The 56,730-nt window shown below is 71.9% G+C and carries 50 protein-coding genes and 2 pseudogenes (1 of these 52 running past the window's edge); 32 read left to right on the top strand and 20 right to left on the bottom strand.

Annotation, left to right across the window (positions count from 1 at the left end; genetic code table 11):
• On the top strand, nucleotides 1-475 hold the 3' portion of the coding sequence (locus ACFY4A_RS06990) for a class I SAM-dependent methyltransferase (protein WP_390828361.1). It extends 233 nt beyond the left edge of the window; only the last 475 of its 708 coding nucleotides appear in the window; the start codon falls outside the window, past its left edge; the stop codon is at nucleotides 473-475.
• Nucleotides 476-580: 105 nt separating this feature from the next.
• Here the strand turns inward: ACFY4A_RS06990 and ACFY4A_RS06985 are convergent, their stop codons facing one another.
• On the bottom strand, nucleotides 581-1,384 hold the full coding sequence (locus tag ACFY4A_RS06985; RefSeq protein ID WP_390828360.1) for an SAM-dependent methyltransferase: 804 nt from the start codon (nucleotides 1,382-1,384) through the stop codon (nucleotides 581-583).
• A gap of 206 nt (nucleotides 1,385-1,590) precedes the next feature.
• Between ACFY4A_RS06985 and ACFY4A_RS06980 the strand changes: the two genes are divergently transcribed.
• Complete coding sequence (locus ACFY4A_RS06980) at nucleotides 1,591-2,643, top strand: hypothetical protein (protein WP_390828359.1); 1,053 nt, start codon at nucleotides 1,591-1,593, stop codon at nucleotides 2,641-2,643.
• A gap of 53 nt (nucleotides 2,644-2,696) precedes the next feature.
• Nucleotides 2,697-3,329: a hypothetical protein gene (locus tag ACFY4A_RS06975; protein ID WP_390828358.1), complete on the top strand. Its 633-nt coding sequence runs from the start codon at nucleotides 2,697-2,699 to the stop codon at nucleotides 3,327-3,329.
• A gap of 48 nt (nucleotides 3,330-3,377) precedes the next feature.
• Here ACFY4A_RS06975 and ACFY4A_RS06970 read toward each other — a convergent pair.
• Nucleotides 3,378-3,828 (bottom strand): annotated as a pseudogene (locus ACFY4A_RS06970) (DNA-binding protein).
• Between the two features lie 225 nt (nucleotides 3,829-4,053).
• Between ACFY4A_RS06970 and ACFY4A_RS06965 the strand changes: the two are divergent.
• The 5 genes from ACFY4A_RS06965 to ACFY4A_RS06945 are packed head-to-tail and all read left to right on the top strand — an operon-like array spanning nucleotide 4,054 to nucleotide 9,194.
• A complete protein-coding gene (locus tag ACFY4A_RS06965) occupies nucleotides 4,054-4,938 on the top strand; it encodes an ABC transporter substrate-binding protein (RefSeq protein ID WP_390828357.1) in 885 nt (294 codons plus the stop codon).
• Between the two features lie 8 nt (nucleotides 4,939-4,946).
• Entirely contained in the window at nucleotides 4,947-5,951 is a 1,005-nt protein-coding gene (locus tag ACFY4A_RS06960; protein WP_390828356.1) for an amino acid ABC transporter permease, read from the top strand.
• Nucleotides 5,948-6,721, top strand: a complete 774-nt coding sequence (locus ACFY4A_RS06955) for an amino acid ABC transporter ATP-binding protein (RefSeq protein ID WP_390828355.1) — start codon at nucleotides 5,948-5,950, stop codon at nucleotides 6,719-6,721. The genes ACFY4A_RS06960 and ACFY4A_RS06955 overlap by 4 nt, the downstream gene beginning before the upstream one ends.
• Nucleotides 6,721-8,349 carry an amidohydrolase family protein gene (locus tag ACFY4A_RS06950; RefSeq protein ID WP_390828354.1) on the top strand — a complete coding sequence of 543 codons (1,629 nt, stop codon included), beginning with the start codon at nucleotides 6,721-6,723 and terminating at the stop codon, nucleotides 8,347-8,349. Before ACFY4A_RS06955 ends, ACFY4A_RS06950 begins: the two co-directional genes overlap by 1 nt.
• On the top strand, nucleotides 8,346-9,194 hold the full coding sequence (locus ACFY4A_RS06945) for a serine hydrolase (protein ID WP_390828353.1): 849 nt from the start codon (nucleotides 8,346-8,348) through the stop codon (nucleotides 9,192-9,194). Before ACFY4A_RS06950 ends, ACFY4A_RS06945 begins: the two co-directional genes overlap by 4 nt.
• A 124-nt stretch (nucleotides 9,195-9,318) precedes the next feature.
• Here the strand turns inward: ACFY4A_RS06945 and ACFY4A_RS06940 are convergent, their stop codons facing one another.
• Nucleotides 9,319-10,242, bottom strand: coding sequence for a LysR family transcriptional regulator (locus ACFY4A_RS06940; RefSeq protein ID WP_390828352.1), 924 nt, complete (start codon nucleotides 10,240-10,242; stop codon nucleotides 9,319-9,321).
• 9 nt (nucleotides 10,243-10,251) lie between these two features.
• A complete protein-coding gene (lysA, locus tag ACFY4A_RS06935) occupies nucleotides 10,252-11,619 on the bottom strand; it encodes a diaminopimelate decarboxylase (RefSeq protein ID WP_390828351.1) in 1,368 nt (455 codons plus the stop codon).
• 354 nt (nucleotides 11,620-11,973) lie between these two features.
• Here lysA and ACFY4A_RS06930 point away from each other — a divergent pair, with 354 nt between their 5' ends.
• From ACFY4A_RS06930 to ACFY4A_RS06915, 4 genes are all read left to right on the top strand, one after another.
• Entirely contained in the window at nucleotides 11,974-12,759 is a 786-nt protein-coding gene (locus tag ACFY4A_RS06930; RefSeq protein ID WP_390828350.1) for an IclR family transcriptional regulator, read from the top strand.
• Nucleotides 12,760-12,914: 155 nt separating this feature from the next.
• A complete protein-coding gene (locus ACFY4A_RS06925; protein WP_390828349.1) occupies nucleotides 12,915-14,606 on the top strand; it encodes an OPT/YSL family transporter in 1,692 nt (563 codons plus the stop codon).
• A 93-nt stretch (nucleotides 14,607-14,699) separates the two neighbouring features.
• Nucleotides 14,700-15,767: a hypothetical protein gene (locus tag ACFY4A_RS06920; RefSeq protein WP_390828348.1), complete on the top strand. Its 1,068-nt coding sequence runs from the start codon at nucleotides 14,700-14,702 to the stop codon at nucleotides 15,765-15,767.
• Entirely contained in the window at nucleotides 15,767-17,053 is a 1,287-nt protein-coding gene (locus ACFY4A_RS06915) for an alpha/beta fold hydrolase (protein ID WP_390828347.1), read from the top strand. Before ACFY4A_RS06920 ends, ACFY4A_RS06915 begins: the two co-directional genes overlap by 1 nt.
• Before the next feature lie 123 nt (nucleotides 17,054-17,176).
• Here ACFY4A_RS06915 and ACFY4A_RS06910 read toward each other — a convergent pair whose 3' ends face one another.
• Both ACFY4A_RS06910 and ACFY4A_RS06905 read right to left on the bottom strand, forming a co-directional pair.
• Nucleotides 17,177-18,523 carry an MFS transporter gene (locus ACFY4A_RS06910; RefSeq protein WP_390828346.1) on the bottom strand — a complete coding sequence of 449 codons (1,347 nt, stop codon included), beginning with the start codon at nucleotides 18,521-18,523 and terminating at the stop codon, nucleotides 17,177-17,179.
• Nucleotides 18,524-18,554: 31 nt separating this feature from the next.
• Entirely contained in the window at nucleotides 18,555-19,619 is a 1,065-nt protein-coding gene (locus tag ACFY4A_RS06905; RefSeq protein ID WP_390828345.1) for a C45 family autoproteolytic acyltransferase/hydolase, read from the bottom strand.
• 140 nt (nucleotides 19,620-19,759) lie between these two features.
• Between ACFY4A_RS06905 and ACFY4A_RS06900 the strand changes: the two genes are divergently transcribed.
• The 7 genes and pseudogenes from ACFY4A_RS06900 to ACFY4A_RS06870 all read left to right on the top strand — a co-directional run bounded on the left by ACFY4A_RS06900 (nucleotide 19,760) and on the right by ACFY4A_RS06870 (nucleotide 26,713).
• Complete coding sequence (locus ACFY4A_RS06900; RefSeq protein ID WP_390828344.1) at nucleotides 19,760-20,773, top strand: LacI family DNA-binding transcriptional regulator; 1,014 nt, start codon at nucleotides 19,760-19,762, stop codon at nucleotides 20,771-20,773.
• Nucleotides 20,774-20,859: 86 nt separating this feature from the next.
• A pseudogene (locus ACFY4A_RS06895) lies at nucleotides 20,860-21,450 on the top strand (Gfo/Idh/MocA family oxidoreductase); the annotation flags it as partial.
• A 334-nt stretch (nucleotides 21,451-21,784) separates the two neighbouring features.
• Complete coding sequence (locus tag ACFY4A_RS06890) at nucleotides 21,785-22,429, top strand: dihydrofolate reductase family protein (protein WP_390828343.1); 645 nt, start codon at nucleotides 21,785-21,787, stop codon at nucleotides 22,427-22,429.
• Nucleotides 22,430-23,440: 1,011 nt separating this feature from the next.
• Entirely contained in the window at nucleotides 23,441-24,265 is an 825-nt protein-coding gene (locus ACFY4A_RS06885; protein WP_390828342.1) for a multicopper oxidase family protein, read from the top strand.
• A gap of 203 nt (nucleotides 24,266-24,468) precedes the next feature.
• Nucleotides 24,469-25,005: a hypothetical protein gene (locus tag ACFY4A_RS06880; protein ID WP_390828340.1), complete on the top strand. Its 537-nt coding sequence runs from the start codon at nucleotides 24,469-24,471 to the stop codon at nucleotides 25,003-25,005.
• A 124-nt stretch (nucleotides 25,006-25,129) separates the two neighbouring features.
• Entirely contained in the window at nucleotides 25,130-25,441 is a 312-nt protein-coding gene (locus ACFY4A_RS06875) for a GNAT family N-acetyltransferase (protein WP_390828339.1), read from the top strand.
• A gap of 129 nt (nucleotides 25,442-25,570) precedes the next feature.
• Complete coding sequence (locus tag ACFY4A_RS06870; protein ID WP_390828338.1) at nucleotides 25,571-26,713, top strand: site-2 protease family protein; 1,143 nt, start codon at nucleotides 25,571-25,573, stop codon at nucleotides 26,711-26,713.
• Between the two features lie 40 nt (nucleotides 26,714-26,753).
• Here ACFY4A_RS06870 and ACFY4A_RS06865 read toward each other — a convergent pair whose 3' ends face one another.
• The 9 genes from ACFY4A_RS06865 to ACFY4A_RS06825 form a co-directional block, all read right to left on the bottom strand.
• Nucleotides 26,754-27,776, bottom strand: coding sequence for a metallophosphoesterase (locus ACFY4A_RS06865; protein ID WP_390828337.1), 1,023 nt, complete (start codon nucleotides 27,774-27,776; stop codon nucleotides 26,754-26,756).
• Nucleotides 27,777-27,905: 129 nt separating this feature from the next.
• Complete coding sequence (locus ACFY4A_RS06860) at nucleotides 27,906-29,204, bottom strand: glycosyltransferase family 87 protein (RefSeq protein ID WP_390828336.1); 1,299 nt, start codon at nucleotides 29,202-29,204, stop codon at nucleotides 27,906-27,908.
• Nucleotides 29,201-30,589 (bottom strand): polyprenol phosphomannose-dependent alpha 1,6 mannosyltransferase MptB, encoded by a 1,389-nt coding sequence (gene mptB, locus ACFY4A_RS06855; protein ID WP_390828335.1) that lies wholly within the window; start codon nucleotides 30,587-30,589, stop codon nucleotides 29,201-29,203. Before mptB ends, ACFY4A_RS06860 begins: the two co-directional genes overlap by 4 nt.
• Nucleotides 30,590-30,858: 269 nt before the next feature.
• Nucleotides 30,859-32,271, bottom strand: a complete 1,413-nt coding sequence (aspA, locus tag ACFY4A_RS06850) for an aspartate ammonia-lyase (RefSeq protein ID WP_390828334.1) — start codon at nucleotides 32,269-32,271, stop codon at nucleotides 30,859-30,861.
• A 37-nt stretch (nucleotides 32,272-32,308) separates the two neighbouring features.
• Nucleotides 32,309-33,361, bottom strand: a complete 1,053-nt coding sequence (locus ACFY4A_RS06845; RefSeq protein ID WP_390828518.1) for an asparaginase — start codon at nucleotides 33,359-33,361, stop codon at nucleotides 32,309-32,311.
• A gap of 11 nt (nucleotides 33,362-33,372) precedes the next feature.
• The gene (locus tag ACFY4A_RS06840) at nucleotides 33,373-34,050 is read right to left on the bottom strand and encodes a FadR/GntR family transcriptional regulator (RefSeq protein ID WP_390828517.1); all 678 of its coding nucleotides are present in this window, start codon (nucleotides 34,048-34,050) and stop codon (nucleotides 33,373-33,375) included.
• A gap of 110 nt (nucleotides 34,051-34,160) precedes the next feature.
• Entirely contained in the window at nucleotides 34,161-34,508 is a 348-nt protein-coding gene (locus ACFY4A_RS06835; protein WP_390828333.1) for a DUF1330 domain-containing protein, read from the bottom strand.
• Nucleotides 34,509-35,087: 579 nt separating this feature from the next.
• Entirely contained in the window at nucleotides 35,088-36,047 is a 960-nt protein-coding gene (locus tag ACFY4A_RS06830) for an ROK family protein (RefSeq protein WP_390828332.1), read from the bottom strand.
• 35 nt (nucleotides 36,048-36,082) lie between these two features.
• Nucleotides 36,083-36,862 carry a GntR family transcriptional regulator gene (locus tag ACFY4A_RS06825; RefSeq protein ID WP_390828331.1) on the bottom strand — a complete coding sequence of 260 codons (780 nt, stop codon included), beginning with the start codon at nucleotides 36,860-36,862 and terminating at the stop codon, nucleotides 36,083-36,085.
• Nucleotides 36,863-37,154: 292 nt separating this feature from the next.
• On the opposite strand from ACFY4A_RS06825, the gene ACFY4A_RS06820 reads away from it, so the two are divergent.
• The 10 genes from ACFY4A_RS06820 to iolD all read left to right on the top strand — a co-directional run bounded on the left by ACFY4A_RS06820 (nucleotide 37,155) and on the right by iolD (nucleotide 47,893).
• The gene (locus tag ACFY4A_RS06820; RefSeq protein WP_390828330.1) at nucleotides 37,155-38,309 is read left to right on the top strand and encodes a Gfo/Idh/MocA family protein; all 1,155 of its coding nucleotides are present in this window, start codon (nucleotides 37,155-37,157) and stop codon (nucleotides 38,307-38,309) included.
• Nucleotides 38,306-39,301 (top strand): sugar phosphate isomerase/epimerase family protein, encoded by a 996-nt coding sequence (locus ACFY4A_RS06815; protein WP_390828329.1) that lies wholly within the window; start codon nucleotides 38,306-38,308, stop codon nucleotides 39,299-39,301. Before ACFY4A_RS06820 ends, ACFY4A_RS06815 begins: the two co-directional genes overlap by 4 nt.
• Before the next feature lie 93 nt (nucleotides 39,302-39,394).
• Nucleotides 39,395-40,789 carry an ABC transporter substrate-binding protein gene (locus ACFY4A_RS06810; RefSeq protein WP_390828328.1) on the top strand — a complete coding sequence of 465 codons (1,395 nt, stop codon included), beginning with the start codon at nucleotides 39,395-39,397 and terminating at the stop codon, nucleotides 40,787-40,789.
• 101 nt (nucleotides 40,790-40,890) lie between these two features.
• Complete coding sequence (locus tag ACFY4A_RS06805; protein ID WP_390828516.1) at nucleotides 40,891-41,769, top strand: carbohydrate ABC transporter permease; 879 nt, start codon at nucleotides 40,891-40,893, stop codon at nucleotides 41,767-41,769.
• A 3-nt stretch (nucleotides 41,770-41,772) separates the two neighbouring features.
• Entirely contained in the window at nucleotides 41,773-42,603 is an 831-nt protein-coding gene (locus ACFY4A_RS06800) for a carbohydrate ABC transporter permease (protein WP_390828327.1), read from the top strand.
• A gap of 5 nt (nucleotides 42,604-42,608) precedes the next feature.
• Complete coding sequence (locus tag ACFY4A_RS06795; protein WP_390828326.1) at nucleotides 42,609-43,424, top strand: 6-phosphogluconolactonase; 816 nt, start codon at nucleotides 42,609-42,611, stop codon at nucleotides 43,422-43,424.
• Nucleotides 43,421-44,206: a PfkB family carbohydrate kinase gene (locus ACFY4A_RS06790; protein ID WP_390828325.1), complete on the top strand. Its 786-nt coding sequence runs from the start codon at nucleotides 43,421-43,423 to the stop codon at nucleotides 44,204-44,206. The genes ACFY4A_RS06795 and ACFY4A_RS06790 overlap by 4 nt, the downstream gene beginning before the upstream one ends.
• Nucleotides 44,203-45,111: a deoxyribose-phosphate aldolase gene (locus tag ACFY4A_RS06785; RefSeq protein ID WP_390828324.1), complete on the top strand. Its 909-nt coding sequence runs from the start codon at nucleotides 44,203-44,205 to the stop codon at nucleotides 45,109-45,111. The genes ACFY4A_RS06790 and ACFY4A_RS06785 overlap by 4 nt, the downstream gene beginning before the upstream one ends.
• The gene (gene iolB, locus ACFY4A_RS06780; RefSeq protein ID WP_390828323.1) at nucleotides 45,111-45,995 is read left to right on the top strand and encodes a 5-deoxy-glucuronate isomerase; all 885 of its coding nucleotides are present in this window, start codon (nucleotides 45,111-45,113) and stop codon (nucleotides 45,993-45,995) included. The genes ACFY4A_RS06785 and iolB overlap by 1 nt, the downstream gene beginning before the upstream one ends.
• Nucleotides 45,992-47,893 (top strand): 3D-(3,5/4)-trihydroxycyclohexane-1,2-dione acylhydrolase (decyclizing), encoded by a 1,902-nt coding sequence (gene iolD, locus ACFY4A_RS06775; protein ID WP_390828322.1) that lies wholly within the window; start codon nucleotides 45,992-45,994, stop codon nucleotides 47,891-47,893. The genes iolB and iolD overlap by 4 nt, the downstream gene beginning before the upstream one ends.
• A 26-nt stretch (nucleotides 47,894-47,919) precedes the next feature.
• Here the strand turns inward: iolD and ACFY4A_RS06770 are convergent, their stop codons facing one another.
• Genes ACFY4A_RS06770 through ACFY4A_RS06760 form a run of 3 tightly spaced genes read right to left on the bottom strand, consistent with a single transcriptional unit; the run spans nucleotide 47,920 to nucleotide 50,522 of the window.
• Nucleotides 47,920-48,453 carry a transcriptional regulator gene (locus ACFY4A_RS06770; protein WP_390828321.1) on the bottom strand — a complete coding sequence of 178 codons (534 nt, stop codon included), beginning with the start codon at nucleotides 48,451-48,453 and terminating at the stop codon, nucleotides 47,920-47,922.
• 27 nt (nucleotides 48,454-48,480) lie between these two features.
• Complete coding sequence (locus ACFY4A_RS06765; protein ID WP_390828320.1) at nucleotides 48,481-50,211, bottom strand: helix-turn-helix domain-containing protein; 1,731 nt, start codon at nucleotides 50,209-50,211, stop codon at nucleotides 48,481-48,483.
• Nucleotides 50,208-50,522, bottom strand: a complete 315-nt coding sequence (locus ACFY4A_RS06760) for a helix-turn-helix domain-containing protein (protein ID WP_390828319.1) — start codon at nucleotides 50,520-50,522, stop codon at nucleotides 50,208-50,210. Before ACFY4A_RS06760 ends, ACFY4A_RS06765 begins: the two co-directional genes overlap by 4 nt.
• A gap of 271 nt (nucleotides 50,523-50,793) precedes the next feature.
• On the opposite strand from ACFY4A_RS06760, the gene ACFY4A_RS06755 reads away from it, so the two are divergent.
• From ACFY4A_RS06755 to ACFY4A_RS06745, 3 genes are all read left to right on the top strand, one after another.
• Nucleotides 50,794-51,999, top strand: a complete 1,206-nt coding sequence (locus tag ACFY4A_RS06755) for a glycosyltransferase (protein WP_390828515.1) — start codon at nucleotides 50,794-50,796, stop codon at nucleotides 51,997-51,999.
• A 137-nt stretch (nucleotides 52,000-52,136) separates the two neighbouring features.
• Nucleotides 52,137-54,305, top strand: coding sequence for an RNA polymerase recycling motor ATPase HelR (gene helR, locus ACFY4A_RS06750; protein WP_390828318.1), 2,169 nt, complete (start codon nucleotides 52,137-52,139; stop codon nucleotides 54,303-54,305).
• A gap of 111 nt (nucleotides 54,306-54,416) precedes the next feature.
• Nucleotides 54,417-55,193, top strand: a complete 777-nt coding sequence (locus ACFY4A_RS06745) for an SAM-dependent methyltransferase (protein WP_390828317.1) — start codon at nucleotides 54,417-54,419, stop codon at nucleotides 55,191-55,193.
• Nucleotides 55,194-55,278: 85 nt separating this feature from the next.
• Here the strand turns inward: ACFY4A_RS06745 and ACFY4A_RS06740 are convergent, their stop codons facing one another.
• Together ACFY4A_RS06740 and ACFY4A_RS06735 are read right to left on the bottom strand one after the other, a co-directional pair.
• Nucleotides 55,279-55,683 carry a hypothetical protein gene (locus tag ACFY4A_RS06740; protein WP_390828316.1) on the bottom strand — a complete coding sequence of 135 codons (405 nt, stop codon included), beginning with the start codon at nucleotides 55,681-55,683 and terminating at the stop codon, nucleotides 55,279-55,281.
• A gap of 266 nt (nucleotides 55,684-55,949) precedes the next feature.
• The gene (locus tag ACFY4A_RS06735; protein WP_390828315.1) at nucleotides 55,950-56,459 is read right to left on the bottom strand and encodes a hypothetical protein; all 510 of its coding nucleotides are present in this window, start codon (nucleotides 56,457-56,459) and stop codon (nucleotides 55,950-55,952) included.
• Nucleotides 56,460-56,730 lie beyond the last annotated feature (271 nt).

Here is a 56,730-nt window from a genome sequence, read left to right as displayed (position 1 = left end):
GGGGCCCGGCGGCCGGGTGGTCGGCGTCGACCCCTCGGCACCGATGGTCAAGTACGCGTCCCGGCACGCGGGCCGGGCGGCCAACTGCCGCTTCGTACTCGCGGCCGCGCAGTCCCTGGACCTGCCCGACGGTGAGTTCGACGTGGTCACCTCGACGTTCGCGATGCACCACATCCCCGAGGCGCACCGGGAGACCGCGCTGGCGCAGATGTACCGCGTGCTGCGGCCCGGCGGGCGGCTGCTGATCGCGGACGCCTTTCCGAGCGGCCGGGTGGCTCCGCGGGTGACCCGCGCCATCGCCGGGATGATGGTCCACGGTGTCGCGCACGGGGAGGTGACGGAGGATCCCATGTCCGCCGCCGACGTGCGGCAGTACGCGGACGTGCTCCGTGCCGTCGGGTTCACCGAGCCGCGGTTCGCCGACGTGCGGCCCTGGACGCGCTATCTGCTCGCGGAGCGGCCGACGGCGGCGTGACCGCGGAAGGGGCGTCACTGCGGGGGAGCGGCGCCGTCCCGGGCCGTACGGGTCGGGTGGCCGGGTCACGTCAGCGTGATCCGGCCACCGGCATGGCAGGAAGCCCTACTCCTTCAGGCCCACGGCCCCGACGGCGTGGCCCTGCTCCCGAGTGACACCCTCGGACTCGGGGTCCGGGCGCCAGTCGGCCGACCTGACCAGGCCTGGTTCGACCAGACGCAGCCCCTTCAGGAAGCTCCCGATGTGCTCGGGTGAGCGCAGGTGGTACGTGTTGACGGATTGTGCGTTGTACGCCTCGACGGCCGCCTTGAGTTGGTCGCTGGTGTCCGTGCCGTCGCTCAAGGCCACGTAACTGCCGTGTGGCAGAGCGTCGATCAGTTCGGCCACGACGCGCTCGGGCTCCTCCTCGTCCGAGAGCTGGCCCATGATGTTCAGCAGCATCAGGCCGATGGGCCGGCCGAAGTCCAGCGTCCGGGCCGCCTGGGTGAGGATCTTCCGCGGATCGCGCACATCGGCGTCGAGGTAGGCGCACTTTCCCTCTGGCGTACTGCACAACAGCGCATCGGCGTGAGCGAGGACGATCGGGTCGTTGTCCACATAGACGATTCTGCTGTCGGGCGCGATGCTCTGGGCGACCTCGTGGGTGTTGTTCGTGGTGGGCAGCCCGGTACCGATGTCGAGGAACTGACGAATACCCGCGTCGCGTGTCATGAACCGCACCGCCCGCACCAGGAAACTCCGTTGCAGGCGGGCGATGGCCGCGAATTCGGGGAATGTCTCCAGGATCATGTCACCGGCCTGGCTGTCCACCAGGTAGTGGTTCTTGCCACCGAGCAGGTAGTCCCACACACGCGCCGAGTGCGGGCGATCGGTCTGCAGTCTTGTGTCCCAGTCGTCTCGCTCAGTCATGATCGAAGCATGTCACAGGGGGTCCGCCGGAACGGTCAACTCCTCTGGACCTACACGTGGTTACGTGGCCGCACAGCCACTCGGCAGTGACGCACACGCACGGCATGTCCGGCACCGGTGAGCCGTGTCCGATACTGTCACCGACGTCCATTTGCCCTGTTCGGGCTGGGTGAGTGGGGCAGGCACAGTGTGACAGGACGGTAGTGATGGACGGAATGGCCGGCTCGATGGATGAGGACCCCGAGAGCGGATTGCTGTTGGTTCCCGCTCATGAGGCCAAGTTCTCGGTCGGGGTGGCCCTGTGGGACGACACGGTGGACGTCTATCGGTCGTTCGTGAGACGGAGCCTGGCGGACGGGTGGGAGAAAAGCGTTTTCAGGGCGGCCGTCAAGGGTCGGTGCGAGAAGCAGGCGGTTCTGCCTGTAGTGGTGCAGCTCGTTCCCCGGCCGGACAACGAATACAACCCCAAGGCGATCAGTGTGGCCGCTCCCCCGGGCATGGGAGGTACGGCTCATGAACGGCACATGGGCTACATGTACGAGCGCAATCTGGTGTCGCTCGGTGCCCCTCTGCGAAGTCTGGCCGCCGTCTCCGGCCGGCCGGTCGGCTGTCACGGGCTGGTTGAGCTCCATGAGGTGGATGAGCGGTGGAAGGACGCCGATGAGGAAGCCGGCGACACGTTCCATATTCGCGGTGCGAGGCGGACGTACTCGGTCTACTCATTGAGGCTGAGGCTGCCGTGGTGGGAGGACCTGCAGGCCATGACGGTCGCCTATGCGCGATCGGTTCGGCCGGATCTGATACTGCCGTTCATCAGTCACTGGACGTCCTACAGCGAGGGCGCGCGTGAGGCACTGCTCCGCCGAACCGACCAGAAGGAGTTTCCCGTCACCCTCCGAGTGGAGAACGACCGGCTCTTGGCCTACTACGAGGATCTGGAGTTGTCCGTACTCGTGCCCTCCGGCCGGGACTTCTTCGACCGCACCATGAGCCGGGTGCAGGAATTGGGGGGTACGGCCACGGCCCTCGCCGAGGAGCACGGCGGGGCGTTGAAGGTGTTCGTCGAGGACAACTCGCCGGTCGATCTTCCCGCCGGGCCGCTGACGGGGTGCGGGCAATCTCCTCCACTTGAGCGTGAATCTGCTCGCGCAGCGCGGGCTGAACGCCATACTGGCCGAAGCAGTCAGTCGGCGAGTGATATACCCAGCCGTATCATCACTGGGCAAGACCCCCCACAGCCGGAGTACCTGCCCGCCTGACTCTCTGCACCTGGCACGCAGGCTTCACCCGGCAACGGAACAAGGAGATAAGGATGCCCGAAAGCACGGCTTCAGCCACCGAGTTGACGTCGCAGTACATCAACCAGGTAACCACCGACCTCGAGCGCAACGTCAAGGAGCAGGAACGCATCACGGAGGAAATCACGGCGTTGCAGTCCCAGTTGGCTGCACTTCAGCACGACCACACCGTACTGGTGAACATGCAGCAGGCACTCGGTATCGCGGGAGCGGCCCCTGATCCCGCGACCACCGACAACGCCTCCGTGCCCTCTCCGCGGAAGAAGGCCGCTGCCGAGCCTCGCGGGAAGGCGAAGACGGCGGCTGCAAAACAGCCCACGACCAAGAGGCAATCCACCAAAAGCCCCGCGGCCAAGAACGACGCTGCCGCGAAGAAGACTCAACCCACGCTGGCCGAACTCGTCCGCCGCCACCTGACCCAACAAAACGAACCGCGTTCGGCGGCGGAAGTCGCCACGGCACTCGGCCAGGCGCACCCCGACCGCGGCATCAAGACCAACGTCGTGCGCACCACCCTCGAAAACCTTGTGGCCAGGAGCCAGGCTCAGCGCAGCAAGCAGGGCACGTCCGTCTTCTACACCGCTCCCAACCCGCCGGAGCCCAAGGCTGCCCCCAAGGCCGAGGCGCAGCCCGGAACTGCCGAATAGGCCACGCCCGTCGTGCGCTGAACCGCCGTAGCCCCGGGGCGGGCCCTTCTACTCCGGGCCCTCCGCGTCGGCTGCGGCGCGGCCGGCCAGCCGTTCGTATAGCTGCCTGGCCGCTTGCGGGGTGCCGAGCCCGAGTTTGAAGGCGATCTCCTGCCAGGTCATGCCACGGCCCCCGTGCCATCCGAAGCAGGCCGGTTCCCGGTTCGTCCATTTCCCCGCGAACCAGCGGGACGGGACTCAACGCGGCCTTGATGTCTGCGCGGCCCACCTCCGGTTCACTGTCATCGGGCTGTGCGGCCCCGCTGAGCAGGAACGACACGAGTCTGACGGCCTCGTGCGGCGCGATGACCGAGGGATGAACCCGTCGCCGGCGTTGCTCGTCGGTAGCCGCGTGCCGCTCGGCGATGCGCAGCAGGGACGCGTAGACGCGCCGGGCCCCCGCCTGCTCCGGCTGCAAAGGCGTGAAGGCGTCCGTGTGCTGATCAGGAGTCGACGGCATGAGATGAGGACGGGGCAGTACACGCATGGAAGTCAACGGAGCGTTTTGAACAACTGGTTCAAACGTACGCGGCCCCTCGACGCCCGACTGACCGACTCCGCCCTCTCGGGTGCACCGCGAGCAGTACCGATTTCGATGCTCAGCCGTGAATAGCTTCATCATCTTCCATTCACCGACGGGCGGCTGCCAGCATCGGCGCACCGTCACCGCGTGAGGGAGAACCCCATGAGACGCCCCCGTCCTCTGCGCTGTCTGGCCGCACTGGCCCTGGTCGCCCTCGCGGCCACGTCCTGCGGACGTTCCGGCCAGGGCAGCAACCCGTCCGGCAGCGAGCCGAAGAACGCCGCCGGCAAGACCGCCGCCGAACTGCTTCCCGCGCAGTACAAGCAGAGCGGTGTACTCCGTGTCGCGACCGCGGTCGGCTATCCGCCCATGGAGATGTACAAGCCGGGCACCACCGAACTCACCGGTGTCGACCCCGACCTGGCCCGGGCGATCGCCAAGAAGCTGGGGCTCAAGCTCCAGCTCACCAACGCGGCCTTCGACGGCCTGATCCCCGGCCTGCAGTCCGGACGCTTCGACCTGGCCATGTCCTCCATGACCGACAGCGCCCAGCGCCGCCAGGCGGTGGACTTCGTCGACTACTTCCGCACCGGCGGCGTCGTCATGACGAAGAAGGGCAACCCGCAGGGCATCAAGACCCTCGCGGATCTGTGCGGCAAGGCCGTCGTCCTCGCCAAGGGAAGCTCGAACCTGGACATCGGCGAGCAGCAGAACGCCCAGTGCACCGACAAGATGCGGATCTCGCAGAGCGAGGACGCCCCGACCGGGCTGCTTCAGCTGGACAGCGGACGCGCCGTGGCGACCATCGTCGACTACCCGGTGGCCCAGATGTTCGCGCGGAAGGGCAACGCGTACCAGGTGCTGCCCACGCAGTACGGCGCCGCTCCCTGGGGCATCGCCGTGGCGAAGAACCGGAGCGGTCTGCGTGACGCCGTCCAGAAGGCCCTCCAGGACCTGATCGACAACGGCGAGTACCACCAGATCCTGGAGACCTGGGGCGTCGCCGGCAGTGCCGTCCCCCGGGCCACCCTCAACGGCGGGCAGTGAGTCCCGAAGTGAACACGGACATGACCCACCACGGCCCAACCGATTCGGCACCCGGCAAGACACCGTCACCCGGCAAGGCACCGGCCCCCGCCGCCTCCGGCGCGACGCACCAGGAGGAGGACCTGTCCCTGGAGGTGACCGGCCGTCCCCGCCCGGGACGCTGGCTCGCCGTCCTGGCCGCCGTCCTGTGCGCGGTGTGGCTCGCCTACACCGTCGTCGTCAACCCGAACCTGCACTGGGACGTCATAGCCAAGTACCAGTTCGACGGCGTGATCCTGAAGGGCCTGTGGGTGACGGTCCAACTCACCCTCATCTCGCAGGCCGTGGGCATCGCCATCGGAGTCGTCACCGCGGTGATGCAGCTCTCCGACAGTCCGGTGCTGCGCCTCACCGCCGGCGCCTACACCTGGTTCTTCCGCGGCACACCGCTGCTCGTACAGCTGATCTTCTGGTTCAACCTGGCCCTGCTGTTCCCCGAGATCAGCATCGGTGTGCCGTTCGACGGGCCGAAGCTCGTCAGCTGGCAGTCCAACCAGGTGATCACCGGATTCGTGGCGGCACTGCTGGGCCTGTCCATCAACGAGGGCGCCTACATGGCCGAGATCGTGCGGGCAGGCATCCAGAGCGTGGACCCCGGGCAGCGGGAGGCGGGCGCCTCCCTCGGCATGTCCCACCGCAAGATCCTCACCCGGATCGTCCTGCCGCAGGCGATGAGGGTCATCATCCCGCCGTTCGGCAACCAGTTCATCTCCATGCTCAAGACCACTTCCCTGGTCTCGGTCATCGCCGGCGCCGACCTGATGACCGTCTCCCAGCACCTGTACCTGGCCAACTTCGAGGTCATCGCGCTGCTGATGGTGGCGTCCATCTGGTACCTGGTGCTCACCACCGTCGCCAGCGTCGCCCAGCACGCCGTCGAGCGCCGGTTCAGCCCCGGCGCCGCCCCGCCGCTGCGCCGCAGGGTCCTGGCCAACCTCGTACCCGGGCGTGTCACCAAGGAGGCGGCATCGTGAACGACGTGGTCCTCAGGGCCCGGGGGGTCCGCAAGCGGTTCGGCGACACCGAGGTGCTGAAGGGCATCGACCTCGACGTCCGCGCCGGCGAGGTGCTGTGCGTCATCGGGCCGTCCGGGTCCGGCAAGTCGACCCTGCTGCGCTGCTTCAACCACCTCGAACGGATCGACGCGGGACGCGTCTGGGTGAACCGCGAACTCGTCGGCTACGAGCAGCACGGCACCTCCGGCCGCACCCTGCGTGAACGCCGCGCACGCGACATCCAGCGGCAGCGCGAGCGGATCGGCATGGTCTTCCAGCGCTTCCACCTCTTCCCGCACCGCACCGCGGTGCAGAACGTGATGGAGGGTCCGCTCGCGGTCAAGGGCCAAGGCCGCGCCCAGGCCGAGCGTCAGGCCCGTGAACTGCTGGACCGGGTCGGTCTCGCGGACCGTGCAGGCCACTACCCCGGCCAGCTGTCCGGCGGGCAGCAGCAGCGGGTGGCGGTCGCCCGCGCGCTGGCCATGGAACCGACGCTGATGCTCTTCGACGAACCCACCTCCGCGCTCGACCCCGAACTCGTCGGCGAGGTGCTGGGTGTCATGCGCGACCTGGCCCGCAGCGGGATGACGATGATCGTGGTCACTCATGAGATGGGCTTCGCCCGCGAGGTGGCCGACCGCGTCCTGTTCATGGACCAGGGAGCCGTCGTGGAGGCCGGACGCCCGGACGAACTGTTCACCGAGCCGCGGCACGAGCGCACGCGGGCCTTCCTGTCCACGGTGCTGTGATGGGCCGCCCCATGGACCTGCTGCTCCGCGGCGGCACACTCGTCGACGGCACGGGCGCCCCCGCCCGAAGGGCGGACATCGCGGTGGCGAGCGGAAGGATCACCGTGCTTCCCCCGGGTGCTCCGGCCGACGCGGCCGAGGTCGTGGACGCCTCCGGGCAGGTCGTCACACCCGGCTTCATCGACGTGCACACGCACTCCGACGCTCTCGCCGCACCCCGCGACGCGGACGAAGGCGCGGACGCCGCCGAGGCGATCGAGGACCTGCGCCTGGCGCCGCTGCTCCAGGGCGTCACCACCGAGATCTGCGGAAACTGCGGCACCAGCCTGTTCCCCTCGCTGCCGCGGCGGCTGCCGGAACTCGCCGCGCACCTGCGCGTCACCTTCGGCCTCGGCCCGGTCCGGCCGGCCGTGGACTTCGACGCCTTCGCCGCCGGGCAGGACCCGGACCTGCGCCGGACCCACCTCGCTTCACTGGTCGGCCATGGCACGCTCCGCGCCGGAGTGATGGGCTTCGAGGCCCGCCCACCGGAGCCCGGTGAGCTTCAGACCATGTGCCGACTGCTCGACCAGGCACTGAGCCAGGGCGCGGCGGGCCTGTCCACCGGGCTGATCTACCCGCCCGGCACCTACGCCGACACGGAGGAGATCGTCGCGCTGGCCCGTGTCGCCGCACGCCACGGCAAACCGTATGTGACCCACCTGCGTGACGAGATGTCACAGGTGGAGAGCGCCCTGGAGGAGGCCCTGGAGATCGCGGCGCGCTCGGGCGCCCCCCTGCAGATCTCCCACCACAAGACCGCGGGCCGCCACGCCTGGGGAGCCACCCGGCGCACCCTTCCCCGGCTGGAACGCGCCCGCGCCGAGGGCGTCGACGTGCTCTGCGACGTGTACCCCTACACTGCCGGCAGCACCGTCCTGCACGCGATGCTGCCGCCGTGGACCAGCGAGGGCGGCGTCGGTGCCCTGCTGGAACGGCTGCGCCGCAGCGAGGTGCGCGACCGCGTCCGGGCGGACATCGACTGCGGTGTCGAGGGGTGGGAGAACACGGTGGGGAACGGGGGCTGGGACCTCATCGCGGTGGCCGCCGCCCCGACACATCCTGAGGCCGAGGGCCGCCGTATCGCCGACCTGGCCGCCGAGCGCGGCGTCGACCCGGTGGACTACGTGTGCGACCTGCTGCTGGCCGAGCAGGGCGAGGTGACCATCATCAGCCACTCCATGCGCGAGGACGACGTCCGCCGGGTGCTCGCCAGCCCCCTGTCGGTGATCGGCTCGGACGGCGTACCCAAACCGGGCCGTCCGCACCCCCGTTGGGCGGGCAGCTTCGCCCGGGTCCTCGGACACTACGGCCGCGACGAGGGGCTCCTGCCGCTGGAGACGGCGGTGCACAAGATGACCGGACTGCCCGCCCGGCGGTTCGGACTCACCGGGCGCGGTGTGGTCCGCGACGGTGCGATCGCCGACCTGGTGGTGCTCGATCCGGCCGCCGTCCTCGACGGCGCCACCTTCGACCGGCCGCTGGAGGCCCCGGAGGGCGTCGGCACCGTCGTGGTGGCGGGGCGAGTGGCCGTACGCCGCGGCCGCCCGACCGCGGTGCGGGCGGGAGAGGTGGTGAGAGTCCGATGAGTCTGGCCCAGGTGGCCGCGGCGGCGCGCCGCTCGGCCGCGCTGCCGCTCACGTTGTCCGTGGCCGCCGTCGACGTGGACGGCGGCCGGACGGTGGGGGTCGACGACGACACCGTGCTGCCGGTCGCCTCCGCCTCGAAACTGCTGCTGCTCGCCGAGGTGTCCCGCCGGCTGGACACCGGTGAGCTGTCTGCCGGCCAACTCGTCGAGATCCGCGACGAGGACCGGGCGGGCGGTACCGGACTGCTGCGCCGGCTGGGCCGCGGCGGCTGGACCGTCGAGGACCTGGCCTGGCTGACCGCCGCGGTCAGCGACAACACGGCCACCAACGCGCTGCTCCGGCTGGTGGGGCGCGAGGCCACCGCCCGGCTGGCCGGACGGCTCGGGCTCGACCACCTGGCCCTGCACGACGTCGTCCGCGACGTACGGGGCCCGGACGTGCCGCCGGTCTTCGCCACCGGTACCGCCCGTGACCTGGCGCGGCTGGTGACGCACGCGGTACGCGGCACCATGGGCTCGCCGGACGCCTCCGCGCGCCTGCTGAGCTGGATGCGAGCCAACACCGACCACGGCCTGGTCCCCGCGCTGGTGGGGCACGACGCGTACGCCCCGGGATTCCCGGAGCCGGCGTCCGGTGGGCTCCTCGTGGCCAACAAGACCGGCACCGACGCGGGGGTGCGCGCCGACGCGGGCGTGTTCATCGGGACACGCCGGCTGGCGTACGCGGTGGTGGCGCACTGGGACACGGACCTGGGGCCCAGCACCGAGCGGGCCGCGGTACACGCGGTCCGTGAGGTCGGCCGTGCTCTCGCGGCCTGTGCCCACCGGCGCCGCGCCCGCGACTGACCGCGACTGTCCGGCACAGCATGTACCGCGTGCCGCAGCCGGTCCCCCGCCGGGGTGGACCGGCTGCGGTCGCGTCAGGGCGGACCGCGCCGCACGCTTCTGCCGCGGGCCGGCATGTTCGCGGTCACGACCACTGGATCTCCAACGTCGACCGCACCTCGGCGGCGGCGGACCGCAGTTCCACGAGGAAGTCCCGCAGCAGCGGGTTGCGGTTCGTGCCCCGGGTGGCGACGCCGATCCGCCGGTGCAGCTGGGGATGGTCCAGACGGAAGACATGTACTCCCGCGGTGTCGCCGAGCCCGAGGGCCGGGACCAGCGCGATGCCCATCCCCGCCCTGGCGAGGTTGACGGTGACCTGGTAGTGGTCGCTGCGGCAGCGCACCCGAGGGCGGAAGCCCTCGGCCGCGCACGCGCGTTCCAGGACCGGCTCGCCGGTGTCGCCGCCGCGGGTGCCGATCCAGCTCTCGCCCTCCAGTTCGCCCAGCCGGACCACGGTGCGCCGGCCCAAGCGGTGCCGCAGCGGCACCACCACCATCTGCGGCTCCTCGAAGAACATCTCCACTTCCACGGCGGCCTGGCGGCACCAGGGGTCGAGCGGGTGCTCGAAGACCACCGCGGCGTCCAGTCGGCCCGCCTCCAGGTCGGGTACCAACTCGTGCGGCTGGCCCATGATCAGCTCCAGCTCGACCTGTGGTCGCCGGGCCGCGAAGGCCGACAGCGTCCGCGGCAGCAGGTCCAGGCCCGAGGAGGCGAAGAAACCGAGCCGCAGCAGCCCCGCCTCGCCCTCGGAGTGCGCCCGCAGATCGTCCTGCGCGACGGCCATCAGATCCGCGATCGCCTGGGCGTGCTCGGCGAGCCTCGCTCCGGCGGCCGTCAGCCGCAGGCTCTGCGGAGCCCGCTCCACCAGCGCCACCCCGAGCTCCTGCTCCAGCCGCGCGAGCTGGTGCGAGATCGCCGACGGACTCAGGTGCAGCGCCTGGGCGGCGGCCACGATGGTGCCCCTGCGGGCGATCTCCAGCAGGACGAGCAGACGGGCGCTGTTGAGCATCGGGCCAGGCTAGGCCGCGCCGACGGCCTGCGCGGGCACCGGGTCCCCGGTACCGGACCGCACGGTGCCGGACGGCGGCGCCACCGCCGGCTGGGCGGCCTCGCAGACGTCCAGGCGCAGCAGGTCCTCGTCGGTCTCGCGCCGGACCACGACGCGGGCACGGCCGTCGCCCACGAAGACCACGGCGGGGCGCGGCAGTTTGTTGTAGTTGGAGGCCATGGCGTAGCCGTAGGCGCCGGTGACGGGCGTGGCCAGCACGTCCGACACCCGGAGGCCGGCGGGCAGCGCGGCGTCGTCGATGATCACGTCACCGCTCTCGCAGTGCTTGCCGACCACGCGGGCGCGCAGCGGTCGCGGCGCTCGCGGGCAGCGCGGCAGAAACGCCTCGTACCGGCTGCCGTACAGGGCGGGACGGAGGTTGTCGCTCATCCCGCCGTCGACGCCGACATACGTCCGCACGCCCTCGATCCGCTTGATCGTGCCCACCCGGTACAGGGTGATCCCGGCCCGGGCGGCGATGGAGCGCCCCGGCTCGACGGTCACCTCACCGCTCCATCCCGAGCCGCACACCGCGTCCCGTACCCGCGCGGCCCAGTCCGCGAACGACGGCGCGGTCTGGCCCGCCTCGTAGGCGACGCCGAGCCCGCCGCCGACGGTGAGCCGCTGCGCCCGTACCTCCACCGCGAACCGGGCTACGGCCGCGGCGCCCTGCGCGAGCTCCACCGCGTCCAGCACCTGGGAGCCCACGTGGGCGTGGACTCCTTCCAGGATCATCGCGGGAGAGCCGAGGGCCCTCCGCACGGCGGCCGCGGCGGCTCCGTCGGCGATACCGAAACCGAACTTGGAGTCGTGGCCGCCGGTGCGGATCGCCTCGTGGGCTCCCGCGGCGACACCGGGCGCCACCCGGAGCTGGACCCGGGCCGCCGGCAGGTGCTCCTCGGCGTGCAGGCGCTCGATCCGGTCCATCTCGTCGAAGCTGTCGACCACCACGTGCCGTACCCCGGCCTGGAGCGCGGTGCGCAGCTCCGCCTCGTCCTTGTTGTTGCCGTGCAGCACGATCCGGTCGGCGGGCACGCCCGCGTGCAGGGCCACCCGTAGCTCGCCGCCGGAGGCGACGTCGAGCAGAAGGCCCTCCTCGTGGGCCAGCCGTGCCATGGCCGTGCACAGAAAGGCCTTGGAGGCGTAGGCCACGTGGTCCCGGCCGAACGCGGCGACCGCCTCCCGGCAGCGCCGGCGCAGGTGTTCCTCGTCGTAGACGAACAGTGGTGTGCCGAAGCGCTGCGCCAGTTCGGTGAGCAGGACCCCGCCGACGGCCAGCCCTTCCGGACGCACCTCGGCGGTGAGGGGCAGCAGACCCGCTTCGATGGCTGGCGACACAGTTCCTCCCTCGGCACCGGCTGGGGGCAGCGGCCGGCTCGCAGCCATCCTGCGGCCTGGCACCGGGGCGGAAAAAGCGCATTCTTCCGGGGCTGAGCCTCAGGAATCCCGATGCTCCGGGCCGGCCGGCCCGCCGCCGTGGACGCGTAGCCCCGCCGTGAGTGCGCGCGTGCGGTGCGGATCGGGAGGTCGGCGGCCCGTGCCCGCGCTCGCGGAAAAGTGCGCCTGGAACCCTTGACACCTTCGCGCGGCCAGCGGATAGTTTCTGGCCGCTCAGCGCTACGGCGTTGCGCCGAGCGCACCGAACGGCGGCGGAGTCGCCCGGTGCGGGGCACCAGATCATCGAGGAGTCTCATGGCCGAGCCGACTGCCGAACCGGGTACGCAAGCGCCTCGCGGGGTACTGCAGAGCGCCGACCGCGCCCTGGTCGCCCTGCTCTCGTTCACCGAGCGGCGGCCCGAGTGGGGCGTCAGCGAGATCGCCCGCCACCACGGCTGGGACAAGGCGGTCGCCCAGCGGCTGCTCACCACGCTCACCGCGCGCGGGTTCCTCACCTGCGACACGATCACGCGTCGCTACCGTCTCGGGCCGTCCGTACACCGGCTGGCCCGGGTGGGCGAGCACAGCGGGGTCCTGCCCTCGCTGGTCCGGCCGATCCTCGCGCGTATCCTGCGCGAGACCGGCGAGAGCGTCGTCCTCAACGTCCCCAACGGGGGCGGGTACCGTTGCGCCGCGGCCGTCGACGGCACCGGACCGGTCCGCTACACCGCGATCGTGGGCGCCCTCATCCCCGGCCACGCCGGAGCGTCCGGACACGCGATCTTCGCCCACTACCCCGAGGCGGAGATCCAGAAGACCTTCGGAGCCACCCCGCTCCAGCGCTTCAACGAGCGCACCATCACCGATCTGGACGCCCTGCTCGCCTGCTACGCCGACGTGCGCGAGCGTGGCTACAGCGTCAGCCACGGCGAGTACGACGAGGCCGTCTCCGCCGTCTCCGCACCTGTCTTCGAGGCCGGTACGATCGCCGCGTCACTGACGGTCATCGGTCCCGCGCACCGCATCGACGCCGGCGTCGACCGCATCGCCGAACTCGTCACCGCCGGAGCCGCGGAGGCCACCGCCGCCCTCGGCGCCTGACCGGCCCACCGGGCACCCGCGCTCGCGCCGGCCCTCACCGCTTCCCGCCGACGCCCGCCTCCCGCTCCACCTCCACCCGCTTCCCCCTTCCCTGTTCCCGTCGTCCTTCGGCGTCCCCCCGACCCGCCAGGACTCGCCCACGCAAGGGATGTCCCGTGCCCCATCACACCTCCGCACCACCCACCGCGCCCCCGCCCTCCCCGGTCGAGGAGCCGACGCGCCATCCCCGGGTTCGCGAGCCCGTCGTCTTCGTCCTGCTGGTCGTGCTCTCCGTCGTCGGCGCCGTGATCGGCGCGGACCTCGTCGCCAAGCTGGGGATCTCCGCGAACACCTCCGTCGTCGGCGCCCTGATCGCCATGCTCGTGGGGCGCATCCCGCTCGCCGGACTGCGCGGCATGCGGTCCGTCCATCGGCAGAACCTCGCCCAGTCCGCCATCTCCGCCGCCACCTTCGCCTCGGCGAACGCGCTGCTCACGTCCGTGGCCGTGCCGTACGTCTTCGGCCGCAAGGACCTCGTGTGGCCCATGCTGACCGGCGCGTTCATCGGGCTGCTCATCGACACGTGGGTGCTCTACCGCTCGTTCGGCTCCCGGCTGCTGCCCGCCACCGCGGCCTGGCCGCCCGGCACCGCGGCCGCCGAGACCATCAAGGCCGGAGACCAGGGCGGCAAGCGCGCCCTCGTCCTGGGCGCCGGAACGCTCGTCGGCATCGGCGGAACCCTGCTCAGCCTGCCGCTGTCGGCCGCGGGCGTCGCGTTCCTCGGCAACGTGTGGGCGCTGCTGATGTTCGGCCTGGGCCTCGGCATCCGCCAGTTCAGCCCCGACCTGTTCCACACCGACATCGGCGCGGGCTACATTCCCCACGGCGTGATGGTCGGCGCCGGCATCGTCGCCCTCGGCCAGGCCGTGGTGCTGCTGCTGCGCCGTCGCACCGACCGCACCGCGCACCAGCCGGCGCGGGCCGCCGCGAACACCGGTCCCACGGGCGGCCCCGGCACCGAAGCCGCCGCCGACCCCAGCACCGCCGTCACCGTCGACGAACGTGCCCTGCGCCGCACCCTGCTGCTCGGATACGCCCTCTTCACCGCCGGGGCCGTGGTCCTCGCCGTCGTCGGCGGCCTCGCCGGGGACATGAGCCCCACCGGCCTGGTCGCCTGGGTCCTGTTCGCCGCGTTCGCCGCCCTCGTGCACGAGTTGATCGTCGGCCTGGCAGCCATGCAGTCCGGCTGGTTCCCCTCGTTCGCGGTCACCCTGATCTTCCTGATCGCCGGCCTGCTCATCGGCGTCCCGTCCGTCCCGCTCGCCCTCCTCGTCGGATACGTGTCCGCCACGGGTCCCGCGTTCGCCGACATGGGCTACGACCTCAAGGCCGGCTGGCTGCTGCGGCGCGAGCACCGCCCCTGGGACCCCTTCGAACGCGAGGGCCGGCGCGAGCAGTTCCGGGCGGCACTCATCGGCTTCGGCGCCGCGCTCGTCGTCGTGGCGGTCCTGTGGCAGTCCTACTTCCGTCAGGGACTCATCCCTCCGGTCGCCAAGGTGTACGCCGACACCGTCAAGCACGGGCTCGGTGACCCGGGCGTGATGCGCACCCTGGCACTGTGGGCCATCCCCGGCGCGCTCGTCCAGTTGCTCGGCGGCACCAAACGGCAGATGGGCGTCATGCTCGCCACGGGCCTGCTGATCCTCACACCGCAGGCCTGCTGGATGGTCCTGGCCGCGCTCGCCGTCCGCGTCGGCTACCGCCGACTGCGCGGTCCGCGGGCCGAGGAGGAACTCAACCTCGTGGGCGCCGGACTCATCGCCGGATCCTCCCTCGGCGACTCGGCCCAGATCATCAAGGCCGGCTGACCCGGGGCCGCCCCCTATCCACCAAGCGGGACGCGCGATGCCGTCCCGCCGTACCCCGCACCGCTGATACGCGGTACCAAGGAGATCCACCCCATGGAGATGTTCAGCCGCCTCGAGCCGCGCGGCGAGTACCTCAGCTTCGAGCTCGCCCTCGCCGCCCGCAAGCTCGTCGAGGAGGTCATGCTCGTCAAGCCCGGCGAGCACGTCGTCCTCACCGGCGACACCAGCAGCGACCGCCGCGTACTCGAAGCCACCGCACAGGCGGTCGCGGCCGCGGGCGCCCACCCCGTCGTCGTCTGGTACGAGACGCTGCCCAGCTCCTCCATGGAGCCGCCGCGGCCCGTCGCCGGTGCCATCGCCGACGCCGACGTGTGGATCGAGTTCGCCGTCTCGTACGTCATGCACTCCGACGCCTTCCGGACGGCCATGGCCAACGGCTGCCGGTACACCAACCTGACCGCGATGGACGTTCACATGCTCGTCGCGACCGTGGGACGGCCCGACTTCCAGGGCGTCATCAAGCTCGGCAAGGCACTGGTGCGGTTGCTGGAGCAGGCGGACGAGGTCCGTATCACCTCGGCGGCGGGCACCGACCTGGTGGGCCGCAACGGTGACCGCCCCATCAACCTGCGCGGAAAGCCCGCCGAGAGGCCCGGCGAGACCGTGATGCTGTCCGGGCAGATCTCCTGGAACCCGCTGGAGGAGACCCAGGACGGCGTCCTCGTCTTCGACGGCGCCCTGTGGCCGCCGGACCAGCTCGGCCTGCTGCGCTCCCCCGTCCGCCTCACCGTCGAGAAGGGCGTCGTCACGGCCGTCGACGGAGACGGCCAGGACGCGGCCGTCTTCCGCCGCTGGATGGAGTCCTGGAACGACCCGAACATGTACCGCATCGCCCACTGGTCCCTCGGCTTCAACCCGGGCGTGCCCGCCCCCACCGGCCGCATCGTCGAGGACGAGCGTGTCTTCGGCTGCGTCGAGCTGGGCATCGGCACCAAGGGTGCCTGGATCGGCGGCGAACCGTGGGTCGCCGCCGCGCACACCGACGGCTCGGTCAGCGCGCCCTCCATTCATCTGGACGGCGAGTGCATCGAGAAGGACGGCGTGTACGTACATCCCGAACTCGTCGAGATCTGCCGTGAGCTGGGGGTCGAGGGCTACTGATGGCCACTGTCCATCGCCACGGCGGCATGGTGTGCACCGACCACACTCTCGACGTCCCGCTGGACCACTCCAGCCCCGACGGCCCGTCGATCTCCCTCTTCGCCCGCGAGGTCGTCGCCGCCGGCAACGAGCACCGCGACCTGCCCCGACTGCTGTGGCTCCAGGGCGGCCCGGGCGGCCGCGCGGAGCGCCCGAACGCCGCCGGTGCCTGGCTGAAGCGTGCGCTGAGGGAGTACCGGGTGGTCCTCATGGACCAGCGCGGCACGGGCCGGTCCAGCCCTGCCGACCGGCACACCCTCGCGGTCCATCCGTCCCCCGAGGCCACGGCCGAGTACCTCGCGCACTTCCGCGCCGACGCCATCGTCCGCGACGCCGAGCTGCTGCGCGGCTGCCTCATCGGCGACCGGCCGTGGACCGTGCTGGGCCAGAGTTTCGGCGGCTTCTGCGCGCTGACCTATCTCAGCCACGCCCCCCACGGCCTGGACCAGGTCTTCATCACGGGCGGCCTGCCCACGCTGACGGGTCACGCCGACGATGTGTACCGGCCCGCGTACCGGCGCACCGCCCGCCACAACGAGCTGTTCTTCGCCCGCTACCCGGACGATCAGGAACTCGCGCGAAGGATCGCCGCGCACCTCGGCGCCCACGACGTGCGCATGCCGTCCGGCGAGCGACTGAGCGCCCGCCGCTTCCAGTCCCTCGGCATAGGTCTGGGCACGTCGTCCGGCTTCGACGCCCTCCACTACCTGCTGGAGAGCGCGTTCGTGGCCGGGCCGGCCGGACCACGGTTGTCGGACGCCTTCCTGCACGGCGCCCAGGCCACGCTGTCCTTCGCGCCGCGCCCGCTGTACGCGGTGCTCCACGAGCCCATCTACGCCCAGGGCGGCCGGGCCACCGCATGGTCGGCGCACCGCGTCCGCGAGGAGTTCCCCGAGTTCGACGCGGACGGTGACGGTCCGTTCCGTTTCACCGGCGAGATGATCTATCCCTGGCAGTTCGAGGAGGACCCGGCGCTGGTTCCGCTGCGCGAGGCCGCGCATCTGCTGGCCGCGCGCACCGACTGGCCCGCTCTCTACGACCTGAACCGACTCGCCGGCAACAGTGTCCCGGTGGCGGCGGCCGTGTACTTCGACGACATGTTCGTCGACCGCGAGCAGTCCCTGGAGACCGCGGCAGTGGTCCGTGGTCTGCGACCGTGGATCACCAACACCCATGCCCACGACGGCGTCCGCGCCGACGCCGCCGTGCTGGACCGGCTGATCGCGATGGCGCGCGGCGAGGCGTGAGGCACCGGCCCGCCGACCCAGTGCTGATCCCCGCTCGGCGTCGTACGAGCGGGGATCAGCACTGTCGGCGGGCACCTCGTGCCCGGATCGGACGGTGGGTGCCCGGGGGTGGATCGGGCCCCGTCAGGTGGTCAGGGTGTCCAGTGCCGTCCTGGAGGCGGGGCCCGATGCGGGGCGCTCGCCGAGATCCGCTGTGGGGACCTTGGAGGTCTCCCGCAGGCCCCAGGCGCACAGTGCCAGGACGAGGGCCGCCGCGCCGGAGTAGAGCCCGACACCGATCGGATCGCTGTCGAAGGCGATGAACAGGGCGGTCGCGGCTGTGGCCGCCGTGCCGCCGCCCAGGGCCGCACCGGTCTGGTAGGTGGCGGAGATGGAGGAGTAGCGCGTGCTGTTCGGGAACTGCTCGCCCAGGAAGGCGGGGATGCACCCCTGCGGAGCGGCCATGAGCACGTTCACCAGCACGTAGGCGCCGGTCGCGAGGACGAGGACATGCCCGTCCACCATGGGGAAGTAGGCGAAGAAGAACGCCCCGTAGGCGAGGGTGCCCAGGATCACCACGGGCTTGCGGCCGATCCGGTCGGAGAGCAGGGCCATGACGGGTACGGCGACGGTGAAGGCGATGGAGCCCGCCACCTGGAGCAGCAGCGACTCGGTGTAGCTGTAGCCGCGTTCCTCGGCATAGGTCACGGTGAAGATGGTGCCTATGTAGGCCAGGGTGTTGTAGCCGAAGGCCACGCCGATGGCCAGCAGCATGTGGCGCGGATGCCGCTTGATGGACTCCAGGATCGGCACCCGGGGAGCGTGCTCGGTGCGCCGCTCCTCCTGGGGCATGCGGCTGCGGGCCACGAGGCCCACCACGACCAGCAGGCCGCCCAGCCAGAACGGCACGCGCCACGCCCAGGTCTCCAGCTGCTGTCGCGGCAGCAGCGTGATCAGGGTGAACACGCCGGTGCCGAAGAGGCTGCCGATGCCGATGCCGGCGCTGGTGAAGCTCCCCCACAGCCCTCGCCGGTTGTCCGGGGCGTTCTCGATACCGAAGAGGGATGCGCCGCCCCACTCGCCGCCGGCCGCGAAGCCCTGGATGAGGCGCAGGACGACCAGCAAGACCGGTGCGGTGACGCCCACGTTGCCGTAGTCGGGCAGGCAGCCGATGAGGAAGGTGCTGGCGCCCATGACCAGCAGGGTGAGCAGCAGCATGGCCTTGCGCCCGATCCGGTCACCGAAGTGGCCGATCACGATGCCGCCGAGGGGGCGGGCGATGAAGCCGCTGCCGAAGGCCGCGAAGGCGACGAGAGTGCCCATCCTGTGGTCGAGGCTGGGGAAGAAGAGAGTCGGGAAGACGATCGCGGCGGCGAGGCCGTAGATGATGAAGTCGTAGAACTCCAGCGCGGTGCCGAATCCTGAGATGAAAAAGGTGCGCGCGGCTGTGGTGGCCTCGGCTCTGGGGCCGGACCGGGCGGTCTGTGTCATCGAGATTCCTTCCAGTTCGGGAAAGTCCGGGTCAGAAGCGCTGGAAGCCCAGCTCTGCGGCCTCGTCCGGGGTGCCGGCCACGTAGTCCAGCGCGCAGTGGGCGACGTCGAGGCCGATGGTGAGCAGGGTGCCCCACTGCTCGTGGAGCGGCTTGGCCGCATCCGGCCTCATACAGATCGCGGCGCTCGCTCCGGCGTCGCCGCACAGAGCCTTCGCCCGCTGGGCGGGGGCGAGTCCCGGCAGGGCCGAGCGGACCTCCCGCAGGTGCGCGAAACGTTCCTGCGACGAGGAGTCGGCCGGATGGGTGTCCCCGGCGGCGAGGTCCGCGTCGAGGAAGTGATTGGTGTGCAGCAGCCAGCCGTCCGCACCGGCCGGGACCACCGCGAGCCCGGCCGGTGAGAGCTCGAGGCTCGCGGCGCCCGCATCGCCGGTGACCACCGTGAGGGACGTCGAGGCGCTGACCCGTGCCGTCGAGGCCAGTGCGACCGCCTGGTCGAGGGTGTCCGCCTCGTCGAGTATGCGGCGGGCGATCGCGTGCACGGGCACTGCGCCGGCGTCGGAGTCGGCGTCGTGGAACAGGATGTTGAAGTGCACGCCGAGACCGGCGCTGTTGACGCCGATCTTGCCAGGCGCGCCGAACTCGGTGAAGAGCTTCACCGTGCGCCCCGTGCTCGGGGTCAGTTCGTGCAGCAGGGCGTCGGGAACGAGCGACGCGTGCCAGTCCCAGGTCTGCACAGTCTCCGGCGGCGCTCCGGCGGGCGCGAACACCGCCGTCGAGCACTCGCCCTCCTCGGCCGGCGCAGCGGCGGCGAGGATCTCGGTACGGGCACCGACGGCCGCAACCTTCCACCGCTCGACACCCGCCGCGTCGGCACAGGCGTCGGATTCCTCGGCCAGGGCCGGAGCCCATGCCCGCAGGGCTTCCCGGCTCCGCTCGCAGATGTCACGCGCCCGTTCCGCAGGGATGCCCAGAACGGCGAAGTGCTCCAGGTAGAGCTGCGTGATGTGTTGTATCCGGGCGCCGAATCGGGTGCCGAGCAGATGACCGCGTTCACGGGGGTCGGCCGTCACGGTCCGCAGGGTGTGCAGCTGCACGAAGGGGTCCTTCCAGGTTCCGGGCACAGGAGCCCGCGGGGCCGCTCAGCGACTTCTGTGCGGCGCCGGTCACGCTAGGGAGGTAAAACGTTTTATACAATGCGCCCGAGAGCATTCTTTTCCGGACTTGGGGCGGCTCGATGGCGCGGACACAGGGCATCACCATCAAGGACGTGGCACGCCGGGCCGGGGTGTCCATCACCGCCGTCTCGCACGCCCTCAACGGCAAGGGCACCCTGAGCGCGGCCACCCGTGAGCACATCCGCGGCGTCGCCGACGAGATGGGCTACGAGGCCGACGCCCTCGCGCGCGGCCTGCGGCGCTCCACCGTCGGGGCGGTCGGGCTGGTACTCCGCTCCCTCGACGCCCTGGGCGACTACGCCCCGGCGGGCGTCGACGTCTTCGAGAGGTTCATGGGGACGACCGCTTCCCAGGCCCTGGCGCGTGGCCTGAGTCTCATGCTGGTGCCGGACCTGACGCGGGCGCCGGTCCCCGCGCTGACCTTCTCGATGGACGGCTACGTCGTCACCAACCCACACCTGGACGACCCGGTCATCGCCCTCCTGGAAAAGCGCGGCATCCCCTACGTCACCTACGGCCGCGACCCCGGACGCCCCGACTTCCCGCACTGGGCCTCGGAGGACGACACGGCCGCCTGGCACCTGGTCCTGGCCCACCTGGAGGCCGCGGGCGCACGCAGCATCGTCCTGGTGCGCGGCACCGACCCGAACGCATGGAACCTGGAGTACCAGGGCGTCTACCTGAACTGGTGCGCCGAGCGGGGGACCACACCCCGGCTGTACGAACTGGCCGAGCGCGCAGGTGTCGAGGGCGGCGTGCGACTGGCGGACCGCATCGCCGACGACGGAGTGCCCGACGCCGTCTTCTGCCTCACCGGGCGGCACGCGGCCGGCGTGCAGCAAGGGCTCATGGCACGGGGCGTCAGAGTGCCGGAGCAGACCATGGTGGTGGCCGGCTCCGACTCCGAGCACGCCCGCAACAGCCGGCCGGCCATCTCGGCCCTGGAACTGAACCCGGTCGCGAGTTCGGCCGCCCTGCTGGACATCCTCCAGTCCCTCATCGCCGGCGAGGAACCCGCCTCACCCCGCCTCACCAACGCGCGTTTCCGGCCGCGGGGTTCGACACGGCGGTAAGGGCGGGACAGCCGGCTTACGCGGAAGCCGGAGGAGTCCAGACCTTCGGACTCGACGGGACCACGGCCGAGCGCCCCGAGCTCGTCTGCGACCCCGCCTTGTCCGACGGCAGTGAACTGATGGACTTCGGGTGGTATCCGGTCCTGGCGATCCGACACCTGACCGGCCTGGACGTGGACGAGGTCGTCGCCTTCAGCAGTGCCGCCCCCCATGCGCCACTCTTCGACGGCCCGCACGGCGCCCACGGTGTGGAGGACGCGGCGGTGCTCTCGCTCGGCCTGCGCAACGGAGTGGTGGCGACCGCCACCGTGGCCCGCACACCCGCAGGCATCGGCCCGGCCCCCGTCCCGTCCAGCCTGCGGGTGCTCGGCTCGCACGGCCACGTACTCGCCGACGAGGACGCTCCCTCCGTCTCTGCGCGCGGAGCGGACGGCGCCAGCGTCTCACGCCAGGGCGGCGGACCCGCCGGGGTGACGGCGCTGCGCAGGCTGTTCGCCGAGTTCTGCGACGACATCCGCTACGGACGCACTCCCCTGGTCACGGCGGCCGACATCCACGCGGCGGTCGCCGTGGTCGAAGCCGCGCTGTCCTCCGCACGCCGGAACGGCGCACCTGTCGCGCCTGCCGTCCGCGCCGTGGGCACTTCGCACTCAGGGAACTCCGCGACCACCTCTTGATGGAACTCGAGCACCAACCGGTCCGCGAGCCCGCCGGGCTGTGTGAGCGGCGGCACACGGCCGTGGGGCTTCCGATTCGGACGGTGGAGGCGTACGTTCCGCTTACCCCGCGTAGGCGCCTTCGAGGCGCCGGCCCGCCGGTCCTGGGCGGCGGGCCACGCGGGGGCCAACCGTCCTTCTGGCCGGACGAGTCCTTCGACTCGGTCGGCGAGTCGGACACTCGGTGAGCTTGATCCTCACCTGATGGTTGTGGTCGGCAGCCCACGCGGCGCAGCGATGAGTTTTCGCTGCCCGCGGAGTCTCACCACCGTTGTCGACAACGACGGAGGAACACGTGTCTCAGCTACTGAGAGTCCAGAACTTCAACGTCTCGAGCGATGGAATCGGTGCCGGTGAGGACCAGAGCTTCGAGAGTCCGTTCGGCCACGCCCACCCCGAGAGGCTGTTCGCCTGGGCCGGCGCCACGGCGAGCTGGCCCATGCGCACCGACCCCGGTGGGAGCCGGGGCCTCGACGACTACTTCACGCGGGACTACGCACGGAACATCGGCGCCGAGATCATGGGCCGCAACAAGTTCGGGCCCCAGCGCGGGCCCTGGAACGACCATGAGTGGCGCGGCTGGTGGGGTGACGAGCCGCCGTTCCGCACCCCGGTGTTCGTCATGACCCACCACAAGCGCCCTTCCTTCACGCTCTCCGACACCACCTTCCACTTCGTCGACGGCGACCCGGCCACGGTCCTCGAGCAGGCGAAGGAGGCGGCGCAGGGCAAGGACGTACGACTCGGCGGCGGGGTTACCACCGTCCGGCAGTTCCTCGACGCCGACCTCGTCGACACCATGCACGTGGCGGTCTCTCCGGTGAAGCTCGGCTCCGGACTACGGCTCTGGGAGGCACCCGACGAGCTGCTCGACCGGTTCCACCTCGAGGTCGTGCCCAGTCCGAGCGGCGTGACGCATCACCTGTTCTGGCGAAAGTGACACGAGGGCCGCCTGGTCGTCGGGGACGGGTCACTCGGCCCACGGCAGCGGGATCTCGTCCTCGCTGCCCGGCATCATCGCCTTGCCGCCGACGACCATGGCGACCAGCGCCTCCGCGGGGCCGCCCACGGCCTGGAGCCGCCGGACCACCCCGGCGGGGACGATGACCGCCTGACCGGCCCCTTGGCCGGCTCGGTCCCGCCGTCCACCTCGACCAGGAACTCCCCCGACAGCGGCATCCACACCTGTGCGCGGTCGATGACGTGAACAGGTGTGGCCGAGTCGGCGCCGAGCTCCACCCGCCAGGTGCTGATCCCGTTGCTGCCCCGGCTGGGGTCCGCCAGCCCGAACATCGAGCCTGCGGGCGTCTTGATCGTCCTGCCGTCTCGACGCTGCCGGCTACACCGACCTGCGCCCCGTGCACGGTCTGGTCTTCCAGGTGCTCCCCGGGACGCGGCTCGCCGCCTGCCCGCGCCTTTGGGCGCGCCCCGGCGCCGACCATCTCGACCCCTTGGTGGAAGCCGTCCTGGGAGACGAGGATCGCGCCTTCAGCCAGTACTGGCGGGGGAGCAGGCCGGTCTGTCGCCGCGGTCATGTGAGGCGACCATTCGCAGCGGTCTGAACTGGTCGATTGCCCGCAACGGTCAGCGGAGGGCGGCATGAGCACCGCGCCTCGCCCCCTACTGGCTTCAAAGCGATCACCGCCGTCGTCGACGCGGCAGGCGCGGGCAGGATGCGGCTTGACCACATCGACCGGACTGGAGGCCTGCCTCTCCCGCATCCCCCCTGACAGCGACCGCATTGGTGTCCTCGCGCGCCTGCTCGCCCAGATCAGAGCCCGCTGACCCGGCCACACACACTCAAGCGCATGGATCACAAAGTCGCCCTGCAAGACTCGACATCGGGGTTGCGCCCCCGAGTCCCCAGACGGTTCTGCCGAGCGGCGAGCGTGACATTCCGCTGATGATCACGGACCGGTCCTTTGCGGAGAACGGATCGTTCCGTTACCCCATGGTGGATCCGGAATTCCACGCTCCAGGTGTCACCGATGCCTACATGAACGGCGTACTGGGTGACGTGATACTGGTCAACGGCGCGCCCTGGCCGGTGCACGAGGTGGAGCGGCTGCGGTATCGCCTGCGGTTGCTCAACGCCTCCAACGCCCGGGTGTACAGACTGGAGTTGGACCCCCAGCCCGAGGGTGGGGAGGCCTTCGTGCAGATCGGCAGCGACGGCGGGCTGCTGTCCGAGCCGCGCCGCCACGACGCGTTGGAGATCGCACCCGCCGAACGCTTCGACGTCGTCGCCGATTTCTCCCGGTACCGCGCGGGCACCAAGGTGCGTCTGCTGAACCGCTTCGGAGACGGCACGACCGCCGAGGTCATGCGCTTCGACGTGGGGTCGGGCTCACCCAAGGACGACACGACGGTGCCGGAGAAGCTCAGCGAAGTGGTCGCGCTGGAGCCCGGTCGGGCCGCGGTCACCCGGGACTTCCACTTCCACGGCTCGGTCGAGGGGTGGACCATCAACGGCCTTGAGTACCAGCCGGGTCGGGCTCTGGCCAGGCCCAAGCTGGGACAGACCGAGGTGTGGCGGTTCACCACCAACTTCCACCATCCGGTCCATCTCCACCTCGACCACTTCCAGGTGGTCTCGCGGAACAACCACGGCCTGGGGGCGTACGACCACGGCTGGAAGGACACCGTGGCCCTGCGTCCGGCCGAGGCCGCCGAAGTCGTCGTCCGATTCACCGACTACACCGGCCCCTTCCTGCTCCACTGCCACAACCTGGAGCACGAGGACATGGCCATGATGGGCGACTTCGTCACCGAGTAGCACCCATGCGCCGAGCGGTCGGCTGCCATGTGTCCAACGGGCTGAGGCAGCCGGCCGCCGTGTGTCCGAACCACCCCAAGGCCGCGGAAACCCGGCCCGGGCGGAGTGCCCGGTGAGCTTCACATCGATCCCGGCCTGCTTCCCGGCTCGGGTGAGGAGCGCTTCCCCGGAGGAGTGTCAGTACCCGTTCATAAGATCACAGCATGTCTGATGCCTTCACCGTCCTGTGGACCCATGACACGTGCCGTGCCCTGCGCAAGGCGGATCGCGTCGGTGAGCGACCGCCGGTCGCCTTCAGCGGCGTCCATTCCTCCCTGCCCGCCTGGTCGGGTGCCCGTCCCGGAGACGAGGTGTACGCGCTGCACGTCAACCGGTGCGTCGTGTACGTGGTGAGCCGAATGCGGGTGATCGACATGGAGCGGCGTGAGTGCTGCGGCGCTGTTCCCGCGACGTGGCGGGACCCGGCGTTTCCCGGGCACGGCGACTGGTCGATGCTCGGCGCCGGCGGCTGCGGCGCCGCAGCGGTGCACGTGGACGCGACCCCCGTACGCTTCGACGTGCCGATCCCCGGTGATCTTCTGCCAAGGCTGACCTGGCGTAACCGCCGGGGCAGGACCCGCGGTCCGAAGTACGTGCTGGACGGCCGTCTCGAGCGTTCCGTCAGCCTGCAGGGGTTCTACCGGCTGACCTCTGAGTCGGCCGGCGAGTTGGCAGCGGTCGTAGACGATGCCGGCCTCTGATGCCGAGGGGGCGGGCAGGTGACCGGGGCACCGGGTCGCACCCACTGCGGCCATCACTGCCGGGAGCACCGACCCGTTTTGTCACCAGCGCACCGGACTGTCCGTCCCGGACTTCCTGCCCGAGGTGTCGCCGACCGTTGAAGTCGGCGGCCGTCTGGGCCGCCCGCAGTGGGGGCGGGGACTGGCGACGGAGGCCGCCTCAGCCGCCCTGCGCTTCGGCTTCGAGGACCGGGGACCGGGGCGGATCATCAGCATCGCCCAGGTCGGCAACGACGCCTCCGAACGCGTCATGGCCAAGCTGGGCATGCGCCTGGACCGAGAGACGGTTGACCCGGCCTGCGGGCGCCCCGTGCGAGTCCACGAGCTGACGCGAGACCGCTTCCGCGCCTTGGGCGCAGCCACTCGTGGCGTGCTGCTGAACGATGCCGAACAGTGAGTGAAATGTTCCAGCCGTCGTATTCTTCGCCGGCCGGGATCGGGATGTTTCCTTTCGTTGGCCTGTGGCGGACCCTGGAGAAAGGGCGGGGGTACGGCCGGAGGGCGTGACCTGTCGGCGGTGATGGGAATGAAGGGTTCGGTCCGGCTCGGAAGCATTCGAGGGCTGGCGATCCAGGCTCACTGGAGCGTGCCGCTGGTCATGCTCTTCTTCGCGTACGGTCTGGCCAGCTGGACGCTGCCCAGGTATGAACCCGGCCTGGCACCTGTGGCATACGCGGCCGGCGGGGTGGCGGGTGCTTCGTTGTTGCTGGTGAGTCTGGTGGTGCACGAGGTGGCGCACGCACTCACGGCCCGCAGGGCGGGGATATCGGTGCGGGATGTGACGCTGTGGGCCCTCGGTGGACTGACCCGGATGGACCGGCCGACGACAGCACGTACGGCGTTCTCGGTAGCGGTCAGCGGGCCGGTCGCCAGCCTGCTGCTCGGCGGTCTGTGGCTGGGCGCGGCGGCCGGCGTGGACGCGACGCTGAGATGGCGGATTCCGGTTGCGGTGCTGGGCTGGCTGGGCGGCACGAACCTGCTGTTGGGTGTCTTCAACCTGCTGCCAGCCGCGCCCCTTGACGGAGGCCGGCTGGTCCAGGCCGTGGTGTGGTGGCGTACGGGGGACCGCGAGCGGGCCCAGCGGGCGGCCGGTCGCAGCGGACAGGTCGTGGGGATGGCGCTGGCCGCCGGCGGGTGGGTGGTGCTCCTGAGGGGCACGACCGGCGGCTTGTGGCTGATGGCCATCGGTCTGTTCGTGGCCGGTACCGCCGCGACCGAACGGCGGTGGGCGGAGCTGGTCACCGCCCTGCGTGGCGTACGGGTGGGGCAGACGATGACCACTCCGGTGGTGACCGGGCCCGACTGGCTGACCGTGGACAGCTTCCTGTCCGAGGTGGCCGCCCGGACGGGGCACTCGGTGGTGCCGTTGCTGGACTTCGACGGTCGTCCCAGCGGCCTCCTGCAGTTGCGCCGGCTGACCGCCGTACCGCCCGCGCAACGGGAGCGGCTGCGGGCACGTGACCTCGCATCCCCGCTGTCCCGGTGCACCCTCGCCGCACCGGACGAACTGCTGAACTCCGTCCTGGAGCGCCTCGGCACCGCGGGCGGCGGACTCCCGATCCTGGTCATGGACGGCGGCCGGCTCGGCGGGATCATCACCGCGCACGACATCGACCGGACCCGCCGACGCTACCGAGATCCGTCGGCCCACAGGGAGCACCCGGCGTAAGAACCGGGCGGCTCCCTGCGTGGTGTCCTCCGGAGGGAACTCACTTCGCGTGGGCGAAAGGCACCCGGGTCCAGCTCAGGACCTGCTTGCTGCCCGGGTCGATCGTCACCTTCAGCCAGTTGCCGACGTCGGTCGAGCCGTCGACGGTGACCCGGTGGAGGTTGGGTGCGACGGACTTGACGCCGTAGAAGGACAGCCACCGGGAACCGGTGTCCAGCGGCTTGTCGCTGTTGTAGACGTGGCTGTCGCCGTTGAAGAGGTACACCTCGCCCCGGAACTTGGCCGACTCCTCGGCGATCGCCTTGACGATCGGCTGGAAGGCGTAATAGTTCGCGAAGGACGGATCGGTGACCGTCAGGTCGAACATGTCGGCCTGGGTGAGCAGGACGACTGCCTTGTTGTGGCCGTGCACGGCGGCCGCGAAGGTGTCGCGGATCTCCTGCACCACGGCGGCCGTACGGCCGAGTACCTCGGCCGCCTGCTCCGGCGTGGCCGAGGTGTTGCCGGTCCACGGGGCCATGCTGTTGTTGCTGCCGACGATGTGCAGGGCGGCGAAGGCGACGTCCGCCCGGGTGTACCTGACGTCCTCGGGGTAGCCCTGGTCGGCCTGCGAGGTCACCCGGACGCTGTTGCGGCCCAGTGTCCGGCCCGGCTGGGGAAAGAAGACCTTGCGGATGGCGGCCAGGCGGTCCAACGGGTCGTAGCTTCCGTTGTTGGGCCGGTGGCAGTCGGTCCACTCGTTGTCGCCCACCGTGTAGACCAGCGGGTCCTCGAACTTGTCGAAGTCCGACCTGATCAGCCGGAAGTAGTCGTCACTGCAGACGGTGGAACCGTTCTTGATGTCGCCGATGTGGTTGACGAACCGTACGTCGGGATCAGCGTTGATCTGGCTGATCACGTTCGGGAAATCCGCGATCTGGGTGTCACCGTAGGGAATGTCGCCGATCACCGCGAAGCTGAAGCGGCTGCGCTCGGGGTCGGCCGTCGCCGACTGGTTCGTCAGCGCGAAGGTGAGGGCGCTCAAGGCCGCTACGACGGATGCTGCGCGATGCCACGATCTCATCGAAACCTCCTGGTGGTGTGCGGCAGCACTGTTCTGCTCGGGCGTTAACTCCGCCTCGAACCCGAATGAGGGAGGAATGAACAGGCGGCGTATACCAAGATCGTCCGGGATCTGCGCCGCGGTCGTGCCCTACGACCGCGGCGTGTGGGCGGGCGGCTCTTCGGTGCCCGGTCGGCCGCCCGCCTCCAGGAGTGGTCCCGTCGCGCCACCGGCCGCGAAGCCGGAGGGGGACGGCACCGGCCGGCCGGAGACGGGGACGGTCGCAGGCGCGGGCCCGCTGGTGCTGCCGGTGAGGGGCCGGTGCGTGACCTGGGGCCGGCCGGTCGGCAGGGTCAGCAGCAGGCCCAGGGTGATCCACACATAGGTGTTGCTGCCGAGGAAGCCGTCGAGTCCGGAGGCGTCGTCGAACCACAGCCAGACGACGCTGCTGCACAGCAGCCCGTACAGGACGGCCGCGATCCGCAGACGGCGCGCGTGCACGAGCACCGCGAACGACGGCAGCAGCCAGACGAGATGGTGCACCCAGGTGATCGGGCTGATCAGGCAGGAGACCAGCCCCGTGAGGGCGATGGCAGCCGGCCAGTCGCCGGAGCGCAGCGCCCGGTGCGTGCGCCACACCCACACCGCCAGGACGAGGACGACGGCCAGGGCCCAGGCGGCGCGGCTGGGTTCGCCGGGAGCCGCGAGCCGGGCGAGGACGCCCTGGAGGGACTGGTTGGAGACGTAGTCGAGGCGGCCGACGCGGGTGGTGTCCCAGACGGCGTGCGTCCAGTAGAAGCGGGAGGCGTCCGGTGCCGCCCAGGCCGCGAGGACAGTGGCGACAGCGGTGACGGCGGTCGCGACGGCGGCGGCCCGCCAGCGCCGGGCGAGCAGCAGCAGGCCGATGAAGACCGCGGGCGTGAGCTTGACGGCCGCGGCGAGCCCGATGCCCGCCCCCGCCCAGCGGCCGCGCCCGCTGGACAGCAACCAGCCGTCCGCGAGCACGAGGGCCAGCAGCAGGAGGTTCACCTGTCCGAAGCTGACGGTGTCCCGCACGGGTTCGAGCAGCGCCAGCGCGCAGGCCGCCAGGGCCCAGCCGAACCAGCCGTGGCGACGCAGTTCCTGGCCGACGAGGATCCACAGCACGGCGGCGACGGCGACGAGGTTGAGCAGCAGCGCGCCCGCGATCGCCGCGTTCAGATCGACGAGTGCCATCGGCAGCATGCTCAGGGCGGCGAACGGCGGATAGGTGAAACCGTAGGTGGTCCCCGGCACCTGGTAGTCGTAGATGCGGCCGCCGTGGTGCACCCAGGTGTTCACGGCACCGTAGTAGACGCGCAGGTCGAACCAGCCGCGCAGCAGCGGCACCGTGGCGGTGAAGACGGTCACGGCCGCGGCGAGGCACAGGGCGAGGACGAGCCGTCCCCTCTCGGTACGCGGCGGTCTCACGCGGCCCCTCCCAGCACCGGCGCCTGAGCCGTCTGGTGGACCTGCCACAGGACGACCAGGGCGAGCGCTCCTCCGGAGACCGCCAGGGCCACCTGGGCGGGGTCCGGCGGGCCGCCGCTCGGCAGTACGGCGAGCGCGAGGACGGCGGTCGCGGCGGCCACCCGGTGGCGGACGGAGGTGCTGGGCGCGGCGGCGGCGATGAGGAACAGGCCCCACAGGGCGTACCAGGGCCGGATCGCCGGGCCGAGGACGGCCATGGCGGCGAGGCTCAGGCCGAGCGCGTAGATCGGGCCGGGGCGCAGCCGGAGCCAGATGAAGAGCACCGCGGCCGTGGTCGCGAGCAGGCCCGCCGCGTGCCAGACCGGGATGGCGAGGGGCGCGAGGCCGCTGCCCAGTTGTGCGAGGACGTCGCCCGTGACCCGGCCGAGGAGGCTGGTGGGCGACCAGTTGTGCGGGGAGACGGGTGTCCGCAGGGCCGCGATCCAGCCGTATCCCGTGCCCGCGAGGGCGGTCGCCACGACCGTGGTGGCGAGCGCGACGGCGGCGGTCGTCGCGATCGTGCGCGCCACTCCGGTGTGCCGGCGCAGCGCGATCACGGCAAGCAGGCCGAGGGCGGCCGGCGCCTTCACCAGCGCGGCGAGCGTGACCAGGACGACACCGAGGACGTACAGGCGGCCTCGGGCGGCGAGCAGACCGATGCCGAGCAGTCCCAGCATGATGGCGTCGTTGTGGGCGCCGGCGACCAGGTGCAGCAGCACCAGCGGGTTGAGGGCGCCGAGCCACAGCGCGGCGGCGGGATCGGCGCCGCACTGACGGGCGAGCCGTGGCAGTGCCACGGCCATGAGGGCCACGCCGAGCAGTGCGACCAGCCGCATGCCGAGCAGGCCGGCCGGCAGTTCCCCGCGGGTCAGGCCGGACAGGGCGGAGGCCACGGCGAGGAAGACCGGACCGTACGGGGCCGCGGTGTCCCGCCACACCGGCGCGACCTCGGCCGCGAGCGGCCCGCCGAGTTGCGCGGGCCCGTGCGTGTACACGTCGAGGTGGGCGTCGACCATGGCGCCCTGCGCGAGATAGCTGTACACGTCCCGGCTGAACAGCGGCGGCGCCAGCAGCAGTGGTGCCGCCCACGCGGCCAGGACGAGCAGCAGGGTGCGAGGCGTGGGCGGCTCGGGGCCGCGGATCACCCGGCCGAGCAGCGCCCACGCGGCGATCAGCAGAACGACCCCGAAGTACACCCCCACCAGTCCGAGCGCCGCGCGCCCGGACTCGGGAGAGACCAGATCCGCGACCGGCAGGGCCCCGGCGGTCTGACCGCCCAACGCGAGAAAGGCGGTACCGGCCAGCCCGAGGGCCTGGCAGCGGCGGAGATCGACGGGGAAAGCCATGGCCAACACTGGGGAAGCATGTCAACGCCCGGTGGCCGGAAGGCGACGCACGCCCCTCGGCCGGGCGGCGTGCGCATGACCGCCGTGTGAGCGGCCCTCGTCAGAGGCCGCCGAGGTGCCGGTCCGCGCGTGCGGCATACGGCGGCGGGGCACGGTGGTGGTGATGCGGCCGCCGGCGCCGCCCCCGCCGGCCAGGCCGACGCGGCGAGCCAAGTCACTCGCCGCGTCCAGGTGCTGCCGGTGGCGGGGCGAGGCCCTCGCCGGACGCCTCAGACCTCCGGCGAGCCGCTGCCCGCGAGCACCTCGGGCCGCAGCAGCGCCTCCAGTCGCTCGGCGGGCAGCAAGCCCTTCTCCAGGACGAGTTCGGCGACGCCGCGGCCGGTGGCCAGGGCCTCCTTGGCAATGTCGGTGGCGGCCTCGTACCCGATGTGCGGGTTGAGGGCGGTGACCAGCCCGATGGAGTTCTCCACCGCGGCTCGCAGCTGTGCCGTGTTGGCCGTGATGCCGGCCACGCACCGCTCGGCGAGGGTCAGGCAGGCGTGCTCCAGATGGGTGATGCTCTCGGAGAGGGAGTGCAGGATGACCGGCTCGAAGGCGTTCAGCTGGAGCTGACCGGCCTCGGCGGCCATGGTGATGGTCACGTCGTTGCCTATCACCTCGAAGGCGACCTGGTTGACGACCTCGGGGATCACCGGGTTGACCTTGCCGGGCATGATGCTCGAACCGGCCTGGACCGGCGGCAGGTTGATCTCGTTGAGGCCCGCGCGCGGACCGGAGGACAGCAGGCGCAGGTCGTTGCAGCTCTTGGAGAGCTTGACGGCGATCCGCTTGAGCACGCCGGACATCTGCACGAAGGCACCGCAGTCCTGGGTGGCCTCCACCAGGTTGGCGGCCGTCACCAGCGGCAGGCCGGTGATCTCGGCGAGGTGGCGGCGGGCCGACTCGGCGTATCCGGCCGGGGCGTTGAGACCGGTGCCGATCGCGGTGGCGCCGAGGTTGATCTCGTGGATCAGTTCGGCGGCCTCCGCGAGCCGGAGACGGTCCTCGTCGAGCATGACCGCGAACGCGGAGAACTCCTGCCCCAGCGTCATCGGCACGGCGTCCTGGAGCTGGGTACGGCCCATCTTGAGCACGTCGCGGAACTCGACGGCCTTGCCGGCGAAGGCGTCCTGGAGTACGGCCATCGCCTTGAGCAGGCGGCGTACGGCGTACACCGTGGCGATCTTGACGGCGGTCGGGTAGACGTCGTTGGTGGACTGTCCGAGGTTGACGTCCTCGTTGGGGTGCAGGTGCTGGTACTCGCCCCTGGCGTGACCGAGCAGTTCCAGCGCGCGGTTGGCGACGACCTCGTTGGCGTTCATGTTGGTGGAGGTGCCGGCGCCGCCCTGGATGACGTCGACGACGAACTCGTCGTGCAGTTTGCCGTCGCGGATCTCACGACAGGCCTCGACGATGGCGGCGGCTTTCCGCGGCTCCAGCAGGCCGAGTTCCTCGTTGGCGAGGGCGGCGGCCTCCTTGACGGCGGCGAGGGCGTCGATCAGGTGCGGGTAGGCGGAGATCGGCGTCCCCGTGATGGGGAAGTTCTCCTTGGCGCGCAGGGAGTGGATGCCCCAGTACGCCTCGGCGGGTACGTCGCGGTGGCCGAGCAGGTCGTGCTCGCTGCGGTGGGCTGCGGCGGTCATGGCTGTGCGGGTCCTCTTTCGGAGGTGGGCGGTTCGGTCAGGCGGGCGTCCGGGCATGGAGATGGCTCCCGCCCGAGCGGAGCCCGGAGCCCGGGGCGGGGTCGAGCGCGCGGGCGGGCCGGACGCTGCCGACCGGTTCGCCGCCACCGAGCAGGGGTTCTCCGGCGAACTCGGCGAGCGCGGCCGGGTCGACCCCGGCCCGCGCGAGGGCCGCGGCGGCGACCGGGACGCGCGCCCGGTTCGCTCCGTCGGCGATCTTCACGGCGACGGCCCGGCCGTCCGGCAGCGCGGCGACCTGCACGCCCTCGAAGCCGTCCTTGGCGAGCAGTCCGGGCACGGCGCGCATCAGCGCGGCGACGTCGCGCCCGGAGCCGGAGGCGGTCTCGGCGTGCTCGCGCATGGCGTCCGCCACCCGCGCCTCGGGGGTGTCGGCCGGCGCGGTGGTGATCCGGGCCGCGGCGCGCGCGAGCCCGTGCAACGAGACGGCGAACAGGGGCGCTCCGCAGCCGTCGACGGTCACCCGGGCGATCGCCTGGCCGGTGAGGTCCTCGACGGTCTCGGCGACGGCCCGCTGCAACGGGTGGCCCGGGTCGAGGTAGTCCGACAGCGGCCAGCCGTTGAGCCTGCAGGTGTAGAGCATGGCCGCGTGCTTGCCGGAGCAGTTCTGCGCGAGCCGGGACGGCAGCCGGCCCTCGCGCACCCAGGCGTCGCGGACGACCGGGTCGTACGGCAGGTCGGGTACGTTGCGCAGTTCGTCCTCGGTGACTCCGGCCAGCTCCAGGATGCGCCGGGTGCCGGCCAGGTGCCGTGCCTCCCCGGAGTGGCTCGCCGCGGTCAGCGACAGCAGTTCCCCGTCGAGCGGCAGCCCGGCCCGGAGCATCGCCACCGCCTGCACCGGCTTGAGCGCCGAGCGCGGGTAGAAGGCGGCCTCGACATCACCGAGTTGCAGTTCCACGGCTCCGTCGGCGCCGAGGACGACGACCGAGCCGTAGTGGACGCCCTCGACGACCCCGCCGCGGACGAGGTGGGCGACGGGGGCGTGCAGGGGCTCCCGGACCACAGGAGCCCCTGCCACCGAACTTCCGTACATCACTGCCGAGTTCACGCCTTGGGGCCGCCTTCCGTGGGGGCGTCCGTGCGCCGCGGCCGCAAGATGTCGGTGAGGGTCGTCTCGACGCGGTCGAGGTGGTGGGTCATGGCCTGCACCGCGTCGTGCTCGGAACCGTCGATCAGCGCCTCGACGATCGCCCGGTGCTCGCGGTTGGACTGCTCTCGCCGGCCGCCGAGTTCGTTGAGGAAGGCGGACTGGCGGGCCAGCGCGTCCCGGATCTCCTCGATCACCCGGCGGAAGACCGGGTTCTGCGCGGCTTCGGCCACGGCCAGGTGGAAGACGGTGTCCATCGCGACCCACGCGGTGGTGTCCGTCTCCTGCTCCATCCGGTCCAGGAGGTGGGTCAGGTGATCGAGGTTCTCCGCGGTGCGGCGCCGCGCCGCGTACCCGGCGACCGGGATCTCGACGTGGCGGCGCACCTCCAGCAGGTCGCTGGCCGCGTAGTCGCCGAAGGTGGGGTCCTCGACGGCGCCGGCGACGACGAAAGTGCCCTTGCCGGTCCTGGAGACCGTGAGCCCCATCGTCTGCAGGGCCCGCAGGGCCTCCCGCAGCACGGGCCGGCTGATCTCCAGGGTGCGGCACAGCTCGGCTTCCGACGGGAGCTTGTCGCCGATGGCGTAGTCGCCGCGCTCGATGGCGCCGCGAAGGTGGCCGAGCACCGCCTCCATGGCGCTGACGCGCCGCGGCCCCGGGCCACCTGTCTGGCTGTCTGACAGGTTCACGGGGTGATCCTGCGGGTGAGGAGGCCGGACTGTCAAGGGGTGCCCGGATCCCAGAGCTACTCGGCAGGCAGCGCCTCCCGCATCGCCTTCGCGGCGGCGGTCGGGTCGTAGTCGTCGGGGACGCCTGGGACCAGGATGATGTCACCCTCGATGTGCCGCGAGCGCAGCGGTGCGATCTCCTGGTACGCGGGTGAGTCCCACCAGGCCCGCGCCTCGGCGATCCCGGGGAAGGAGATCACCACGACGTGCCCGGGCCAGCTGCCCTCCTTCACCTCGTGCCGCGAGGCATGCACGAGGAAACGGCCACCGTACGGCTCGAAGGTGGCGGTGATGCGCTCGATGTACTCGGCGACCTCCGGGTGCGGAGCGGCCTCCTGCAAGTGAGCCATGGCATAGGCGGGCATGTCGTCCTTCCGGCCGGTCGGGCTTCTGTGCACCGGCGATCCTGGCAGGTGGCTGAGCTGGGGGCGATGACCTGACAGGTAAGCGCGCCCTGCCACGTCTGCTTCCCCCTCCCCCGTCAGCCTGCTGGCCGCAGTGCCTGACCTCCGTGACACTCTGTGAGGCATGGCGTGGACTTTCACGCTGCACGGTGCCGTTGCCGCCGGGCTGGGCGCCACGCTCCTGTCGCCGGCCGCGCTCACCCGGCTGCCCGGAACCTTGCCGCTGGCAGGCGCGAGGGGGTGGGCGGCCGCGATTTCCGTATCCGACCTTCTTGACCTGTGTGCCTGCTCTGGTGCGACTGGTCCTGACGGGTGCGGCCAAGGACGCGGCAGGAATCCCGCCCAGAGCCGCGTGGACGCCTACCAGCGCTTCGCCTCCGTCCTCGGTGTGAGTCCCGGTAGCAACCTGTACTGCTGAGCAGCGCGCCCTCCTCGAGCAGGCGGGGCGTGGACCGGAATGTTCTCCAACGGTCCACGCCCCGCCCGCTGTCGCTTCCCCGCTGCTGCTCGAAGGCCGACACGCGGGGCAGGAGCCGACACTCAGGACCAGGAAAGAGACGCGGTGAGCCCAGTGAGTGACGGGAGTGCCGCAGCGCCGATCAGGCCGGCGTCGGGGCCGAGTGCGGCGCGGCGAATGGGCGGGGGTGCCGGGCGGGTGCGGGTGGTGTGGGCGTATGCCTCGCGCAGGGCGGTGTGCAGCGGCCCGTCGCCGGTGCCGAGGCCGCCGCCGAGCACGATCGCCGAGGGGTCGAGGACGCGGACGAGATGGCCGAGCACCGTGCCCAGCGCCTGTCCGGCGGTGGTCAGGACGCGTGCCGCGGCCGGGTCGCCGGACCGGGCCAGGGCCGTGACCTCCCGGGCACCCGGTACGGGGGAGCCGCCGCAGGCGGTGCGGCGTTCGCCGATGCCGCGGCCGGAACAGTACTGTTCGAGGTTTCCCCGCCAGTCCCGGTCCACGGAGGCCGGGACCTCCAACTCCCCCAGGGCGATGGCCTCTCCGCGCCGTCCGGCGACGGGCCGCCCGTCGAGGACGAGGGTGGAGGACAGTCCGGTGCCCAGGGAGACGTAGAGGAAGTCGGGGATGTCGCGGCCGACGCCGTACCGTGCCTCACCGAGAGCCCCGCAGCGCACGTCGGAGCCGACGGCCACCGGCAGACCGGCCGCGGCCTCGGCGGTCAGTACGGCGGCCGGCTGGGTGTCCCAGGCCAGTACCTCACGGCTGGTCAACAGGCCGTCGGCGTCGACGTATTCGGGGAATCCCGCGCCCAGTGCGGTCACCGTGACGCCCAGCCGGGTGGCGTCGTCGAGGAGGGTGCCGGCCAGACCGGGGTCGCGCAGCCCTCCCTCGGCGGTGGCGGTGGGCAGCTCACGGCGGTGCAGCAGGGTGCCGTCGGCGGTGACGAGTCCGGCGGCGATCTTGGTGCCGCCGACGTCCAGGGCCGCGACGGCGGCCCGGCCGGACGGTTCCCCGGCTGGCGCCGGGATCGGGCTGGTGTTCACGGGAGTTGTTGGCCTTCGCCTGGGATGCGGTGGGTTCAGTCCGAGCTGCGGTGGAGCGTGGCTTCGAGGCGGTAGGCGTCGCCGCGGTACACGGCCCGGCCGAGCAGCACCGGGGTGTCGTTCTGGTCGTAGGTGACCTCTTCGCCGACCAGGACCGGGGTGCCCGGCGGCACCCGCAGCAGCTCCGCCTCCAAGGGCTGGGCGCCGTCGGCGCGCGCGGTGTACGTGCTGTGCATGACGCGCACCCCGGCCCTGGCCTCCAGCTCGGCGAACAGCGAACGATCCGTCAGGTCGACGTCCTCCAGCGCCTGCGCCCGGGAGCGCACCAGCACCGTGGTGTCCAGGCACACCGGTACGTCGTCCAGGCCGCGCACCCGGACGATCTCCAGCACCTCGGCGGCGGGTGCGATGCGCAGCCGGGCCGACTCCTCGTAGCCGGCCGGGCGGACCTCGCGGCGCAGCACCCGTGCGGTGGCGGTCAGGCCCCGGGCGCGGGCGATGTCGGTGAAGCTCTTCAGCACGCTGGGCGGCTCGCTGACCACGTCGGTGGCGACGAACCAGCCGCGCTGCGGCGAGGAATGCACCCGGCCTTCGGCCTCCAGCAGGGCCAGGGCCTGGCGCAGACTGCTGCGGCTGACGCCGACTCGCTGGGCCAGTGCGCGCTCGCCGGGCAGTTGGCTGCCCGGGGCCCACACCCGGCGGTCCAGCAGTTGCCCGAGTGCGCGGCGGGCGAGCTGCACGGCCGGACCTGCGGTCGCGGCGGTCGCGGCTGGGGCGGGGACGGATGGTGAGGCCGGTGCGTCATGCGTGGTCACGGTCATGGACCGTACCAGAGCGACCAGTTCATGGACCAGATGAAAACCTGGTCCAGACACTGGACTGACTGGACTGAAGTACGCCATGATCCCTCCACGCCGAAATTCGGAAGTCTCTCTTCCGTGCCCCGGCGTGTGCCCGCCTGCCGGTGCACGGGGCCGCCGCCGGCCCCTGCCTCCAACAGGCCACAGGGCCCAGCCCGATGGCACGCCCCCGACACACCACCTGCGACACCACCCACCCGCGACCGCGACAGCACACCGCGCCGCACCCGAAGCCGAGGGAGCCTCGATGCCGTCACATCCACCGGTCCGTCTCGCCGTCATAGGCGCAGGAACGATTTCTCAGTCGGTCCACCTCCCCGCCGTCCAGCGCCTGGGCGCGCTGTTCCAGACCGCCGTCGTGTGCGACCTTTCCCCCTCCCGCGCGGCGGCGGTGGCCGCCCGCTGCGGCGTCGGCGTACGGGCCACGCACAGCTATGAGAGCGTGCTGGCCGACGACACCGTCGACGCCGTACTGCTGGCCACCCCCGGAACCCACGCACAGGCCGCGCGCGCCGCGCTGGAGGCCGGAAAGCACGTCCTCGCCGAGAAGCCGCTGTGCCTGACCGTGGCCGAGGCCGAGGAACTGGGCGCGCTCGCCGAGGCCAAGGGCCTGGTGCTTCAGGTCGGCTACATGAAGATGTACGACCCGCTCACCGAGGTCGCCGCGGCCGAGCTGGCCGAGCTGGACACCCCGCGCACCGTCCGGGTCACCGTGCTGCACCCCGCCGACGAACCCCAGGTGGAGCATCTGCGGCTGGCCCCGCCGGCCGCCGACGCGGACACCTCCGTGATCGCCGAGTCCCTCGCCTACGAGGACGCGCGCACCCTGGACGCCCTCGGCGAGGTACCGGCCGAACTCGGCCGCTATTACCGGGACGTACTGAACGGCTCGGTGATCCACGAGCTCTCCGTGCTGCGCGCGCTCGGCCTCACCCTGCCCACGACCTTCGACAGCGCCCAGCTGTGGCCGTGGCCGGTCGAGGGCGAACCGCCGTGCCTGCTGGCCACCGCGCCCCTGGGCGACGGCGCCCGGCTGGTCCTCAACTGGAACTGGCTCCCGGACCACCCCGAGTACGGCGAGGAGATCGCCGTACTGGCCCGCGACGGTCGGCTGCGGCTGGACATGGCCGCGCCCTACCTGGTGGACGTGCGCTCCACCCTGCGCGTGGAACGCGCCGAGGGCGCGATGCGCCGTGACACCACCGCGCGGCACGGCTACGACACCGGGTTCGTGCGCCAGCTGGAGGAGTTCGCCGCTGCCGTGCAGGGTGACGCACCGGTCCGCTCCGGCGCCGCCGGGGCGGCCGAGGACGTGCGCTGTCTCCAGGCGCTCGTCGCCGCGCTCGCGGCTCGGGCGGGCATCACGGTCGGCGGCGAGGCCGCGAAGGGAGCCGTCGCATGACCGGCCCCACCACGGACTCCGCCACGAACCCCACGACGAACCCCTCCGGCGGCCTGCCGGACGGCATTCTGATCGGCAACGCGCCGGTGAGCTACGGCGTGTACGGCGAAGGCGCGGGCGGGCCCGGTGCGTCCGCGGGTGCCCTGCTGGCCTCCATGGCAGAGGCCGGCTACCACGGCAGCGAGCTCGGCCCGCCCGGCTTCTTCGGCACGCCCGAGCAGACCGCCGCGCTCTTCACCGAGCACCGGCTGGCCGCCGTGGGCGCCTACATCCCCGTGCACTACGCCCTCGGCGACGACGTCGTGGAGCACGACCTGGCCCGGATGGAGCAGACCTGCCGTGAACTGGCGGCGTGCGCCGAGGCGGCGGGCACCTCCGCCGACCGCGCACCGCTGGCCATCCTGGCCGACGAGGGCAGCCAGACCCTGCTGCACAACCCCGCCCGCTCCTGGGACGACCGCTCGCTGGCCCTGGACGAGGCCGGCTGGGAACGCCTGGCCCGGCTGTCCGAGCGCGCGGTGGCGATGGCCCGGTCCTACGGGCTGCGCCCCTCCTTCCACCCCCACATCAGCACCTATGTGGAGTCGCCGTGGGAGGTCGAGCGGCTGCTGGAGCTGACCGAGGTCGGGCTCACCCTCGACATCGCGCACATCCAGCTGGCCGGCGGCGACCCGGTGGAGTGCCTGCGGGCCTGGCGCGAGCGGATCAACCACGTGCACGTCAAGGACGTACGGATGGCCGTGCTCGCCGACGCCAAGGCCGCCGGCCGCACCGACTTCGACGAGTGGTGGGCGGATGTCTGTGTGCCGTTCGGCGAGGGAGACGTCGACATCGACGGGTTCCTGGCCGAGCTGCTGCGCGGCGGTTACCGCGACTGGCTGCTGGTCGAACAGGACCGGGCACCGACCCCGGCCGATCAGTACCCGCAGGTCGCCGCCGAGCAGGCGGCCAACCACGCCTGGCTGGCCGCGAAGGTGGCCGCCCACTCCTGACCACCCGGCTGCCCCGAGGGCGCGCGGCCCGGCCGCCGTGCCTCCGGGCGCCGTTCCCGGTCCGCCCGCGTGCGGACCCGAAGTGGAGCAAGGATGAACAAGCTGCGTTGGACCGGGGCCGCGGGAGTGGCCCTGGCCGGGCTGCTGGTCTCCGGGTGCGGTGTCCCCGGAGCCGGCGGCACCACCACCTCGTCCGGCATCACCGGACCCCGGATCACCCAGCCGGTGACCGTCCAGGAGGTGGCCAAGCCCGGGCCCACCACCCTGCGCGTGCTCGCCGACTCGGGCGAGGACGCCACTCTCAAGGCGCTCGTGCCGATGTACGAGAAGAAGTACCCGGGCGTCAAGGTCGAGGTCGTCACCAAGGGCTTCGACGATCTGATGAAGACCGTCGTCAACTCGATGTCCGGCACCGACGCGCCCGACCTGGTGCAGGGCAACCAGGGCTACGGCACCGACGGCCCGCTGGTCAAGGGCGGGCTGATCCGTCCGCTGGACGACGTGATGCGCGCCTACGGCTGGGAGAACACCTTCACCGACGGCGCCCTCAAGCAGTACCGCTGGACCCCGGACGGCGCCGTCTTCGGCTCCGGCAGCCTGTACGGCATCTCGCCGGCCACCGAGTACGTCGGCGTGTTCTACAACACCGACAAGCTGGCCAAGCTGGGCATCAAGCCGCCCAGGACCTACGCCGAGTTCACCGACGCGCTCGCCCGTGCCAAGGCCGCCGGTCAGCAGCCCATCATGCTGGGCAACGCCGAGAAGTACCCTGCCAGCCAGGTCATCGGCCTGGTCCAGGCGCAGAACGTGCCCAGCCGCGACATCCGGTCGTGGATCAGCGGAGTCCCCGGCGCCACCATCGCCGACCAGGGCACCGAGGCCGCGGCCCGCACCGTGCGGGACTGGGCCGAGCGCGGCTGGTTCGGCAAGGGCTACGACGGCATCAGCTCCGACGACGCGGTCGCCAAGTTCAGCCACGGCCAGGGTGTCTTCCTGGTCGCCGGCTCCTGGAACGCGCCGGCCCTGCAGCAGAGCATGAACGGCCACGTCGGCTTCACCCTGCCCACCCGGCCCGACGGCACCCGCGCCACGGTCGGCTCGCTCGGCCTCGGCTGGCACATCAGCGCCAAGACCCGGCACCTGCCCGCCGCGGTCGCCTTCCTCGACATGCTGATGAGCGACCGGTTCGCGCAGACCCTCGCGGACGTCGGTCGCACCCCGGTCACCGGCCAGGGCACCGTCAAGGCCGACAGCAAGGTCGTCGACCAGGTCAACGGCATCGGGCTCAAGCTGCTCGCCGACGACGGGCAGAACTTCTACCTCGACTGGGCCTCCACCACGATGCTCGACACCATCGGATCCAAGACCCAAGACCTGCTGGCCGGCCGCACCTCCCCCCGCGGCTTCGCCGAGGGCCTGCAGAACAACTGGCAGGCGTTCCAGAAGCAGCAGCGCCAGGACGCGGCAGCCGCCGGAGGCACCCCGTGACCGCGGCCCCGCTCTCCGGACGGGCCACCGCCACCGGGCCCGCATCTCCCGCCCCGGTCCGCGCCGACCGGAAACCACCGGCCCACCGGAACCGGCACGGCCTGCGCGCCTGGGCCGGACGCCAGTACTGGCCCGCCCTGTGGTACCTGCTGCCCGCCGCCATCGTCTACACGCTGTTCGTGCTGCGGCCGCTGGGCCAGACCGCCTGGATCTCCCTGTTCCGCTGGGACGGCCTCACCGAGGGCCGCTGGGTGGGGCTCGGCAACTACCGCGCCCTGCTGTCCGACACCCGCATCCCCGCCGCGATCGGCCACTCGCTGGAGTTCGTGGTCTTCTACGCGCTGCTGCCGGTCGCCCTCGGCCTCTTCCTCGCCGCCCTGATGTCCCGCATCCGGGTGTACGGACTGAGCTTCTTCCGCGCGGTGCTGTTCCTGCCGCAGATCCTGGCCACCGTCGTGGTCGCCGTCTCCTGGCGGTGGGTCTACGACATCGACGGGCCGCTCAACGCCGCCCTGCGCGCCGTCGGCCTCGGCTCCCTGGCCCGCGCCTGGCTGGGCGACTACCACACCGCTCTGCCCTCGGTCGGCCTGGTCGGCACCTGGGTGATGTACGGGCTGTGCATGGTGCTCTTCCTGGCCGGCACCCAGAAGATCCCCACCGAGCTCTACGAGTCCGCCCGCATCGACGGCTGCGGCCCGATCCGCGAGTTCTTCACCGTCACCCTGCCCGCGCTGCGCGGCGAGATGTCCATCGCCCTGGTCCTCACCATCACCTACGCCCTGCGCAACTTCGACCTGGTGTGGAACACCACCACCGGCGGCCCCGGCACCTCCACCACCGTGCCCAGCGTCTTCATCTACCAGGGCGCCTTCCTCACCCACGAGGTGGGCGGCGCCGCCGCGATCAGCGTCTTCCTGACCGCCGTGGTGCTGATGGTGACCGGGCTCGTCATGCGCCTGGTGCGCGGAAAGGAGGGCTGACGGATGCTCACCAGCCGCCGCCAGACCGTCATCGGACACGCCGTCCTGGCCGTCGCCGCCATCGCCGCCCTGTACCCCTTCCTGTCCGTGGTGCTGCTGGCGCTCGGCAAGCCCGGCACCCGCCAGAGCGGCTTCACCCTCCCCACCTCCATCAGCTTCGACAACTTCTCCCGGGCCTGGAGCGGCGGGCTGTTCTCCCAGGCCCTGCTGTCCAGCCTGATCGTGGCCGCCGCCGTGGTGGTGGGCACCACCGTGCTGTCCGTGCTGGCCGGCTACGCCTTCGCGGCCTTCCCCTTCCCGCTGAAGGGGCTGCTCCTGGGACTGCTGCTGGTCGGTCTGGTGATGCCGTACGAGGCGACCGTGATCCCGCTCTACTACCAGCTGCGTTCCTGGCACCTCACGAACACCTACTGGGCGCTGATCCTGCCGCAGATCGGCCTGTCCCTGCCGTTCGCGGTCTTCTGGATGCGCACCTTCTTCGTCTCCACACCGCCGGCGCTGCGCGAGGCCGCGGCGGTCGACGGAGCCTCCAGGTTCCGTACCCTGCGCTCGATCCTGCTGCCGATGGCCGCACCCGCCATCGGCACCCTCGCCACCCTGCTCTTCCTCTTCGCGTGGAACGAGTTCCTGCTGGCACTGGTCCTCGTCCCGGACGACCGCAGCGTGCAGACCGCACCGCTGGCCCTGTCGTTCTTCGCGGGCAACCGGCGCAACAGCAACCCGGGCGTCACCGCGGCCGCCGCCGTCATCGTCGCCCTGCCCGTACTCATCAGCTACATCGCCCTCCAGCGCCGCATGATCAGCGGCATGCTGGCCGGCGCCGTAAAGGAGTGACATCCATGTCGGCCCCCCTTCCCCCGCGCGTCTTCGACAGCCCCGCCCAGCTGGGCGCGGAGCTGGCCCGCGAGATCGCGGACGGGATCGCGGAAGCAGCAGGCTCCGGCCGGCGCTACGTCCTGGGCTGCCCCGGCGGCCGCAGCCCCAAGCCGGTCTACGCGGCACTCGCCGAACTGACCGCCGAGCACGGGCTCGACCTGCGGCACGTCGTCATCGCCATGATGGACGAGTACGTCCTGCCCGACCCCGACGCGCCGGGCGGCTTCCACGACATCGACCACGGCGCGCACAACAGCTGCCACCGCTTCGCCGCCGAGGAGATCATCGCTCCCCTCAACGTCGCGGCCGGCCCCTCCCGGGGCATCCCGGCCGACGCCGTGTGGTTCCCCGACCCCGCGGACCCGTCCGCCTACGAGCGGCGGCTGGCCGAGGCCGGCGGCATCGACCTGTTCATCCTGGCCTGCGGCGCCTCGGACGGGCACATCGCCTTCAACCCGCCCGGCACCGACCGCCACAGCACCAGCCGGATCGTGGAGCTCGCCGACACCACCCGCGTCGACAACATGGGCACCTTCCCTGACTTCGCCTCCCTCGACGAGGTGCCCCGGCACGGCGTCACCGTCGGCGTGCACACCATCGTGGCCCACTCCCGGCGCGCGGTGATGACCGTCCACGGCGCCCACAAGCGCGAGGCGGTGCGCCGCCTGGCCGCCGCCCGCGGCTACGACCCCTCCTGGCCCGCGACCCTGGTCACCGAGTGCGCCGGCGCCGCCCTCTACGTCGACCGGGCGTCGCTGGCCCTGGAGGACGCCGCGTGACGTACGACCTGATCACCCTGGGCCGGGTCGGCGTCGACCTCTACCCGCAGCAGACCGGGGTCGGCCTGGCCGAGGTGCGCACCTTCGCCAAGTACCTCGGCGGCAGCGCCACCAATGTGGCCGTCGCCGCCGCCCGGCACGGCCTGCGCAGCGCGGTGGTCACCGGCGTCGGCGACGACCCGCTCGGCGGCTTCGTCCGCGACGCGCTGCGCGGCTTCGGCGTGGACGACCGGCATGTGGTGACCGTGCCCGGGGCGCTCGCCGGGCGCGACCCGGGCACCGACACCGTGCTGGACCTGGACTGGCGCCCGATGTTCTGGGACCGGGCCGAGGACGCGCCCGCACGGTACGCGCAGGCGCTGGAGCACGCCACCGTCGCGGTGGGCAACCGCGACGAGGTCGAGGTCGCGGTGGGCACCCGCGACCCGGACCGGGCCGCGGACCTGCTGCTCGCCCGCGGAGTGCGGCTGGCCGTGGTCAAGCAGGGCCCGCACGGCGTCCTGGCGCGCACCGCGACCGAGGACGTACGGGTGCCGCCGATCCCGGTGGAGGTGGTGAACGGCCTCGGCGCGGGCGACGCCTTCGGCGGCGCCCTGGTCGCCGGCCTGCTGGCCGGACTGCCGCTGGCCGACACCCTGGCCGCCGCCAACGCAGCGGGGGCCCTGGTCGCCTCCCGGCACGCCTGCGCCGACGCGATGCCCACCCCCGATGAGATCGCCGAGCTGACCGGCCGCCCCACCCCGCGCGCCGTCGCCACCACCACGACCGGAGAACCTCGTTGAGCACCACCCTCGTCACCGCCCCCGCCGCCCGTGACCTCGCCGAGGTCACCCGGATCCGGCTCACCGACCCCGACGCGATCCGCCGGGCCGCCGCCGCCCGCCCGAAGTTCGACCCCGCGGACCTGGCCCGGCCGCTGTTCATCCTGGCCGCCGACCACCCGGCCCGCGGCGCGGTGGCCGCCGGCGGCAACCCCACCGCCATGGGCGACCGGCACGAGCTGCTGGCCCGCTGCGTCGCGGCGCTGTCCCGCCCCGGCGTGGACGGCTTCCTCGGCACCCCCGATCTGGTCGAGGACCTGACGCTGCTCGGCGCGCTGGACGGCAAACTGGTGCTGGGCTCGATGAACCGGGGCGGCATCCCCGGCGCCTCGTTCGAACTCGACGACCGCTTCACCTGCTACGACGCCCGAGGCATCGCCGAGGCGGGGCTGGACGGCGGCAAGATGCTGCTGCGCGTCGACCCCGCCGACCCGGGGACCGCCGAGACCCTCAGCGGGACCGCCGCCGCCGTCAACGAACTCGCGGAGCGCCGGCTGCTCGCCCTGATCGAACCGTTCAAGTCCGTGCGCGAGGGCGGCCGGGTGCGCAACATCCTGGAGGCCGACGCGCAGATCTGGGTGAACAACATCGCCTCCGCGCTCGGCCGCACCTCCGCCTACACCTGGCTGAAGGTCCCGGTCGTCCCCGACATGGAGCGGATGATGGCCTCCACCACGATGCCGACCCTGCTGCTGGGCGGCGAGGGCGGCGGCGACCCCGACGCCATGTACGCCTCCTGGCAGCGCGCGCTGCGCATCGAGCACGTCCGCGGGCTGATCATCGGCCGTACGATGCTCTTCCCCGCCGACGGCGACGTGGCCGGCGCCGTGGACACCGCCGTCTCGCTGCTCGGCCGGGAGTCCTGATGGCCCGTCGGCTGTACCTGCCCGACGGCACCGCCGCCGCGGACGGATTCCGCCTCACCGTCACCCCGCAGGACGCCGAGTGGACCTACGGCTCCCTGCGCGTTCTGGACCTCGCACCGGGCGCCTCGCGCACCCTGGACACCGGTGACAGCGAGATGATCGTGCTGCCGCTGTCCGGCGGCTGCCGGGTGGAGATCGACGGCACCGTACTCGACCTCGACGGCCGCCCCGGCGTCTTCAGCCGGGTCACCGACTTCGCCTACGCGCCGCGCGACGCCCGGCTCACCGTCCACTCTGCGGGCGGCGGGCGGTTCGCACTCCCCGCGGCCCGCTGCGAGCGCCGGCTCACGCCCGCCTACGGGCCCGCGGAGGCCGTACCGGTCGAGATCCGCGGCGCCGGCCCCGCCACCCGGCAGGTGAACAACTTCGCCTCCCCCGAAGGCTTCGCCTGCGACCGCCTGGTCGCCGTCGAGGTGCTCACCCCCGGCGGGAACTGGTCGTCCTATCCGCCGCACAAGCACGACGAGCGGCGCCCCGGAGAGGCGGTGCTGGAGGAGATCTACTACTTCGAGATCGGCGGCCCCGGCCCGCACGGCTTCGGCTACCAGAGGGTGTACGAGCCGGCCGCGGCCGGCGGCGAGGGGGTGGACGTGCTGGCGGAGGTCCGGCACGGCGACGTGGTGCTCGTCCCCCGGGGCTACCACGGCCCCTCCATGGCCGCTCCGGGACATCCCCTCTACTACCTCAATGTGCTCGCCGGGCCGCACCCGCAGCGCACGATGGCGTGCTGCGACGACCCGGCCCACCACTGGGTGCGCGCCTCGTGGGACGGCCAGGCCGCCGACCCGCGGGTCCCGATCTGCGACGCCGGAGGCCCGCGATGACCACGACCACGTCCGCCGGGCGGGTGCGCCGCCTGACCACCGCCCAGGCGCTGGTGGCGTTCCTCGCCCAGCAGTACACCGAGCGGGACGGCGTCGAGCAGCGGCTGATCGAGGGCTGCTTCGGCATCTTCGGACACGGCAACATCGCCGGCCTCGGCCAGGCGCTGCTGGAACGCCCCGACGATCTGACCTACTACCAGGCCCGCAACGAGCAGGCCATGGTGCACGCCGCGGTGGGCTACGCCCGCACCCGGCGCAGACTCTCCACGCTGGCCTGCACCGCCTCGGTGGGGCCCGGCTCCACCAACATGGTCACCGGGGCGGCGCTGGCCACCGTCAACCGGCTGCCGGTGCTGCTGCTGCCCGGCGACACCTTCGCCTCCCGCGCCGCCTCACCGCTGCTCCAGGAACTGGAGCAGCCGTACGCCGCCGACATCACCGTCAACGACACCTTCCGGCCCGTCTCCCGGTTCTTCGACCGGATCTGGCGACCCGAGCAACTGCTCTCGTCGGCCGTGCAGGCGATGCGGGTGCTCACCGACCCGGCCGAGACCGGCGCCGTCACCCTGTGCCTGCCGCAGGACGTGCAGGCGGAGGCCTGGGACTTCCCCGAGGAGTTCTTCGCCCGCCGGGTGTGGCACATCCGCCGCCCGGCACCGGACGAGGCGTCACTGGCCGCCGCCGTGCGGCTGCTGCGGGACGCCGGGCGCCCGTTGATCGTGGCCGGCGGCGGGGTGATCCACTCCGACGCCACCGCCGCCCTCGCGGACTTCGCCGCCGCCACCGGCGTTCCCGTGGCGGTCACCCAGGCCGGCAAGGCCGCGCTGCCGCACGGCCATCCGGCGGCGGTCGGCGCGATCGGCCACACCGGCAGCGCCGCGGCCAACGCCCTGGCCCGAGATGCCGATGTGGTGATCGGCATCGGCACCCGCTGGCAGGACTTCACCACCGCCTCGCGCACTCTGTTCGCCGACCCGCAGGTGGCCTTCGTCAACCTCAACATCACCGCGTTCGACGCCGCCAAGCAGGCGGGGGTGTCGCTGGTCGCGGACGCCCGCGCCGGCATCCAGGCGCTGGGTGCCGCACTGTCCGGCTGGTCCGCGGCCCCGGACTGGCGCGAGCGCACGTCCGGACTGGTCCGCGGCTGGGACAAGGTGGCGGAAGCCGCCTTCACCGCCGGACAGCGGCCGCTGCCCGCGCAGAGCGAGATCATCGGCGCGCTGCGGGACGCCATGGGCGAGCGCGACGTGGTGGTGTGCGCCGCCGGCTCGATGCCCGGCGATCTGCACAAGCTGTGGCGCCCCAGCGACCCGCTGGGCTATCACGTCGAGTACGGCTACTCCTGCATGGGCTATGAGATCGCCGGAGGGCTGGGTGTGAAGATGGCCGCGCCCGACCGCGAGGTCGTGGTGCTGGTCGGCGACGGCTCCTATCTGATGATGGCCCAGGAGATCGCCACGGCGGTGGCCGAGCGCCTCAAACTGGTCGTGGTGCTGGTGCAGAACCACGGCTACGCCTCGATCGGCGCGCTGTCGGAGTCGGTCGGCGCGGACCGGTTCGGCACCCGCTACCGCTACCGCGACCCGGCGACGGGGCACCTGAACGGCGACACCCTGCCGGTCGACCTGGCCGCGAACGCCGCGAGCCTGGGCGCGGACGTCATCCGCGCCCAGGGCCTGGACGCCTTCCGCGAGGCGCTCGCCGCCGCGCTGGCCGCCGAGCACACCACCGTCGTCCATGTGGAGACCGACCCCCTGGTACCGGCGCCCAGCTCGGACGCCTGGTGGGACGTGCCGGTCGCCGAGGTCTCCGCACTCCCGTCGACCACCGCGGCCCGCGCCACCTACGAGCAGCACAAGAAGACCCAACGCCCGCTGCTCACCCCACCCCCGGCCTGACCCGCAGTGACGTATTCGTACTGGCCTCACTGGGAGCCGAGGTCGACGACGGCGTCGTTCACCCAGGCATCGTCCAGGGCCTGGTCGTCACCGGCCGCCCAGGCGGCGACGATGCGGTCCCAGTGACGGACGTTGAGCGAGCGGTACTCCACGACCCGCTGGCGGGGCCGGACGACCTGGGACTGGTTGACCGGGTGGAACTCCACCCGGGTGCCGCGCCCTTCGCGGTTGAGGCGGGCGAGCAGATAGCGGGCGACGTTGTGACGGCGCACCGCCCGGTACGCGGTCTCCACGCGCTCGAGGTTCTTCTTCGACGGGCTCCGCCTGCCCTCCAGCCACGCGTTCAGCGTCCGGTCCGTCACCGTCAGGCCGGCCTCACGCGCCGCTCGGCGGGCGTGTTCGGTCCGGGTGAGGTAGTGCAGGCGGGCGAGCAGCCCGCGACGGGTCGTGATGGGCGTGACGACGAAGCCCGCGAGCGCGTCGAGTTGGCGGGCGACGGCTTCGTGGCCCTTGACGCCCCGGGCTCCGTACTTGCCGAACTCGATGGTGCGCTCCGGCACTTCACGCTCCTTCCTCGCAGACGCAATCTACCTGGTCGGGACCGGCGGACACCCGTCCGGCCGCGCCGGTACCCAGTCCGTCGTGGCGGGGTTGCCGACGTGGTAGACGTCCTTGACCTTCACCTCGGTGACGCCGCGTCCCTCGGGGAACACCGCGCGCCAGTCACCGATCACATGCAGTTCGTCGGTGCCCATCGCGCGGACCACCATCAGGCCCTCGTCGTACGCCCGGTGCGCCTTCCACCACAGGTTCACGAAGGCCTGGGAGCGGATCAGGTGCATCCAGTCGGTGCGGTACAGCTCCCGGTTGTAGTTCGACTCCCCCATCGTGGAGACGAACTTCGCGTACATCGCCTTCACGTACTCCAGCGTCACCTCGTCGTCCTCGGCGATCGCCCGCTCCCGGGCGTCCCTCAGCGCGACGCGGAACTTCTCCAGCAGGCTCTCCGTGGCCCCCGAGGTCCAGGACTCGTGGATCTCGGGAGGGTCGCACAGCCCGTACTTCGGGCCCGCGAGACGCAGCAGGAGGCGCAGGGTCGGCTCGGTCACCCACAGCGGGCCCGGCTCGTCCCGGCCGCCGATCGGGTTGGGCAGGTAGGCGTCGTGCTCCCAGTCGGACGGAGTGATCAGGTGGACGCCGGCGCGGCGGCGGTCGTGGTGGTTGCCCGTGGAGTGCTCCAACTGCCCGAGCGGCAGGTGCGTCTTGAGCGCCGACAGGTAGGCGCCGTTGACGTCGAGCGCGGTCACCTCGTGCTCGCCGGGCGGCAGTTCGGTGCGTGTCCACTTGGGACGGGCCTCCCAGATCTGGTCGGCGCCGCGCGCCGTCTGCTTGCGCAGGATGTCGGGCAGCCACGGGTGGGCGACGACGTCGTACCGGCCGCCCTTGCGGGTCTCGTCCAGCAACGCCATCGCGTCCGGGATGGCCCGCTTCACCAGCGCCGCGGTCGCTGCTTCCACGTCGCCGGAGTGCTGGGCGAGCGCGGCCGTGACGGCGGAGCCGATCAGGTCCGGCGTGTCGGCGGTCTTCAGACGACGGCCGACGGGTACGACCCTGACCACGCGTGCCGCCTGGCCCGGCCCGCCGGCGGACGCGGGGCGGTGGGGTGCCCTCCGCGGAGCCGGCGTGTGCGGCCGGGCGGGCTCCACCGTCGGCGCGGGCTCGACCGTTTGCGCGGGCTCCGACGTGCCGCACTCGGCGGGGTCCAGGTGCTGCGGGAATCCCGCGACCTGGTGGGAGGCGGGCTGCCCGCACAGCACGCAGGGTTGCGGCGCCGAAAGGGCCTCGACATCGTCGACGTCGTCCTGACCGGCCTCCTGCCCGACCTCCTGCCCGGCCTCCTGCCCGGCTTCCTGCCCGGCCTCCTGCCCGACTTCCTGCTTGGCCTCCTGCCCGACTTCCTGCTCGGCTTCCGCCGGGACGGCGTCCGACGGTTCCTCGGCCGGGGCCTCGGCCTCCGCATCCGCAGCGGCACCGGCACCGGCACCGGCACCGGCACCGGCAGCGGCAGCGGCAGCGGCAGCCAGCTTGGTCCGCGCTCCCTCGAGGAAGTACGCGTACTTCTCCCTTGCTTCACCGCTCGGGTCCCGCCCGGACTCCCAGCCCCCGACTGTGGACGGGCCGACGTTCAGGGCCCGCGCGAGCTGGGCGCGCGAAACGCTCAGCCCCTCCCGCAGAGCCCGCCGCTCCTCGGCGGGCGGCAGCGGGACTTCCTTCTTGGCCCCGGCCAGCAGGGCATCGATCGCTTCGAAGTCCGTCATCGGGCTCCCCCGTCCTGTACCGCCGCGGCGCGTGGGGAGTTGGCGTGGCGGCGGGTGACGCGACGGCGTTCCTCGGGCAGCGACTCCGTGGCCCGGCTGGGTCCCGCCAGGAGTTCGAGGACCTCGATGCCGTAGTGCGCGGCGACCGCGTCGCAGTCGGCCAGGCTCCATGCGGCGGAACCGGACTGACGACGGCTCACCTGCGCCTGGCTGACTCCCAGCGCGGCAGCGAGATCGGTCTGCGACTCGCCCGTCGCATGCAGAAGCGCGGCCACGGCGGACCGTACCCGCTCGTCGAGGCTCATACCCATGACGACAACCCTACCTCGCAGCACTCATATTCTATGCGCAAATCGCATTGCGTGCTGCGTCGCTGAGCGCACGGCGCGCTGCCGCTTCATGAGGCGCTTGTCCGTCGGCATCGCCCGCCGGCATCGGGCGGCAAAAAGAAAGGGAAAGGAGGTCACCGCTCCTTTCCACTCTCAACGTATAGCGCACTGGGGGGCTTGCGGCAAGGCCCCCGTCGTGCCGCAGAATCGCCCGCCGAAGCCAGAAATCGAGGGTGGGTGTCGCGAAGTGCGTGTGTTGTTGTCGACGTATGGGTCACGCGGGGACGTCGAACCGCTGGTGGCACTCGCGGTGCGGTTGCGGGAACGCGGTGCGGAGGTGCGGGTGTGCGCACCGCCGGACGAGGACTTCGCGCAGCGGTTGGCCGGTGTCGGCGTACCGCTGGTGCCGGTCGGCCGGTCGGCACGCGCGCTGACGACCGCGGCACCGCCGCCGTCGTCCCTGCCCCAGCGCGCGGCCGAGCTGATCGCCGGCCAGCTCGACGCGGTCACCGCGGCGGCCGAGGGATGCGACGCACTGGTGGCGACCGGCATGATGCCGGCCGCGGCCGGCGCGCTGTCGGTGGCCGAGAAGCTGGGCATCCGCTCCGTGTCCGTGACCTTCCAGCAGCTCACCCTGCCGTCGCCGCACCGCGCACCGCTGGCGTATCCGGGCCGGCCGTTCCCGCCGGAGGTGACCGACAACCGGGCGCTGTGGGACCTGGACGCCCAGAGCATCAACGCGCTGTTCGGCGAGGCGCTCAACACGAACCGCGCCTCGATCGGCCTGCCACCGGTGGACGACGTCCGCGACTACGTCATCGGCGGCCGGCCGTGGCTGGCGACCGACCCGGTCCTGGACCCGTGGCAGCAGACGCCGGACCTCGACGTCGTCCAGACCGGCGCGTGGACCCTGCCCGATGTGCGCCCGCACCCGGCGGAGTTGACGGCGTTCCTGGACGCCGGTGCGCCACCGGTGTACGTGGGCTTCGGCAGCATGCCCATGCGCACATCGACGAACGTCGCCCAGGCGGCCATCGAGGCGATCCGAGCGCAGGGCCGCCGCGCGGTCGTGGCCCGTGGCTGGGCCGACCTGTCCCTCGTCGACGACCGTGACGACTGCTTCGTCGTCGGCGAGGTCAACCAGCAGGCGCTGTTCGGGCGGGTGGCCGCGGTCGTGCACCACGGCGGCGCGGGCACCACGACGACGGCCGCCCGGGCCGGAGCGCCTCAGGTGGTGGTGCCCCAGGCGGCGGACCAGCCGTACTGGGCCGGCCGGGTGGCAGACCTCGGCATCGGCGCGGCACACGGCGGTCCCACTGCGACCTTCGAGTCCCTGTCGGCCGCGCTCGGGACGGCCCTGGCCCCCGAAACCCGCGCACGAGCGACCGCCGTGGCCGGCGCGATCGGCACCGACGGAGCGGCGGTGGCCGCGAAGCTGCTGCTCGACGCGATGAGCTGAAAGCCCGCCGGCACCCGCGTGAGCCACGCGGGACCGTCGAGCCGGGACCCGCAGAACGACAACCCGGCGTAAACGCCGAGTCGGACACCTTGCCGCACGCAACGGTCGCAAGCGACCTCAGATCGGAACCGAAGACCATGACCCCCCTCACCACCAGTGCTTTCGACCTTCCCGACCGCCTCTCCCCCAAGGCCGACCCGGCACTGATCGCCGGCGACGAGCGGCATTTCGCGGCCATCGCCGAGTGCCTCGAGCAATCGATCGCCGAGGTGTCCGACCGCCTCGCCGCCGAACGCAGGGCACCCGGCGGCGCGGGCCGGCAGGCGTTGGACCGGGACCTGGAGATCCACCGGCTGACCGCTCGCCTGCGCGCACTGCGCCGCTTCGGTCTGGACCTGTGCCTCGGCCGCATGGTCGGCGCGGACCACCCCGAGCCCGTGTACGTCGGACGGCTCGGCCTCACGGACAGCACGGGTCGCCGGCTGCTGCTCGACTGGCGCTCCCCCGCGGCCGAGCCGTTCTTCGGAGCCACCCACGCCAACCCGATGGGTCTGACGAGCCGCCGCAGGTATCGCTGGACCCTCGGCCGGATCAGCGACTACTGGGACGAGGTGTTCACTGCGGACGACTTCGCCGGGCACGCCGCGCTCGACGACCAGTCCGCCTTCATCGCCAGCCTGGGCAGCAGCCGGTCGGCACGGATGCGCGACGTGCTCGGCACCATCCAGGCCGACCAGGACGCCATCATCCGCGCGGGATCCCGCGGCGCTCTCGTCGTCGACGGCGGTCCGGGTACGGGGAAGACCGTCGTCGCCCTGCACCGCGCCGCCTACCTCCTCTACTCCGATCCCCGCCTCGGTCACCGCCGCGGCGGCCTGCTGTTCGTCGGTCCGCACCAGCCCTACCTCGGCTACGTCGCCGACGTCCTCCCCAGCCTCGGAGAGGAGGGCGTGCGGACCTGCACCCTGCGCGACCTCGTCGCCGAGGGGGCCACGGCGGCGGTCGAGAGCGACCCGGACGTCGCCCTCCTGAAGTCGTCCGCTGACATGGTGAAGGCCATCGAGACGGCCGTCAGGTTCTACGAGGAGCCGCCCACCGAGGGAATGACGGTCACGACCCCCTGGTCCGACATCCGGCTGAGCGCCGAAGACTGGGCGGCGGCGTTCGATGCGGCGGAACCCGGTACCCCGCACAACGAGGCACGCGACCAGATCCGGGAGGAACTGCTGACGATCCTGGTGGACAAGCACGACGGCGACGTCTCGGCCGACCTGCTGCGCAGATCGCTGCGGCAGAACAGGGAACTGATCACGGCCCTGAATCGCGCCTGGCCGCTGCTCGAAGCGGCCGACCTCGTCGGTGACCTGTGGTCGGTACCCGCCTACCTACGGATGTGCGCTCCCTGGCTCGGCCGCGACGACGTTCGGCTGCTGCAACGTACGGACGCCCAGGCCTGGACGGTGTCCGACCTACCGCTGCTGGACGCGGCGCGGCAGCGGCTCGGTGACCCGGAGACATCGCGGCGCAAGGCCCGGCACGAGGCCGTCATCGCCGCCCAGCGCGAACGCATGGCGCAGGTCGTCGACAACCTGATCGCCGCCGCGGCCGACTCCGGGGCCGACGGTGACGACGGCGAGGGCCTGGTGACGATGCTGCGCGGTGAGGACGCCGAGGTCAGCCTGACCGACGAGTCCGAACTGCCCACCACCGACCCTGACCAGCTCGCCGGCCCGTTCGCGCACATCGTCGTCGACGAGGCTCAGGAACTGACCGACGCGGAGTGGCAGATGCTGTTGCTGCGGTGCCCGTCCCGGAGCTTCACCATCGTCGGGGACCGTGCGCAGGCCAGGCGCGGGTTCACGGAGTCGTGGCGGGAACGGCTCGAGCGGATCGGACTCGACCGGATCGACCTGGCGTCCCTGAGCATCAACTACCGCACGCCGGAAGAGATCATGGCGGAAGCCGAGCCGGTCATCCGGACCGTGCTCCCGGACGCCAACGTGCCGGCCTCGATCCGCAGCAGCGGCGTCCCCGTCGTGCACGGATCCGCTGCGGATCTGCACTCGCTCCTCGACACCTGGCTCGCCGCACATGCCGACGGGATCGCCTGCGTCATCGGCGATCCCACGTTCCGGACCACGTCCCGCGTCCGGTCACTCACCCCGGAGCTGTCGAAGGGACTCGAGTTCGACCTGGTCGTCCTCGTCGACCCGGAACGGTTCGGCGAGGGCGTCGAAGGAGCGATCGACCGCTATGTCGCCATGACCAGAGCGACCCAGCGGCTCATCGTCCTCACGAGCCCCTGACGCCGGCCGGGACATCGGCCGGTCAGAGGCGGCCGGCGACCGCCCACCTCGGCACCGCCACACGAAAAACAGGTGCCGCCGGCCGCCGTGTCGTACCTACCGTTCAGGATCGTGGATGACATCACCGCCCCGCCGCGACTGACCCGACTCACCTTCCACGGCCCGCTCTCCGAGGACCGGGCCGCCGGAATGGTCCGACGGCTCACCTCCCCGACCGCTCCGACGGCCCCGACCACCGTGCTCGACATCGGCTGCGGCTGGGGTGAGCTCATGCTCCGCCTCCTGGAGGCGATGCCCGGCGCGACCGGAGTCGGCATCGACCTCGATGAGGACGACCTGGCCCGCGGGCGCGCCAACGCCGAGAGCCGCGGACTGGCCGAGCGCACCCGCTTCGTCCAGGAGTCCGCCGTCGACACTTCCCAAGGCCCCGCCGACCTCGTACTCTGCCTCGGCGCCAGTCACGCCCTCAGCGATGCCCGACCCCCCGAGCACACCACGGCCGCCCTGCATGCCCTTCGGCGTCTGGTCACCCCGGGCGGCCGTGTCCTGCTCGGTGAGGGTTTCTGGCAACGCCCGCCCGCTCCGGGCGAGTTGGGGGCCATGTGGCCTGACGCGTCCGCCTCCGAGTTCCACCACGTCGCCGACCTCGTCGACCTCGCCATCGCCGCGGGGTTCCGTCCGGCATGGATCGAGACCGCGAGCAACGACGAATGGGAGGAATTCGAGTCCGCCTACCAGTGCGATGTCGAGGAATGGCTCGCCGCCCATCCCGATCATCCCCTGGCGAGGGAGACCCGCGACCGCGTCGACCGCCACCGCGGCATGTGGCTACGGGGTTATCGCCGTGTCATGGGCATGGCCTACCTGACCCTCGTTCCCGTGGCCTGAGGGACGGCAAGTTCGGCCAGTGTCACCGGGAACGCCCGACAGCCTTGTGCTGCCGGGCGCCGCTCCCCTCTGGCTCTACCGCGTTTCAGCGCTCTTCCTTCCGCCTGCTGCGCACGAGCCAGGTGGCTCCGCCGACGGCCAGAGCGACCGGCCACTCGAGGGCCCCCGCGACCGCGAGGGCTCCCAGGCCCCCGTAGAAGACCAGGTCCCGGGTGGACACGTTCTCCAGGCTGACGTACGGGATCGGAACCGGGGCGTGGAACATGCGAGTGCGCAGGTGCACACCCCCGTCAGGATGGGCCTCCCCGGTCCCGTTCTGCTGGGCTTGCGCACTCCCCGTGAACACTCGCGTACTCCGGGCCCCGTACCGTCCCTTCTGGGCCCGCACACGTGCGGCGGGTTCGAGCGTGGTCAGTCCAGCGGCTGACATCTTCTTCTGGGCCCGGACACGCTCGGTGGGCTCGAGCACGGTCTCGGCTGCCGTAACCATCCCCGCTCCTCCTCTCCTGTGAGCCGGTATGGATGTGTCTCTTCCATCCTCCCTTCCATCCTCGCGCGCCGTCCGCGGTAGCGGTTCCGTCGCGGCGAACCTGGACGACTCAGCCAGGCTTGGAAGCGCTCGTGCAGGGGCCCCGGCCGGCCCTGCCAGGCCGACCGGGGCCCCTGCACCCGCTCATTTAGCAGTCGCAAACCGAGTCGGCTCGGCCGGTGACCGCGCCGGCATCCCCGTGGTGCCGGTCCCCGCTGACCAGGACGTCACGGCGCGCAATAGGCAACGGGAGTGACGTCGTAGTTCTGGGTGGCGGAGGTGTTGTGGAAGTTCACGGTCCAGCTGTCGTCGGGGTTCGTACTGGTGCTCCGGTAGCTGTTCACGGGGATGACCTCGTCGCCCCCGATCCAACCCCCGCTGACCGCCTTCTGACCGGCGGGACACACAGCGACCAAGGCCAGCGTCTGCCCCGGTGTCAGCGTCGCGCTGCCTCCGACGACCGGATTGATGTCGGCGACGCCCGAGGCGCCCTGCGGGCCGGCGGCACCCGTGTCGCCCTGCGGTCCGGTGGCGCCCTGCGGGCCCGTAGCGCCCGTGCCACCCTGCGGTCCGGTCGCACCAGTCGTGCCCTGCGGGCCAGTGGCACCCGTGTCGCCCTGCGGTCCGGTGGCGCCCTGCGCCCCAGTAACACCGGTGTCACCCTGTGGCCCGGTGGCACCGGTGTCGCCCTGCGGCCCGGTGGCACCCGTAGCCCCGGTAGCACCCTGCGGTCCCAAAGCACCGGTGGCGCCCTGCGGTCCCGTAGAACCCTGCGGCCCGGTAGGACCTGTGTCACCCTGCGGCCCAATGGCGCCCGTGTCGCCCTGCGGGCCCGTAGCACCCGTAGCCCCGGTAGCACCCTGCGGACCCAAAGCACCGGTGGCGCCCTGCGATCCCGTAGAACCCTGAGCCCCGGTAGGACCTGTGTCACCCTGCGGCCCAATGGCGCCCGTGTCGCCCTGCGGGCCCGTAGCACCCGTAGCCCCGGTAGCACCCTGCGGACCCAAA

Source organism: Streptomyces sp. NPDC001292, from assembly GCF_042896465.1.
Taxonomy (GTDB): Bacteria; Actinomycetota; Actinomycetes; order Streptomycetales; family Streptomycetaceae; genus Streptomyces.
The sequence above is the reverse complement of the archived record's forward strand: the minus strand, read 5'-3'. Positions and strand labels throughout refer to the sequence as shown.

Bases quoted from the DNA above. Each gene is read 5' to 3' on its own strand.
- ACFY4A_RS06885 (WP_390828342.1), top strand. From the start codon at position 23,441: ATGGTGGATCCGGAATTCCACGCTCCAGGTGTCACCGATGCCTACATG.
- iolB (WP_390828323.1), top strand. From the start codon at position 45,111: ATGGCCCGTCGGCTGTACCTGCCCGACGGCACCGCCGCCGCGGACGGA.
- ACFY4A_RS06940 (WP_390828352.1), bottom strand. From the start codon at position 10,242: ATGCTCAACAGCGCCCGTCTGCTCGTCCTGCTGGAGATCGCCCGCAGG.
- ACFY4A_RS06910 (WP_390828346.1), bottom strand. From the start codon at position 18,523: ATGACACAGACCGCCCGGTCCGGCCCCAGAGCCGAGGCCACCACAGCC.
- ACFY4A_RS06870 (WP_390828338.1), top strand. From the start codon at position 25,571: ATGAAGGGTTCGGTCCGGCTCGGAAGCATTCGAGGGCTGGCGATCCAG.
- ACFY4A_RS06900 (WP_390828344.1), top strand. From the start codon at position 19,760: ATGGCGCGGACACAGGGCATCACCATCAAGGACGTGGCACGCCGGGCC.
- ACFY4A_RS06840 (WP_390828517.1), bottom strand. From the start codon at position 34,050: ATGGAGGCGGTGCTCGGCCACCTTCGCGGCGCCATCGAGCGCGGCGAC.
- ACFY4A_RS06880 (WP_390828340.1), top strand. From the start codon at position 24,469: ATGTCTGATGCCTTCACCGTCCTGTGGACCCATGACACGTGCCGTGCC.
- ACFY4A_RS06920 (WP_390828348.1), top strand. From the start codon at position 14,700: ATGGAGATGTTCAGCCGCCTCGAGCCGCGCGGCGAGTACCTCAGCTTC.
- ACFY4A_RS06740 (WP_390828316.1), bottom strand. From the start codon at position 55,683: ATGGTTACGGCAGCCGAGACCGTGCTCGAGCCCACCGAGCGTGTCCGG.
- ACFY4A_RS06800 (WP_390828327.1), top strand. From the start codon at position 41,773: ATGCTCACCAGCCGCCGCCAGACCGTCATCGGACACGCCGTCCTGGCC.
- helR (WP_390828318.1), top strand. From the start codon at position 52,137: ATGACCCCCCTCACCACCAGTGCTTTCGACCTTCCCGACCGCCTCTCC.
- ACFY4A_RS06930 (WP_390828350.1), top strand. From the start codon at position 11,974: ATGGCCGAGCCGACTGCCGAACCGGGTACGCAAGCGCCTCGCGGGGTA.
- ACFY4A_RS06765 (WP_390828320.1), bottom strand. From the start codon at position 50,211: ATGACGGACTTCGAAGCGATCGATGCCCTGCTGGCCGGGGCCAAGAAG.
- ACFY4A_RS06820 (WP_390828330.1), top strand. From the start codon at position 37,155: ATGCCGTCACATCCACCGGTCCGTCTCGCCGTCATAGGCGCAGGAACG.
- ACFY4A_RS06975 (WP_390828358.1), top strand. From the start codon at position 2,697: ATGCCCGAAAGCACGGCTTCAGCCACCGAGTTGACGTCGCAGTACATC.
- ACFY4A_RS06945 (WP_390828353.1), top strand. From the start codon at position 8,346: ATGAGTCTGGCCCAGGTGGCCGCGGCGGCGCGCCGCTCGGCCGCGCTG.
- aspA (WP_390828334.1), bottom strand. From the start codon at position 32,271: ATGACCGCCGCAGCCCACCGCAGCGAGCACGACCTGCTCGGCCACCGC.
- mptB (WP_390828335.1), bottom strand. From the start codon at position 30,589: ATGGCTTTCCCCGTCGATCTCCGCCGCTGCCAGGCCCTCGGGCTGGCC.
- ACFY4A_RS06965 (WP_390828357.1), top strand. From the start codon at position 4,054: ATGAGACGCCCCCGTCCTCTGCGCTGTCTGGCCGCACTGGCCCTGGTC.
- ACFY4A_RS06835 (WP_390828333.1), bottom strand. From the start codon at position 34,508: ATGCCCGCCTATGCCATGGCTCACTTGCAGGAGGCCGCTCCGCACCCG.
- ACFY4A_RS06815 (WP_390828329.1), top strand. From the start codon at position 38,306: ATGACCGGCCCCACCACGGACTCCGCCACGAACCCCACGACGAACCCC.
- ACFY4A_RS06980 (WP_390828359.1), top strand. From the start codon at position 1,591: ATGGACGGAATGGCCGGCTCGATGGATGAGGACCCCGAGAGCGGATTG.
- ACFY4A_RS06760 (WP_390828319.1), bottom strand. From the start codon at position 50,522: ATGGGTATGAGCCTCGACGAGCGGGTACGGTCCGCCGTGGCCGCGCTT.
- ACFY4A_RS06845 (WP_390828518.1), bottom strand. From the start codon at position 33,361: ATGTACGGAAGTTCGGTGGCAGGGGCTCCTGTGGTCCGGGAGCCCCTG.
- iolD (WP_390828322.1), top strand. From the start codon at position 45,992: ATGACCACGACCACGTCCGCCGGGCGGGTGCGCCGCCTGACCACCGCC.
- ACFY4A_RS06865 (WP_390828337.1), bottom strand. From the start codon at position 27,776: ATGAGATCGTGGCATCGCGCAGCATCCGTCGTAGCGGCCTTGAGCGCC.
- ACFY4A_RS06915 (WP_390828347.1), top strand. From the start codon at position 15,767: ATGGCCACTGTCCATCGCCACGGCGGCATGGTGTGCACCGACCACACT.
- ACFY4A_RS06950 (WP_390828354.1), top strand. From the start codon at position 6,721: ATGGGCCGCCCCATGGACCTGCTGCTCCGCGGCGGCACACTCGTCGAC.
- ACFY4A_RS06795 (WP_390828326.1), top strand. From the start codon at position 42,609: ATGTCGGCCCCCCTTCCCCCGCGCGTCTTCGACAGCCCCGCCCAGCTG.
- ACFY4A_RS06810 (WP_390828328.1), top strand. From the start codon at position 39,395: ATGAACAAGCTGCGTTGGACCGGGGCCGCGGGAGTGGCCCTGGCCGGG.
- ACFY4A_RS06985 (WP_390828360.1), bottom strand. From the start codon at position 1,384: ATGACTGAGCGAGACGACTGGGACACAAGACTGCAGACCGATCGCCCG.